Source organism: Xanthomonas sp. NCPPB 3761 (assembly GCF_041475705.2).
In the GTDB taxonomy this organism is placed as follows: domain Bacteria; phylum Pseudomonadota; class Gammaproteobacteria; order Xanthomonadales; family Xanthomonadaceae; genus Xanthomonas; species Xanthomonas phaseoli.
The window spans coordinates 3969345-4025664 of record NZ_CM191262.1 but is presented as its reverse complement, the minus strand read 5'-3'; the positions used below and the strand labels follow the sequence as shown (position 1 = coordinate 4025664).

Annotated in this window: 50 protein-coding genes and 6 pseudogenes (2 of these 56 only partly in view); 25 read left to right on the top strand and 31 right to left on the bottom strand. The window is 64.2% G+C overall.

All coding sequences use genetic code 11. The features are described 5' to 3' along the window. The 4 genes from ACCQ00_RS17435 to ACCQ00_RS17420 form a co-directional block, all read right to left on the bottom strand. Positions 1-816, bottom strand: partial view of a UbiA family prenyltransferase gene (locus ACCQ00_RS17435; RefSeq protein ID WP_039573106.1) — the 5' portion only. The gene continues 573 nt to the left of window position 1, outside the view; only the first 816 of its 1389 coding nucleotides appear in the window; its start codon is at positions 814-816; its stop codon lies off the left edge, out of view. A 102-nt stretch (positions 817-918) separates the two neighbouring features. Then, positions 919-1905, bottom strand: a complete 987-nt coding sequence (locus ACCQ00_RS17430; RefSeq protein ID WP_039573109.1) for a lysylphosphatidylglycerol synthase transmembrane domain-containing protein — start codon at positions 1903-1905, stop codon at positions 919-921. Positions 1906-1920: 15 nt separating this feature from the next. After that, entirely contained in the window at positions 1921-2865 is a 945-nt protein-coding gene (locus ACCQ00_RS17425; RefSeq protein WP_039573112.1) for an electron transfer flavoprotein subunit alpha/FixB family protein, read from the bottom strand. Next, positions 2865-3611, bottom strand: coding sequence for an electron transfer flavoprotein subunit beta/FixA family protein (locus ACCQ00_RS17420; RefSeq protein WP_039573116.1), 747 nt, complete (start codon positions 3609-3611; stop codon positions 2865-2867). The genes ACCQ00_RS17425 and ACCQ00_RS17420 overlap by 1 nt, the downstream gene beginning before the upstream one ends. Positions 3612-3823: 212 nt before the next feature. Here ACCQ00_RS17420 and rfbB point away from each other — a divergent pair, with 212 nt between their 5' ends. The 5 genes from rfbB to ACCQ00_RS17395 all read left to right on the top strand — a co-directional run bounded on the left by rfbB (position 3824) and on the right by ACCQ00_RS17395 (position 8775). Next, positions 3824-4879: a dTDP-glucose 4,6-dehydratase gene (rfbB, locus tag ACCQ00_RS17415; protein ID WP_039573117.1), complete on the top strand. Its 1056-nt coding sequence runs from the start codon at positions 3824-3826 to the stop codon at positions 4877-4879. A 51-nt stretch (positions 4880-4930) separates the two neighbouring features. Beyond that, positions 4931-5818 carry a glucose-1-phosphate thymidylyltransferase RfbA gene (gene rfbA, locus ACCQ00_RS17410; protein ID WP_039573187.1) on the top strand — a complete coding sequence of 296 codons (888 nt, stop codon included), beginning with the start codon at positions 4931-4933 and terminating at the stop codon, positions 5816-5818. Continuing rightward, complete coding sequence (rfbC, locus tag ACCQ00_RS17405; protein ID WP_039573120.1) at positions 5815-6372, top strand: dTDP-4-dehydrorhamnose 3,5-epimerase; 558 nt, start codon at positions 5815-5817, stop codon at positions 6370-6372. The genes rfbA and rfbC overlap by 4 nt, the downstream gene beginning before the upstream one ends. Further along, complete coding sequence (gene rfbD, locus ACCQ00_RS17400) at positions 6369-7268, top strand: dTDP-4-dehydrorhamnose reductase (RefSeq protein WP_039573124.1); 900 nt, start codon at positions 6369-6371, stop codon at positions 7266-7268. The genes rfbC and rfbD overlap by 4 nt, the downstream gene beginning before the upstream one ends. A gap of 340 nt (positions 7269-7608) precedes the next feature. Continuing rightward, entirely contained in the window at positions 7609-8775 is a 1167-nt protein-coding gene (locus ACCQ00_RS17395; RefSeq protein WP_017158251.1) for a nucleotide sugar dehydrogenase, read from the top strand. A gap of 302 nt (positions 8776-9077) precedes the next feature. Here ACCQ00_RS17395 and ACCQ00_RS17390 read toward each other — a convergent pair whose 3' ends face one another. Further along, positions 9078-10481 carry a mannose-1-phosphate guanylyltransferase/mannose-6-phosphate isomerase gene (locus ACCQ00_RS17390; protein ID WP_372353994.1) on the bottom strand — a complete coding sequence of 468 codons (1404 nt, stop codon included), beginning with the start codon at positions 10479-10481 and terminating at the stop codon, positions 9078-9080. A 46-nt stretch (positions 10482-10527) separates the two neighbouring features. Then, positions 10528-11874: a phosphohexomutase domain-containing protein gene (locus ACCQ00_RS17385; RefSeq protein WP_039573127.1), complete on the bottom strand. Its 1347-nt coding sequence runs from the start codon at positions 11872-11874 to the stop codon at positions 10528-10530. A gap of 134 nt (positions 11875-12008) precedes the next feature. Here ACCQ00_RS17385 and ACCQ00_RS17380 point away from each other — a divergent pair, with 134 nt between their 5' ends. Both ACCQ00_RS17380 and ACCQ00_RS17375 read left to right on the top strand, forming a co-directional pair. Next, on the top strand, positions 12009-12740 hold the full coding sequence (locus ACCQ00_RS17380) for a CoA transferase subunit A (protein WP_017158865.1): 732 nt from the start codon (positions 12009-12011) through the stop codon (positions 12738-12740). Further along, entirely contained in the window at positions 12740-13372 is a 633-nt protein-coding gene (locus ACCQ00_RS17375; protein ID WP_039573129.1) for a CoA transferase subunit B, read from the top strand. Before ACCQ00_RS17380 ends, ACCQ00_RS17375 begins: the two co-directional genes overlap by 1 nt. A gap of 30 nt (positions 13373-13402) precedes the next feature. On the opposite strand, the gene ACCQ00_RS17370 is transcribed toward ACCQ00_RS17375, so the two are convergent. After that, positions 13403-15052: an electron transfer flavoprotein-ubiquinone oxidoreductase gene (locus tag ACCQ00_RS17370; protein ID WP_039573131.1), complete on the bottom strand. Its 1650-nt coding sequence runs from the start codon at positions 15050-15052 to the stop codon at positions 13403-13405. A gap of 125 nt (positions 15053-15177) precedes the next feature. On the opposite strand from ACCQ00_RS17370, the gene ACCQ00_RS17365 reads away from it, so the two are divergent. Continuing rightward, complete coding sequence (locus ACCQ00_RS17365; protein WP_372353993.1) at positions 15178-15774, top strand: alpha-ketoglutarate-dependent dioxygenase AlkB family protein; 597 nt, start codon at positions 15178-15180, stop codon at positions 15772-15774. 475 nt (positions 15775-16249) lie between these two features. Here ACCQ00_RS17365 and ACCQ00_RS17360 read toward each other — a convergent pair whose 3' ends face one another. The 4 genes from ACCQ00_RS17360 to ACCQ00_RS17345 all read right to left on the bottom strand — a co-directional run bounded on the left by ACCQ00_RS17360 (position 16250) and on the right by ACCQ00_RS17345 (position 19854). Beyond that, positions 16250-16894: an ABC-type transport auxiliary lipoprotein family protein gene (locus tag ACCQ00_RS17360; RefSeq protein WP_039573134.1), complete on the bottom strand. Its 645-nt coding sequence runs from the start codon at positions 16892-16894 to the stop codon at positions 16250-16252. After that, complete coding sequence (locus ACCQ00_RS17355) at positions 16891-17817, bottom strand: MlaD family protein (RefSeq protein WP_039573137.1); 927 nt, start codon at positions 17815-17817, stop codon at positions 16891-16893. Before ACCQ00_RS17355 ends, ACCQ00_RS17360 begins: the two co-directional genes overlap by 4 nt. Positions 17818-17819: 2 nt before the next feature. Then, positions 17820-18656 carry an ABC transporter ATP-binding protein gene (locus ACCQ00_RS17350; RefSeq protein WP_039583366.1) on the bottom strand — a complete coding sequence of 279 codons (837 nt, stop codon included), beginning with the start codon at positions 18654-18656 and terminating at the stop codon, positions 17820-17822. Positions 18657-18741: 85 nt separating this feature from the next. Then, entirely contained in the window at positions 18742-19854 is a 1113-nt protein-coding gene (locus ACCQ00_RS17345; protein ID WP_007962042.1) for an MlaE family ABC transporter permease, read from the bottom strand. 168 nt (positions 19855-20022) lie between these two features. Between ACCQ00_RS17345 and ACCQ00_RS17340 the strand changes: the two genes are divergently transcribed. Continuing rightward, positions 20023-21282 (top strand): threonine/serine exporter family protein, encoded by a 1260-nt coding sequence (locus tag ACCQ00_RS17340; protein ID WP_007962040.1) that lies wholly within the window; start codon positions 20023-20025, stop codon positions 21280-21282. Positions 21283-21338: 56 nt separating this feature from the next. Here ACCQ00_RS17340 and ACCQ00_RS17335 read toward each other — a convergent pair whose 3' ends face one another. The 3 genes from ACCQ00_RS17335 to ACCQ00_RS17325 form a co-directional block, all read right to left on the bottom strand. Continuing rightward, positions 21339-21800, bottom strand: a complete 462-nt coding sequence (locus ACCQ00_RS17335) for an H-NS histone family protein (RefSeq protein WP_007970417.1) — start codon at positions 21798-21800, stop codon at positions 21339-21341. Positions 21801-21943: 143 nt separating this feature from the next. Continuing rightward, positions 21944-23638: a proline--tRNA ligase gene (locus ACCQ00_RS17330; RefSeq protein ID WP_039573143.1), complete on the bottom strand. Its 1695-nt coding sequence runs from the start codon at positions 23636-23638 to the stop codon at positions 21944-21946. Positions 23639-24038: 400 nt separating this feature from the next. Continuing rightward, positions 24039-24440 (bottom strand): DUF4124 domain-containing protein, encoded by a 402-nt coding sequence (locus ACCQ00_RS17325; protein ID WP_007964196.1) that lies wholly within the window; start codon positions 24438-24440, stop codon positions 24039-24041. Positions 24441-24571: 131 nt separating this feature from the next. Here ACCQ00_RS17325 and pssA point away from each other — a divergent pair, with 131 nt between their 5' ends. The 5 genes and pseudogenes from pssA to ACCQ00_RS17300 form a co-directional block, all read left to right on the top strand. Next, positions 24572-25345 carry a CDP-diacylglycerol--serine O-phosphatidyltransferase gene (pssA, locus tag ACCQ00_RS17320; RefSeq protein WP_005913472.1) on the top strand — a complete coding sequence of 258 codons (774 nt, stop codon included), beginning with the start codon at positions 24572-24574 and terminating at the stop codon, positions 25343-25345. A gap of 22 nt (positions 25346-25367) precedes the next feature. Then, positions 25368-25823 carry a hypothetical protein gene (locus tag ACCQ00_RS17315; protein ID WP_007964195.1) on the top strand — a complete coding sequence of 152 codons (456 nt, stop codon included), beginning with the start codon at positions 25368-25370 and terminating at the stop codon, positions 25821-25823. After that, positions 25820-26302, top strand: a complete 483-nt coding sequence (gene rimI / locus ACCQ00_RS17310) for a ribosomal protein S18-alanine N-acetyltransferase (RefSeq protein ID WP_007964194.1) — start codon at positions 25820-25822, stop codon at positions 26300-26302. Before ACCQ00_RS17315 ends, rimI begins: the two co-directional genes overlap by 4 nt. A 49-nt stretch (positions 26303-26351) precedes the next feature. Further along, positions 26352-26495: a hypothetical protein gene (locus ACCQ00_RS17305; RefSeq protein WP_157838192.1), complete on the top strand. Its 144-nt coding sequence runs from the start codon at positions 26352-26354 to the stop codon at positions 26493-26495. Positions 26496-27124: 629 nt separating this feature from the next. Next, positions 27125-27577, top strand: a pseudogene (locus ACCQ00_RS17300) (pectate lyase family protein); the annotation flags it as partial. A 35-nt stretch (positions 27578-27612) separates the two neighbouring features. On the opposite strand, the gene ACCQ00_RS17295 reads toward ACCQ00_RS17300, so the two are convergent. Continuing rightward, entirely contained in the window at positions 27613-28839 is a 1227-nt protein-coding gene (locus ACCQ00_RS17295) for an IS256-like element ISXax1 family transposase (RefSeq protein ID WP_011345585.1), read from the bottom strand. Between the two features lie 57 nt (positions 28840-28896). On the opposite strand from ACCQ00_RS17295, the pseudogene ACCQ00_RS17290 reads away from it, so the two are divergent. Further along, positions 28897-29592 (top strand): annotated as a pseudogene (locus tag ACCQ00_RS17290) (pectate lyase family protein); the annotation flags it as partial. 234 nt (positions 29593-29826) lie between these two features. On the opposite strand, the gene betA reads toward ACCQ00_RS17290, so the two are convergent. From betA to ACCQ00_RS17255, 7 genes are all read right to left on the bottom strand, one after another. Next, the gene (betA, locus tag ACCQ00_RS17285; protein WP_017156694.1) at positions 29827-31497 is read right to left on the bottom strand and encodes a choline dehydrogenase; all 1671 of its coding nucleotides are present in this window, start codon (positions 31495-31497) and stop codon (positions 29827-29829) included. Positions 31498-31623: 126 nt separating this feature from the next. After that, on the bottom strand, positions 31624-33096 hold the full coding sequence (gene betB, locus ACCQ00_RS17280) for a betaine-aldehyde dehydrogenase (protein WP_039573156.1): 1473 nt from the start codon (positions 33094-33096) through the stop codon (positions 31624-31626). Positions 33097-33136: 40 nt separating this feature from the next. Then, positions 33137-35116: a choline BCCT transporter BetT gene (betT, locus tag ACCQ00_RS17275; protein ID WP_039573158.1), complete on the bottom strand. Its 1980-nt coding sequence runs from the start codon at positions 35114-35116 to the stop codon at positions 33137-33139. 136 nt (positions 35117-35252) lie between these two features. Continuing rightward, complete coding sequence (locus ACCQ00_RS17270) at positions 35253-35990, bottom strand: endonuclease/exonuclease/phosphatase family protein (protein WP_010377815.1); 738 nt, start codon at positions 35988-35990, stop codon at positions 35253-35255. A gap of 49 nt (positions 35991-36039) precedes the next feature. Then, complete coding sequence (locus ACCQ00_RS17265) at positions 36040-36855, bottom strand: thiol:disulfide interchange protein DsbA/DsbL (RefSeq protein WP_017156697.1); 816 nt, start codon at positions 36853-36855, stop codon at positions 36040-36042. Positions 36856-36946: 91 nt separating this feature from the next. Next, the gene (locus ACCQ00_RS17260) at positions 36947-37597 is read right to left on the bottom strand and encodes a thiol:disulfide interchange protein DsbA/DsbL (protein WP_017156698.1); all 651 of its coding nucleotides are present in this window, start codon (positions 37595-37597) and stop codon (positions 36947-36949) included. Positions 37598-37691: 94 nt separating this feature from the next. Next, the gene (locus tag ACCQ00_RS17255) at positions 37692-38489 is read right to left on the bottom strand and encodes a c-type cytochrome (RefSeq protein ID WP_007968623.1); all 798 of its coding nucleotides are present in this window, start codon (positions 38487-38489) and stop codon (positions 37692-37694) included. Positions 38490-38632: 143 nt separating this feature from the next. Between ACCQ00_RS17255 and yihA the strand changes: the two genes are divergently transcribed. Further along, positions 38633-39256 carry a ribosome biogenesis GTP-binding protein YihA/YsxC gene (gene yihA, locus ACCQ00_RS17250; RefSeq protein WP_039573162.1) on the top strand — a complete coding sequence of 208 codons (624 nt, stop codon included), beginning with the start codon at positions 38633-38635 and terminating at the stop codon, positions 39254-39256. Between the two features lie 94 nt (positions 39257-39350). On the opposite strand, the pseudogene ACCQ00_RS17245 reads toward yihA, so the two are convergent. After that, positions 39351-40043 (bottom strand): annotated as a pseudogene (locus ACCQ00_RS17245) (VIT1/CCC1 transporter family protein); the annotation flags it as partial. Between the two features lie 200 nt (positions 40044-40243). Here ACCQ00_RS17245 and ACCQ00_RS17240 point away from each other — a divergent pair. Then, positions 40244-41626 carry a glutamate--cysteine ligase gene (locus ACCQ00_RS17240; protein ID WP_039573168.1) on the top strand — a complete coding sequence of 461 codons (1383 nt, stop codon included), beginning with the start codon at positions 40244-40246 and terminating at the stop codon, positions 41624-41626. A 187-nt stretch (positions 41627-41813) separates the two neighbouring features. Here ACCQ00_RS17240 and ACCQ00_RS17235 read toward each other — a convergent pair whose 3' ends face one another. Together ACCQ00_RS17235 and ACCQ00_RS17230 are read right to left on the bottom strand one after the other, a co-directional pair. Further along, positions 41814-43316, bottom strand: a complete 1503-nt coding sequence (locus tag ACCQ00_RS17235; RefSeq protein ID WP_022558276.1) for an ATP-binding protein — start codon at positions 43314-43316, stop codon at positions 41814-41816. Continuing rightward, positions 43313-44032 carry a response regulator gene (locus tag ACCQ00_RS17230; RefSeq protein ID WP_011050505.1) on the bottom strand — a complete coding sequence of 240 codons (720 nt, stop codon included), beginning with the start codon at positions 44030-44032 and terminating at the stop codon, positions 43313-43315. The genes ACCQ00_RS17235 and ACCQ00_RS17230 overlap by 4 nt, the downstream gene beginning before the upstream one ends. 137 nt (positions 44033-44169) lie before the next feature. Between ACCQ00_RS17230 and ACCQ00_RS17225 the strand changes: the two genes are divergently transcribed. The 6 genes from ACCQ00_RS17225 (at position 44170) to fghA (ending at position 49385) form a co-directional block, all read left to right on the top strand. After that, positions 44170-45270: a glycosyltransferase gene (locus ACCQ00_RS17225; RefSeq protein WP_039573174.1), complete on the top strand. Its 1101-nt coding sequence runs from the start codon at positions 44170-44172 to the stop codon at positions 45268-45270. Between the two features lie 453 nt (positions 45271-45723). Continuing rightward, the gene (locus ACCQ00_RS17220; protein ID WP_039573178.1) at positions 45724-46071 is read left to right on the top strand and encodes a hypothetical protein; all 348 of its coding nucleotides are present in this window, start codon (positions 45724-45726) and stop codon (positions 46069-46071) included. Between the two features lie 329 nt (positions 46072-46400). Next, a complete protein-coding gene (locus ACCQ00_RS17215; protein WP_005911021.1) occupies positions 46401-46676 on the top strand; it encodes a metal/formaldehyde-sensitive transcriptional repressor in 276 nt (91 codons plus the stop codon). Positions 46677-46742: 66 nt separating this feature from the next. Then, positions 46743-47852, top strand: coding sequence for an S-(hydroxymethyl)glutathione dehydrogenase/class III alcohol dehydrogenase (locus ACCQ00_RS17210; protein ID WP_008576768.1), 1110 nt, complete (start codon positions 46743-46745; stop codon positions 47850-47852). Positions 47853-47920: 68 nt separating this feature from the next. Then, a complete protein-coding gene (gfa, locus tag ACCQ00_RS17205) occupies positions 47921-48496 on the top strand; it encodes an S-(hydroxymethyl)glutathione synthase (protein WP_039573181.1) in 576 nt (191 codons plus the stop codon). Positions 48497-48554: 58 nt separating this feature from the next. Then, complete coding sequence (gene fghA, locus ACCQ00_RS17200; protein WP_039573184.1) at positions 48555-49385, top strand: S-formylglutathione hydrolase; 831 nt, start codon at positions 48555-48557, stop codon at positions 49383-49385. 30 nt (positions 49386-49415) lie between these two features. Here fghA and ACCQ00_RS17195 read toward each other — a convergent pair whose 3' ends face one another. From ACCQ00_RS17195 to ACCQ00_RS17175, 5 genes and pseudogenes are all read right to left on the bottom strand, one after another. Further along, entirely contained in the window at positions 49416-50438 is a 1023-nt protein-coding gene (locus ACCQ00_RS17195; RefSeq protein ID WP_236493351.1) for an IS3 family transposase, read from the bottom strand. Next, a pseudogene (locus tag ACCQ00_RS17190) lies at positions 50411-50560 on the bottom strand (transposase); the annotation flags it as partial. The pseudogene ACCQ00_RS17190 and the gene ACCQ00_RS17195, both read right to left, overlap by 28 nt. A gap of 230 nt (positions 50561-50790) precedes the next feature. After that, the gene (locus tag ACCQ00_RS17185) at positions 50791-51129 is read right to left on the bottom strand and encodes a hypothetical protein (protein WP_039575660.1); all 339 of its coding nucleotides are present in this window, start codon (positions 51127-51129) and stop codon (positions 50791-50793) included. Positions 51130-51679: 550 nt separating this feature from the next. Then, entirely contained in the window at positions 51680-52633 is a 954-nt protein-coding gene (locus ACCQ00_RS17180) for a DegV family protein (RefSeq protein ID WP_039575663.1), read from the bottom strand. A gap of 552 nt (positions 52634-53185) precedes the next feature. Then, a pseudogene (locus ACCQ00_RS17175) lies at positions 53186-54004 on the bottom strand (IS3 family transposase); the annotation flags it as partial. Between the two features lie 65 nt (positions 54005-54069). Between ACCQ00_RS17175 and ACCQ00_RS17170 the strand changes: the two are divergent. Further along, a complete protein-coding gene (locus ACCQ00_RS17170; protein WP_011345585.1) occupies positions 54070-55296 on the top strand; it encodes an IS256-like element ISXax1 family transposase in 1227 nt (408 codons plus the stop codon). A 53-nt stretch (positions 55297-55349) separates the two neighbouring features. Here ACCQ00_RS17170 and ACCQ00_RS17165 read toward each other — a convergent pair. Further along, positions 55350-55610: pseudogene (locus ACCQ00_RS17165) on the bottom strand (transposase); the annotation flags it as partial. Between the two features lie 200 nt (positions 55611-55810). Here ACCQ00_RS17165 and ACCQ00_RS17160 point away from each other — a divergent pair. Then, positions 55811-56320, top strand: partial view of a GH12 family glycosyl hydrolase domain-containing protein gene (locus ACCQ00_RS17160; protein ID WP_039573736.1) — the 5' portion only. The gene runs 306 nt beyond the window's last position; the window shows 510 of its 816 coding nt (coding positions 1-510); the start codon lies at positions 55811-55813; its stop codon lies beyond the right edge, outside the window.

Below are 56320 nucleotides of genomic sequence, written 5' to 3'. Positions count from 1 at the left end.
CAGCAGGAGCCCGGCAATGGTCAGCGCGGGGGCGACCAGCAGCCCATGCAAAAGCGGGAGCCGACCTGCCGCGAACGGGCGCTTGCGTTTGCGTGGATGCTGACGGTCAGGCGTCAAATCCAGCAGATCATTGAGCACATAGACGCCGGAAGCGCATAACCCGAACGCGACCAGTGCAATCGTGGATTGCAGGACCGATTCCAGATCCAGGAATCGGTGCGCGGTCAGCAGCGGAACGAACACGAGCAGATTCTTCAGCCACTGGTGCAGGCGCAACGCCTTCAGCCATGCACGGGCGCGCGACGGGGCAGGCCAATGCGCATGCACGGTCGTGCGTTGCGCCGCTGCCTTTGCCAGTGCGGTGCCGTTGTTGACGACCCAGGCGCCACCGGCCTTGTCCCAGACGTGCAAATCCACGCTGCCGTTGCCGGCGTAATCGAAGTTGCCCTGACCAAACGCGTCGACCAGTACGTCTGCCTTGTTGCGACCAGACAGATTGCGCTTGCCATCGCTGGCAATGACCTGCTCGAAGAGGCCTAAATGTTCTGCAATAGGCTGCACCAGCAGGGCGTCGGAGGCGGTGCACAACACGCGCGGGCGTTGCGTTGTGGTGCGCAACAGCTCGAGCACCTGGTGGTTGTAGGGCAGGGTCTCTGCAGGCAGGACGACGCGGGAGGCAAGTTCGCGCTTCAGTGCGGCCTTCCCACGCAACAGCCACAGCGGCAGCAAGAACACGTACAGCGGGTTTCGCGCCAGCAACGCCAGCACCGACTCATAGAGAATGTCCGAATTCAAAAGCGTGCCATCCAGATCCACGCACAAGGCGCGTCCCGAAACAACCGGATGGGTGGTGCTATTGGTAGGGGCGGACATCGATTGCCTGGCGATCCATTGCGGGGCGCCGATTATACCTGTCGTTCACCGCGTGTTCTTGCGGATGGTGAATTCTGCGGCGAGCATGGACACTGCCCCGACGAGGATGGCGTACCAAAGCGTCACCAGGCGTGCGGCGACAGCAACCGCAATGGCGTCCGCAGTAGAAATTCCAAGCCGATCGAGCATCAGGACGATGGCCAGTTCGGTCGAGCCGACGCCACCGGGCACAAACGACAGTGCGCCGATCAGCATCGCAAGCGGGTAAATACCGAGCGCGACCATGGGATCCAGTTGCACGCCCATGCCGACGCAAAGGCTCACGAACACCGCTGATGTCAGTCCCCAGGCGATGAACCCGGCAAGCATGCTTTGCGCGAACGCAGGCAGATCCAGGCAACTACGCAATTCCAGCGCTGCCGCTAGGAAAAAATGCGCCAGTCGCCGCAGCCAGCGGCCGGGAAGGCGCGCGGCCACGCTTTTCAGGTTGTCCAACAACGCGGGCCAGGCGGCTGCGCCGAACAGCGCACAGACAAATCCCAGCACGATTGCAGCTAGCGCGCCCAAGGTGGGGAATATCGACGCGGCCAGCAAGGACAGCGACAGGATGACCAGCAGGTCGGATGCGCGCTCGAAGACGAAGACGCCCAATGTGCGCTCGGCCGGAATGCCCATGCGCGCGAAGTAGCGAATCCGCATCAGTTCGCCTGCCTTGCCTGGCGTAGCGGTCAGTGCGAAGCCCGCCAAATAGCCAGCTAGGCCACGCCCCATTGGCACGCGATGTCCTTTGCGACGGAGCAGCCATTGCCAGCGCCAGTACCGAAACAGGTACGTCAGTGACACGGGCACGATTGCGAGCAACATCAGGTGCCAGACATCACTCAGCCGCGAAAATGTGCCGTTACCGTGGTCTACCCAGACCAATGCGGCGATATAGCCGCCGCATAACAGCACGACGAAGCCGACCAGGTAATCCAGACGGTGCCGCGATGTTGCGGCACCGTTGATGCCAGAAGACGAAGGCGAATCCATTGCAGCAGACGGGCCTCAGCCCAGCGCAGCCTCCAACTCCGGCAGCAGCGTAAACAGATCACCCACCAGCCCAATATCGGCAATCTCGAAGATCGGCGACTCCGGGTCCTTGTTGATTGCCACGATGGTCCCCGCATCCTTGATGCCGGTCAGATGCTGGATCGCGCCGCTGATGCCGATGGCCACGTACAGCTCCGGAGCGATGATCTTGCCGGTCTGGCCCACCTGCAGCTCGTTGGGCACGTAGCCGGCGTCCACTGCCGCGCGCGAGGCACCCACGGCGGCGCCGAGTTTGTCGGCCAGGCTGTAGATATGCTTGAAGTTTTCGGCCGAGCCGACGCCGCGGCCACCAGAGACCACGCGCTTTGCGCTTTGCAGGTCGGGGCGGTCGGAGCTGCCTGCGGCCAGGCCGACAAAACGGGTATGGGTCGGTAGCGCGGCCTCCAGTGTGACCGACTCAACCGTCGCGCTTCCACCGCCGGCAGCTTCCGGCCAGGAGGCGCTGCGCACCGTCGCAACCACGGTCTGCTCGGCCGGGGCCTTGACGGTGATGAGGGCGTTGCCTGCGTAGACCGGGCGCTTGAAGGTGTAAGCGTCTTCGACCGACATCAGATCGGAGATCTGGTTGACGCCCAGCAGCGCCGCCACCACCGGCATCAGGTCCTTGCCGAAGGTGGTGGAGGGGCCGAAGACATGCGTATAGCCCTGGCCGGCAAGCTGGGCGATCTGCGGGCCCAGCACCTGCGCGATGGCATGTTCGTTGGCGGCGTTCGCCACCGTCAGCACGCGGGCAACGCCGGCGAGTTGCGCAGCCTGCGCTGCGACCGCTGCCGGATCAGCTGCCAGCACCACCACGTCAATGGATTCGGCCGAGAGCGCCAACGCAGCGCTCAACGTCTTGGCGGTGGCCGCATTGAGCTGACCGTTGAGATGTTCGGCAACAACGAGAACCTTGGCCATTACAGCAACCCCTTCTGCTTGAGTGCGGCTACCAGCTCGGCGGCGTCCTTGACCATCACGCCACGGCTGCGCTTGGACGGCGCGGCGTAATGGGTGGTGGTCAGGCTGTCATGCGCGTCGATACCCAGATCGGCAAACGCCAGCGTTTCCAATGGCTTGCTCTTGGCCTTCATGATGTCCGGCAGCTTGATGAAGCGCGGCTCGTTCAGGCGCAGGTCGGTGGTGATCACTGCTGGCAGGTCCACTTCCAGCGTTTCCAGGCCGGCATCGACCTCGCGCGTGACCGTGGCCTTGCCGTCGGCAACAACGAGCTTGCCGGCGAAGGTCGCCTGCGGCCGGCCCCACAATGTGGCCAGCATCTGGCCGGTCTGATTGGCGTCGTCGTCGATGGCCTGCTTGCCCAGGATGACCAGATCCGGCTGTTCCTTCTCGACCAATTTGAGCAGCGCACGCGCGGCGGTCAGCGGCTCAACAGCCGCATCGGTCACCACGTGGATTGCGCGATTGGCGCCCATGGCCAGGCCGTTGCGCAGGTGCGCAGCCGCATCGGCCGGCGCCAGGGTGGCGACCACGACTTCCGTGGCGATGCCGGCATCGCGCAGGCGCAAGGCTTCTTCCAGGGCGATTTCGTCGAACGGGTTGGGCGAGAGCTTGACGCCCTCGGTCACCACGCCGGAGCCATCCGGCTTGACCTGAATGCGGACGTTGTAGTCCACCACGCGCTTGTAGGCGACGAGGATTTTCATCGTGTACGAGATCCTTCAGCGATTGCGGGAAGGCCCGGCCGCGGCGGCGAGCTCGGGGTGGAACTATTCTAACCGGGGTGGAGCTACCGTGCGATGGCGTATGGTTTGGGCGAGTGCAAGCAATGTCATTGCTTCAGGCTCAAGGCGACCCAGCCGTATATTCTGTGACACTCAAGACATTGCGACCAAACAATTGTGGAGATCGGTGAATTGTGACGACTTGGCTAGTAACCGGTGGGGCCGGCTTCATCGGCGGCAACTTTGTCTTGGAAGCGGTGGCCCTGGGCGTGCGAGTTATCACGCTGGATGCGCTCACTTATGCTGGTAACTTAGTGACGCTGGCTTCGCTGCGAAATCATCCGAACCACGTTTTTGTCAAGGGAGACATTGGCGACCGCGCGCTCGTGGCCCGCTTGCTAGCCGAGCATCGTCCAGATGCAGTGGTGAATTTTGCCGCCGAAACGCATGTGGATCGTTCTATCGATGGGCCTGCAACGTTTGTGCAGACCAATGTAGTAGGAACGCTTGGTCTACTGCAGTCAGTGCTCGATCACTGGCGAGCTCTTCCTGAAACCAATCGCATGGCATTTCGCTTGCTGCATGTGTCCACCGATGAGGTCTACGGTAGCTTGGGCGAAACCGGAAGGTTTACCGAAACTACCCCCTACGCGCCGAACTCGCCGTACTCAGCGTCCAAGGCGGCTTCGGACCATCTGGTGCGCGCCTTCCACCACACCTACGGTCTGCCAGTTCTCACGACAAATTGTTCAAACAACTATGGTCCGTACCACTTTCCTGAAAAATTGATTCCACTGGTCATCGCAAGGGCCCTGGCGGGCGAGCCACTGCCGGTCTATGGCGATGGCAGACAGATACGCGACTGGTTGTTCGTTAGTGATCATTGTGATGCCATTCGCATCGTGCTAGAGGGAGGGCGGGTTGGCGAGACCTACAACATCGGTGGCAACGCTGAACGACAGAATATCGAGGTGGTCCAAGCCATCTGCGCCTTGTTAGACCGGCTGCGGCCACGCGCTGACGGCCAGTCGCGTTCCACCCAGATTGCTCACGTGGTCGACCGCCCGGGTCATGATCGCCGTTATGCCATTGACTCCAGCAAACTTCGTAGGGAACTAGGCTGGCAGCCGGCGTATACCTTTGAACAAGGAATTGCGCTGACGGTGCAGTGGTATCTGGACCATCAGGACTGGGTGCAGGGGGTGCTGGACGGCAGCTATCGCCTGGAACGTATCGGCGCTGCCGCCTGAAGTAGCCTTCGCCTGAGCTCGTGCATGCTGCTAGCATTCAAGGATATTTGTATGACAGAACGCAAGGGCATCATCCTTGCCGGCGGTTCCGGAACGCGGCTATATCCCATCACCAAGGGCGTCAGCAAGCAGCTATTGCCGGTCTACGACAAACCGATGATCTATTACCCGCTCAGCGTGCTAATGCTGGCTGGGATTCGCGAGGTGTTGATCATCAATACGCCGCACGAGCAGCCGTTGTTCCAGACACTACTCGGCGACGGTGCACAGTGGGGAATGGATATCCGTTATGCCGTGCAGCCCAACCCAGACGGATTGGCTCAGGCGTATCTGATAGGCCGCGATTTCATTGGTGGCAGGCCAAGCTGCCTGGTGCTGGGCGACAATATTTTCCACGGGCATGGACTGACCGATGTGTTAAGGCGCGCCACTGAGCGTCAGCATGGAGCCACTGTGTTCGGCTACTGGGTCAATGATCCGGAGCGCTATGGAGTCGCGGAGTTCGATTTGCAGGGAAAAGTGATCGATATTGAGGAAAAGCCCTCGCGGCCTCGATCGAACTATGCCGTCACTGGGCTTTATTTTTACGATGGCCTGGCGTGTGACTATGCTGCTGAGTTGAAGCCTTCGACTCGCGGAGAGTTGGAAATCACCGACCTCAATCGTCGCTATCTTGAGACAGGAAAGTTGCATCTAGAGCCATTGGGACGTGGATACGCCTGGCTTGATACGGGTACCCATCAGTCCTTGCATGAAGCCTCCAACTTCATCGAGACGATCCAAATGCGTCAGGGCTTGCAAGTCTGTTGCCCTGAAGAGATTTCCTTTGCTCGGGGCTGGATAGATGCCTTGCAGCTGGAGCGGTTGGCCGCCCCGCTGCGTAAAAATGCCTATGGTCAATATCTGCACTCACTGGCACAACGTGGAGTGGTTCCTTGAAAGTCATCGAGACGTCCTTGCCCGGTTGCTTCGTCATTGAGCCAAGAGTCTTGGGTGACGAGCGGGGTCAATTCTTCGAAGCCTGGAATGCCGAGCGCTTCGACCAGCACGGCTTTCCCGCGCGATTCCTGCAGAGCAATATCTCCACTTCGACCAAGGGCGTGCTGCGCGGTCTGCACTACCAATGGCCGCGTCCACAGGGGAAACTGGTCAGTGTGCTGGAGGGCGAGGTCTACGACGTGGCGGTGGATATCCGGCGCGGATCACCGTACTTCGGTCAGTGGACTGCCGCCATCCTGAGCGCCGAGAATAATCGGCAGTTCTGGATTCCGGAAGGCTTTGCGCATGGGTTCGCGGTCCTGTCCGAACGCGCGATCTTCAGTTACCTGTGCACTGATATCTACGTCCATGACGCCGACGCAAGTGTTCGCTGGAACGACGCCACCATCGGCGCCGATTGGCCGATCAGCTCGCCGATCCTGTCTGGCAAGGATCGGGCTGCGCCCCTTCTGGAAGACATCGACGACGCGCGTTTGCCTATCTATCAACCATGAAGTTATTGGTGATCGGCGCAAACGGTCAGGTCGGCACCGAGCTGCTGCGTGCCTTCGCAAAGGAAGGTGAGATGCTGGCAACCACGCGCTCTGGGCAGTTGGCTGACGGGCGTGCCTGCGAGCAGCTCGATCTGGACGTACCGATGTTGCTCAAACCCACGCTGGACCGCTTGCAGCCAAGTTGCGTTATCAACGCAGCCGCCTACACCGCCGTCGATCGTGCCGAGCAGGAGCGTGATGCGGCCTTCCGCGCCAATGCGGAGGCGCCGGCGGTCATTGCCCAATGGTGCGCGCGCGCCGATGTGCCCTTGGTCCATTATTCGACCGACTATGTCTTCGATGGGCAGGGCACGCGCCCCTATCGGCCGGACGATGCCACCGCGCCGCTCGGCGTGTACGGGCAGAGCAAGCTGGCTGGCGAGCAGGCAGTGCAGGCGGCTGGCGGCCGTCACCTGATCTTCCGCACAGCGTGGGTCTACGCGGCGCACGGGCACAATTTCCTGCGCACGATGCTGCGCGTGGGCGCCGAGCGCGACGTGCTGCGCGTGGTCGCCGACCAGTTCGGCACGCCCACGCCAGCGGCATTGATTGCCGACATCACGGCGCATGCGCTACGCCAGCCGGGCGAACCCTCCGGCTTGTGGCATCTGACCGCCGTCGGGCAGACCACCTGGCACGGTTTCGCCGAAGCCATCTTCGCCCAGGCGCGTGCGCGCGGTCTGCTCGCCCGCACGCCGGGCGTGGAGGCGATCACCACCGCCGACTATCCTACGCCGGCCACGCGCCCGGCCTATTCGCGACTGGATACCCACAGCCTGCAGGACACCTTCGGCGTCCGCCTGCCGGACTGGCAGGATGGATTGAGCCAGGTGTTGGACACGCTCGCCCAACAGTGAACCTCGTCAGTGGTGCCATTGATCGGTGCAGCTTCAGCACCGACTCATAGCTTGCACTTCGCTTCGGCTACCATCGGAGGCTGATCCGCGCCGTACCGGCGAGCTGCTCCGCGCAGGTCGCCGTCGACGTGGATGTGCCGCTGAAGCGATGCCACGCACCATGCATACGTTAAACGTATGCAGGTCTGCGCTGTATCGCATCAGTCGGCACCGTGCAGGTTCTTGCGTATCCCCCAGCGGGCGCGCCAGTCCCATTGCGGGCTCGGCCGCACCGTCACTACGCCATGACCTGCATGCAGCGCGCTACATCCTCCCCCATCCAAAGTCGCAAGGAATTCCAATGAAGATCGCTGTCGCGGGTACCGGCTATGTCGGTCTGTCCAATGGCGTGTTGCTCGCCAAGCACCATGAAGTGGTGGCGCTGGACATCGTCGAGTCCAAGGTCAAGCTGCTCAACGAAGGCCGCTCGCCGATCGTCGACAAGGAACTGGAGGCTGCGCTGGCCGAGGGTGGTTTGAACTTCAAGGCCACCCTCGACGCCAACGAGGCGTTTGCCGGCGCCGAATTCGTGATCATCGCCACACCCACCGACTACGATCCGGACACCAACTATTTCAACACCAAGTCGATCGAGGTCGTGATCGCCAAGGTGCTGGAGATCAACCCGCAGGCGACGATGGTGATCAAGTCGACCATTCCGGTCGGCTACGTCGCCAAGCTGCGTGCACAGTTCGGTACCGACAACATCATCTTCTCGCCCGAATTCCTGCGCGAAGGCCGCGCGTTGTACGACAACCTGTACCCGTCCCGGATCATTGTCGGCGAGCGCTCAGCGCGTGCGGAGACCTTCGCGCGGCTGTTGCAGGAAGGCGCGCTCAAGCCCGACGTGCCGGTGCTGTTCACCGAGCCGACCGAGGCCGAGGCGATCAAGCTGTTCGCCAATACCTACCTGGCGATGCGGGTGTCCTACTTCAACGAACTGGACACCTACGCGCTCACCCATGGGCTGGATAGCCGCCAGATCATCGAGGGCATCTGCCTGGATCCACGTATCGGCAGCCATTACAACAACCCTTCCTTCGGCTACGGCGGTTACTGCCTGCCCAAGGACACCAAGCAGTTGCTGGCCAACTACCAGAGCGTGCCGCAGACCATCATCCGGGCGATCGTCGATTCCAATACCACCCGCAAGGACTTCATTGCCGCCGACGTGCTGCGGCGCAATCCCAAGGTGGTTGGCATCTATCGGCTGATCATGAAGGCCGGGTCGGACAATTTCCGTTCGTCCAGCATCCAGGGAGTGATGAAGCGCCTCAAGGCCAAGGGCGTGGACGTCATCGTGTACGAGCCGACGTTGAGCGATCCGGAGTTCTTCCGCTCGCGCGTGGTCAACGACCTGGAGGCCTTCAAGCGCGAGGCCGATGTCATCATCAGCAACCGTATGGCCGACGCGCTGCAGGACGTGCAGGAAAAGGTGTATACGCGCGACCTGTTTGGCGATAACTGAGCCCGGCCGGCGCCGGGTTCTGGCCGGTGGCAATGCTACTCGTCTAGGCGTCCATGAGGTTCACGCGATGCGGCGCTGTCGTCGCCTCGCAGGCGGCCCCGCTTGGCTTTCCAAAACGGTATCCGAGTGCGGGCGATGCAACTGCGTCGCCCGCATGCATTGGAGTGCAATGCCGTTCGCGCAAGCATGCGACCTTTGATCTGCCAACGCGTAGCGTGTCTCAATCGAAAGTGAGTGGCGGATAACGCAAGACGGCGGCCATGGGCCGCCGTCGATCTTGCCTTCTACGTTGAGACGTGCGATTAAGCGCGCCCGTAGGTGTCTTCGAAGCGCACGATATCGTCTTCGCCCAGATAGCTGCCGGACTGCACCTCGATCAGCTCCAGCGGCAGCTTGCCCGGATTGCGCAGGCGATGGGTCACGCCAAGCGGGATGTAGGTGCTCTGGTTTTCGGTCAGCAGCAGCACTTCTTCGCCACGCGTCACTTCGGCCGTGCCGCTGACCACGATCCAGTGTTCGGCGCGGTGGTGATGCATCTGCAGGCTCAGCACCGCACCCGGTTTGACGGTGATGCGCTTGACCTGGTGGCGCTGGCCCATGTCGATGGAATCGTAAGCGCCCCATGGACGGTAGACCTTGCGATGCCAGGTGGCCTCGGAACGGCCAGCGGTCTTGATCTGGCTGACGACGTCCTTGACCTCCTGAATGCGGTCGCGGTGACCGACCAGCACGGCGTCCGGCGTTTCGACGACCACCACATCCTCAAGCCCCACCATGGCGATCAGGCGCGAGCCGTACGCGTAAGTGTTCTGGCAATCGAGCTGGATCACGTCGCCATGGTGCGCGTTGCCTTGCGCATCCTGGTTGGAAACATCCAGCAGCGAGGACCACGAACCAACGTCGTTCCAACCCGCATCCAGCGGCACCACGACCGCATCGGCGGTCTTTTCCATCACTGCATAGTCGATCGAATCCGACGGGCTGGCAGCGAAGGCGTCCTTGTCCAGACGGGTGAAATCGGCATCGCGCTTGCCGTTTTCCCACGCCTTCTGGCACGCATCGGCGATGGCCGGATGGAACTTGCGCAGTTCTTCCAGATAACGCGACGCACGGAACAGGAACATACCGCTGTTCCAGTAGTACTCGCCGCTTGCCAGGTAGCTTTGTGCGGTGGCGAGGTCGGGCTTTTCGACGAAGCGCTCGACTGCGCTGGCACCGGTACCGGCGCTGGCCTTGATATAGCCATAGCCGGTTTCGGGCGCAGTCGGCTTGATGCCGAAGGTCACCAGCTTGCCTTGCTCGGCAGCAGCCGCTGCCAAGTTCACTGCCGCCTGGAATGCAGCCTCGTTCTGAATGACGTGATCGGAAGGCAGCACCAGCAATAGCGGGTCGGCGCCATCGCGGGTTGCTTCAAGCGCTGCAACGGCAATTGCCGGCGCTGTGTTGCGTCCCTTGGGCTCCAGCAGGATGGCCGAAGGCTTCACGCCCAACTGCTGCAGCTGCTCGGCAGCCATGAAGCGGTGTTCTTCATTGGCGACCACGATGGGGGCGTGGCCTGCGACGGGAGCCGCGCGCAGCCAGGTGGACTGCAGCATGCTCTTGTCGCCGACCAGCGGCAGGAACTGCTTGGGATAGGACTCGCGCGACAGCGGCCACAGGCGCGTGCCGGAGCCGCCGGACAAGATAATGGGTAGGACGTCGCTCATGGGCGGGGGAAACTCCAGTGAGTCAAAGGTGGGGGAGAATGGTAGATCAGCCGCGCAGCAAGGCGGAAATTTCCTGCGTACGCGTTTCCAGCAGTGCGGCATCGCCGCGCGTTTCCACGTTCAGGCGCAGCAGCGGCTCGGTGTTGGAGCTCCGCAGGTTGAAACGCCATTGGCCAAAATCGGCGCTGATGCCGTCGGTGTAATCCAGCTTCGGCGACAACGCGGCGTAGTGCTCCATCACGCGGGCAACCGAGGCCTTGGCATCGGCCACCTTGAAGTTGATCTCGCCGCTGCACGGGAATTTCTGCATGCGCGCTTCGACCAGATCGGCCAGCGAACGGCCCGACTGTGACACCAGCTCGGCGATCAGCAGCCACGGAATCATGCCGGAGTCTGCGTAGGCGAACTCGCGGAAATAGTGGTGTGCGCTCATCTCGCCGCCGTAGACGGCATTTTCGCTGCGCATCTTTTCCTTGATGAAGGCGTGGCCGCTCTTGCACAGCACCGGAATGCCGCCGGCTTCTTCGACCTGCTCGACCGTGTTCCAGGTCAGGCGCGGGTCGTGCACGACCTTGCCGCCCGGCTGCTTGGCAAGGATGGCTTGCGCGAGCAGTCCGACCAGGTAATAGCCTTCGATGAAGCGTCCGGTGTGATCGAAGAAGAAACACCGATCGAAGTCGCCGTCCCACGCGATGCCGAAATCGGCGCCGCTGTCCTTGACTGCCTTGGCGGTAGCGTCGCGGTTTTCCGGCAGCAGCGGGTTGGGGATGCCGTTGGGGAAATTGCCATCGGGCTCATGGAATACGCGCACGAACTCGAACGGCAGGTGCGGCGCAAGCAGATCGACGATCAGACCGGCGCCGCCATTGCCCGCGTTGACCACCAGCTTGAGCGGTTTGAGCGTGCTGCGGTCCACGTAGCTGAGCAGGTGCTCCAGGTACGCGGTCTTGTCGGTGCGGCTCTGCTCATTGGCGGTGGGCTCGCCGGGCGCGGCGGTATCGGCCGCGACCGTGTCGCGGATGGCGAACAGGCCGGTATCCGAGCTGATGGGTCGCGCTTGCTCGCGGACCAGCTTCATCCCGTTGTAGTCCATCGGGTTGTGACTGGCGGTCACCATTACGCCGCCGGCGGCCTTGAGGTAATCGGTCTGGAAATAGACTTCCTCGGTGCCGCACAGGCCGATGTCGATCACTTCACTGCCACTGGCGCGCAGGCCGGCCGACAGCGCTTCCTGCAGCGCCGGACTGGCCAGGCGCACGTCGTGGCCCAGGACCACCGGCCCTTGATCCAGTTGCGCCGCCAGCGCCACGCCGATGCGGCGGGCCAAGTCCTCGTTGAGTTCATCCGGCACACGGCCGCGAATGTCGTAGGCCTTGAAGGCGGTTAGCGTCATGGGCAAATCCTGAAGTGGGGGACGCACGAGTTTAGCGGCTGCGCCGTGTCTTGGGTGTGGCGGAATTGCGACCGGGGACAGGGAACAGTCAGCGGATAGAATGGGCGCTTCACATCAGCGAGGTGAGGGCGGTGATGCGCAGTGACGGACGCGGTGCGGCAAGCGGCAAACGCTATGCCGATGCCAAGGCAGCACTGGACGGGGTACTGGCCAATGGTCAGACCCTGGCGGTGGGCGGCTTTGGGTTGTGTGGAATCCCGGAGGCATTGATTGCAGCCGTGCGCGACAGCGGGATCGGAGGGTTGACCGTGATCTCGAACAACGCCGGCGTCGACGGATTCGGGCTTGGTCAATTATTGGCCACCCGGCAGATCCGCAAGATGATTTCGTCCTATGTGGGCGAAAACAAGGAATTCGAACGCCAATACCTGGCTGGCGAACTCGAGCTGGAGTTCAATCCCCAAGGCACCCTGGCTGAGCGTTTGCGTGCCGGTGGCGCCGGCATTCCAGCGTTTTACACCGCCACCGGTTACGGCACGATCGTGGCCGAGGGCAAGGAAACGCGCGAATTCGACGGCAAGCATTACGTGCTGGAAACCGCGTTGCAGGCCGACGTGGCGCTGGTCAAGGCATGGCGCGCCGATACCGCCGGCAACCTGGTATTTCGCAAGACCGCGCGCAATTTCAATCCCGCCTGCGCCATGGCCGGACGCGTGTGCATCGCCGAGGTCGAGGAGATCGTGGCGCTTGGCGTTATCGATCCGGATCAGGTGCATCTGCCCGGCATTTACGTGGACCGCCTGGTGCTCAACGCCACGCCGGAAAAACGCATCGAACAGCGCACCGTGCGCGAAGGACAGCAGTGATGGCCTGGACCAGAGACCAGATGGCCGCACGCGCGGCACGCGAACTGACCGATGGCGCCTACGTCAACCTGGGCATCGGCTTGCCGACGCTCGTCGCCAACCACATCCCCGACGGTATGGATGTGTGGCTGCAGTCGGAAAATGGCCTGCTTGGCATCGGCCCGTTTCCGACCGAAGACGAAGTGGATGCAGACCTGATCAATGCAGGCAAGCAGACCGTGACCGCCCGCGCCGGTGCCAGCTATTTCGGGAGCCACGATTCGTTCGCGATGATCCGTGGCGGCCACATCGACCTGGCGATTCTCGGCGCGATGCAGGTCACTGACCGTGGCGATCTGGCCAACTGGATGGTTCCAGGCAAGATGGTCAAGGGCATGGGCGGTGCAATGGATCTGGTGGCCGGCGTCAAGCGTGTGGTGGTGTTGATGGAGCACGTCGCCAAGGACGGAAGCCACAAGATCTTGCGCGAATGCGACCTGCCACTGACCGGCGTCGGCGTGGTGGACCGCATCATTACCGATCTGGCGGTGTTCGATGTCACTGCAGATGGATTGGTGCTGGTGGAGGCGGCAGAGGGAGTGGAGTTGGATGAGCTGCGCAACAAAACCGGCGTTGCATTCATTGCCGCATAAACGACCAGGGGCCTGTCAGGCCCCTGGCATTTAGAGATTCTGGTAGTTCGGACCCGAACCACCCTCCGGCGTGACCCAGGTGATGATTTCGTACGGATCTTTGATGTCGCAGGTCTTGCAGTGCACGCAGTTGGCCGCGTTGATCTGCAGGCGCTTGCCGGAGGGGCTGGCGGTGTCTGCGACCATTTCGTAGACGTTGGCCGGGCAGAAGCGCGTGCAGGGGTTGTCGTATTCGGTGACACAGCGGGTGGCGCACACATCGGTGTCCAGCACCTTCAGATGCACCGGCTGGTCTTCATCGTGCTCGGTGGCGGCGAAATAGACAGCTTGCAGGCGATCGCGCGGGGCCAGGTCGCGGGTGACGTAGTCGCGCTTGGGTTGTTCGTACTCGCCGAGCTTGTGCAGCGCCGACCAGTCGGGCTTGTTCTTCAGCGTCCACGGCGAGGCGCCCTTGAGCGCGGTTTCCCAAGCCGCGTTGAGCAGGCCGAACCACAGGCCCTTCTTGAAGCCAGGTTTGATGTTGCGGACTTGCTTCAGCTCGGCCATGACCTCGGATGCGCGCAATTTGGCATCGAAGCCCTGCGGCGCCAGCTGCGATTGCACCAGGTGTTCGGCGGCCAGCATGCCGCTGCGAATGGCCTGGTGGGTGCCTTTGATCTTGGGCACGTTGAGCAGGCCGGCGGTGTCGCCAATGAGCAAGGCGCCGGGCATGTCCACCTTCGGCAGCGATTGCCAACCGCCACTGACCAGTGCGCGGGCACCGGCGGACAAAATGCTGCCACCTTCCAGCAGCGGCTTGATCATGGGATGGTTCTTCCATTGCTGGAAGGCTTCCCACGGCTGGTAGGTCGGGTCGCTGTAGTCCAGCCCGCTCACATAACCGAGTGCAATCTGATTGTTGTCCAGGTGATACACAAAGCTGCCGCCGTAGGTGCGGTTGTCGGCTGGCCAGCCGATGGTGTGCACGATCTTGCCGGGCGTGACGCGGCCTTCCGGGACCTGCCACAGCTCCTTGATTCCGATCGAATAGCCTTGCGGGTCGCTGTCGGCGGTGAGGTCGAAGCGCTTCAACAATCGCTTGGTCAGGTGACCACGCGCGCCCTCGGCAAGCACGGTGACCTTGGCGCGGATGTCGATGCCGGCGGTGTAGCCGGGCTTGTGCGTGCCGTCTTTTGCAATGCCCATGTCGCCAATGCGCACGCCCACCACCTGGCCGCTGTCGTCGTGCAGCGTTTCGGCGGCGGCGAAGCCGGGGTAGATTTCCACGCCCAGCGCTTCGGCCTGCGGCGCCAGCCAGGCGCACATCGCGCCCAGGCTGACGATGAAATTGCCATGGTTACGCATGCCGGGCGGAACCACCGGGAACTTGCGTGCGCGGTCCTTGTCGAGGAACCAGAATTCGTCGTCGGTGGCCGCCACGCAGATCGGCGGCGGATTGTCGCGCCAGCCAGGCAGCAAGGCATCCAGCGGGCCGGGCTCGATCACCGCGCCGGACAGGATATGCGCGCCGATGGTGCTCGATTTTTCGATCACGCAGACGCTGATGTTCGGATCGAGCTGCTTGAGCCGGATCGCAAACGACAGCCCGGCCGGACCGGCACCGACGGTGACGACGTCGTATTCCATGACGTCACGCTCGACCGCCTCTGACGCGTGTGCGCCCACTCCCGCTTCCGACATTGCTCCGCTCCCGTTGGCTCGATGGCTGTTGCGCATTTTCCGGGATTGCATGTGACGGCGGCAAATCGGCGCGATTCATCCGCTGCCGACGGTGTGGTGCGGGCACGCGTGCTAGCGTCTGGCCGATGAAGATCGAGGTGGCATTGCCGGGGGCGCAGATCCGCTGGCAGCGAGGATGGCTGGACGCGGCGCAGGCCGATGCACTGCTGCAGACCCTGCTGGCGCAGGTGCGGTGGGAAGTGCACCGCATCCGCATGTTCGGGCGGGTGGTGGATTCGCCACGCCTGAGCAGCTGGATCGGCGATGCGGATGCCAGCTACCGCTATTCCGGCACGCGGTTCGCGCCACAGCCGTGGCTGGATGCATTGCAGCCGGCGCGTGCGCGACTGCAGGCCGAGACCGGGCACCCATTCAACAGCGTGCTGGTCAATCGCTACCGAAGTGGCAGCGATGCGATGGGCTGGCACAGCGACGACGAGCCTGAGCTGGGCGCGCAGCCGTTGATTGCCTCGGTGAGCCTGGGTGCCACGCGGCGCTTTGCGTTCAAGCATCGCGACGATGCGGCGCTGAAGCAGACGCTGGAATTGGGGCACGGCGATTTGCTCGTAATGAGCGGCGATACCCAGCGCTACTACAAGCATGCCCTGCCACGCACGGCGCGGCCGGTGGGGGAACGGATCAATCTGACCTTTCGGCACATTGCGTCGGCTGGGGTAGGTTGAGGCTGGGCAAGCTTGCCGAGGGACGGTGTTTGCCCTCATCCGGCGCTACGCGCCACCTTCTCCCGCGTGCGGGAGAAGGGAGGTCGGCGGATCCCGTCGATTGCAGAGTGCTGGATCTGATGCCGTGAGATACGTTCCGGCTGCAGGGAGACGGATGGGATTACGGCATGCTCGGCAGACGGTGTTTCCCCTCATCCGGCGCTGCGCGCCACCTTCTCCCGCGTGCGGGAGAAGGGAGGTCGGCGGATCCCGTCGATTGCGGGGTGCTGGATCTGATGCCGGTGAGATACGTTCCGGCTGCAGGGAGACGCATGGGGCTACGGCATGCTCGGCAGACGGTGTTTGCCCTCATCCGGCGCTGCGCGCCACCTTCTCCCGCGTGCGGGAGAAGGGAGGCCGGCGGATCCCGTCGATTGCAGAGTGCTGGGTCTGATGCCGGGTGAGATACGTTCCGGCTAAAGGGAGACGCGTCGGCTTAAGGTGAACGCGGCAGCGCCGCGCTGTCCTGCTGCCCGGTGGTCAGCGTCCAGCCGACCAGCTCGGTGGTCACCTGGGTCAGTGCCTGCTCGAAAGCGACCGCGACGGCGGCGATTTCGGTGCCGTTGGAGGGCCGTGCGACCAGGAAGGTGCGCGAGGCGACCACGCGTTGGTCGGCCGAGTGCAGCAGCTTGGCGTTGAGTTCGATCGTGGCCGAGGGCAGCGACTGGCCGGCGTAATCGGATTCGAAGCGGCGCAGGTCGATCGCCAGTTTGTAATCGGAGCGGATGCCGGTACCGATATGGGCTACCGCGGCGATCTTGCCGGAGTCCTCGAACGCACGCACCACGCTGTCTTCCAGCATGTCGGTGGCCGGCTGTGCCCAACCCGCGCCGTGGTAGACCTGCAGTTCGCCAGGGGTCGGGCGCACATTGATGCGCGGGCTGTCGATGACGCGTGCGGCGCTGGGCTTGGCCACCACCAGCTGCCAGGTCACCTGCGGCCAGGTGGGATTGGGCGTCACGCGTACGGTGGGGGCGTAGATGGTGGCCGGTTTCTTGTCGCCGCCGGCCAGGACCGAGCAGCCGCCCAGCGCCAGCAACGACACGCACAACAGGGGACGCAACAGGCGCATGGCAGTCATTTCGGTTCGAACTCCTTGGGTGCGTCGCGGCCGAGCAGGTAGCGCGCAGGGTTGTTGTCCAGCTTGTCGCTGACCCGGCGCAGGTCGCGGATCAGGCCACGCAATTCGGTCAGGGTGGGGCCGAGCTGGCCCAGCCCATCGTTGGCAAAACTATTGATGGCCGCGCGGTTCTCGCCAAGGATGTTGTCGGCATTGCCGGCCGCCGAATCCAGCTTGACCAGGGTGGCATCGAGCTTTTCCAGGATGCCGGGCAGCTGCTGCACCAGGTTCTGGTCCAGCCGTTTGATGGTGCCGTTGGTGGTGGTCAGGGTGGTGTCCAGATTGCGCGCGGCATCGCGTGCGCTGACGATCAGCGCCTGCATGCCCTCGTCGCGATCGGCGATGCCGCCACTGATCTTTTCCAGATTCTGCAGCGTGGCCGAAATGCTGGCCACGTTCTTGTCCGAGAGCATCTGGTCCATGCGCTCGACGATGCGATTGGCGGTGTCGGTGATGTTCTGCAGCGCCGAGGGCGTGGTCTGGATGATCGGCGCATCGCTCTTGTCGATGGTGGTCAGCGACGGCGCCTCGGGCGTGCCGCCGGAGAGCTGGATGATCGATGGGCCGGTGAGGCTGGTAATGGCCAGCTTGGCGCGGGTGTCGCTCTTGATCGGTGTGGTCGAATTGACTCGCACATGCGCAACCACCTGCCGCGGGTCGTTCGGCGCCAGGGTCAGCTCGGTGATCGAGCCGACCGCGATGCCGTTGTATTGCACCGGGCTGCCCACCGACAGGCCGGTCACCGCCTCGCGGAACACCACCCGGTATTGCTGCCAGGTGCGGTCGGAGGAGTACTTGGCGGCCCACAGCCCGAACAGCAGCAGGGCCAGGCCGGCCACGATGGTGAAGGCGCCGATCAGGACGTAATTGGCTTTGGTTTCCATGCTCAGGCGGTCTCGGTGGAGTCGGTCTTGGCCGCGCGCGCGGCGCGGGCGCGCGGACCGTGGAAATAGTCCTGGATCCAGGGGTGATCGATCTGCTCGACCTCGGCCAGCGGCGCGTTGGCGATCACCTTGCGATCGGCCAGCACCGCGATGCGGTCGCAGATGGCGTACAGCGTATCCAGGTCATGGGTGATCAGGAACACGGTCAGGCCCAACGCCTGCTGCAGGGTGCGGATCAGGCGGTCGAAGGCGGCCGCGCCGATCGGGTCCAGCCCGGCGGTGGGTTCGTCCAGGAACAGCAACGGTGGATCCAGCGCCAGCGCACGTGCCAGGCCGGCACGCTTGCGCATACCGCCGGACAATTGCGAGGGCAGCTTGTCCAGCGCATCGGCAGGCAGGCCGGCCAGCTTGATCTTCAGCAGCGCCAGTTCGAAATACCAGCGCTCGGGAAACTCGCCATGGTGTTCCTTCAGTGGCACCTGCACGTTTTCGCCCACGCTCATCGACGAAAACAGCGCCCCGTCCTGGAACAGCACGCCGGTATTACGGGTGATGTGCTGGCGGTCGGCGAACCGGCCCGAGCGCGCGTCCGCGCCCAGCACCTGGATGCTGCCGGCGTCGGGTTCGCGCAGGCCCAGGATGCTGCGCATCAGCACCGACTTGCCGGTGCCCGAGCCGCCGACCACGCCGAGGATCTCGCCGCGACGCACATCCAGATCCAGGTCTTCGTGCACCGTCTGGCTACCGAAACGGTTGGTGAGTCCGCGCACGGAAATCGCCAGCTGGTCGTCGTCGGCCTCTGGGACGGGATTGGGAACTTGGGATTCGGGATTGGTCACGGCACAGCTCTCCGAAATGTCAGGCTGCCAGCGGCGCTTGTGCCTTGCACGAATCCCGAATCCCGAATGTCGAATCCCGGCTCCATCACCACCCCATCTTCATGAACCACAACGCCGCAATCGCGTCGAGGATGATGACCAGGGAAATCGTCTGCACCACCGAGGAGGTGGTACGTTCGCCCACCGATTGCGCGGTGCCGCTGACCTTCAGCCCTTCCAGGCAGCCGATCAGGCCGATCACCAGCGCAAACAGCGGCGCCTTCGAGAGCCCGACCAGGAAATGCCGCAACTGGATGGTGTCGTGCATGCGCGCCAGATACATCTGCGGTGGAATATCCAGGTCGAATGCGCCCACGGTGACGCCACCGGCCAGGCCGGCGATCATCGCGATGAAGGTCAGCAGCGGCAGGGTGAAGACCAGCGCGAGCAGGCGCGGGATCACCAGCAGGTCGATCGGGTCCAGGCCCAGGGTGCGGATCGCGTCCACTTCCTCGCGCGATTTCATCGCACCGATCTGCGCGGTGAAGGCGCTGGCGGTGCGGCCTGCCAGCACAATTGCCGTCAGCAGCACCGCGAATTCGCGCAGGAAGGCGATGGACACCAACTCCACCACATAAATTTCCGCACCGAAGTCGCGCAGGATGGTCGAGCCCAGGAAGGCGATCACCGCGCCCACCAGATACGACAGCAGTACCACCAGCGGCACCGCGTCCAGGCCCACCTGCTCCATGTGATGCACGGTGGAGGTCAGCCGGAAGCGCCGCGGCTCGTGGATCAGCCGCATGATCTTGACCAGGTTTTCGCCCAGAAAACTGTTCAACTCCAGGATGTCCTGGCCGACGCGGTGGGTGGCCCGACCCAGGCGGTCGAGCGCGGCGACGAAGCCGTAATCGCGTTTGGGCTTGGGGCGCTCGTCGTTGAGTTCCTCGATGGTGCACACCAGTGCCTGGTGCTCATCGCGAAAATCGATCGCGTCTTCCTTCAGGCCCATGCGGCCGGCAAAGCGCAGCAGCTGCAGTACGCCGGCCGAATCCAGCTGCTGGATGCCGCGCGCGTCGATGCGGCGCACCCCCTCGGGTACGGCCTGCAGCAATTCTGCCTGGGGCAGGGCGGTCGCCAGGACCCAACTGCCAGCGAGGCGGACCTGTGCCTGATCCTGCGAGTCTTGTTCGATGCGTGGAGGTTGCGGTTTGATCATGGGTGGCCTGTCCGTGGCGCCAGCATACAGGGCCAATGTGAGCGACGGATGGGGACGCAACCGCAGCGGTGTGCCGATGGCCGTCAATCAGGGCGCCGGCCACGCGCGCTGCGGCATACACTGGCGGCCTCGCCGGACACGGCGTTTCTCCGATCCGACCCGCCACGCATGTCCGCTGCCACCGTTGTCCTCCCGTCCGCCAGCGCCACCTACGCCCAGCGCGTCGCCTTCGTGTCCGAAATCGCCGGGCGCCTGCATTCCTATGGCACCACCGCGCAACGGCTGGAAGCAGCGGTGGTGGGGTTGTCGCAGAAGCTGGGCCTGGACTGCGAGCCCTGGTCCAACCCCACCGGCATCATCCTGAGCTTCAGCGACCCGACCAAGGCGATCGGCTCCAGCGATATCACGCGGGTGATCCGCCTGGCCCCGGGCGAGAACGATCTGTACAAGCTCAGCGTGGCCGACTATGTGGCCGACAGCGTGGCCAACGGCCGCATGAGCATCGCGCAAGGACACACCGCCTTGCGCCGGCTGGACCGCGAGGTGGACCGGCGCGGCAAGACCCTGCAGGTGCTGGCGTTCGGGCTGGCCGCCGCCGGCGTGGCCGGGCTGTGGAAGCTGCCATGGCTGGATATCGCCACGGCCGGGGCGATCGGCATGTCGATCGGCCTGCTCACCCAGTACACCGACAAGCGCGCTGCCAGCAAGGAAGCCGGCGAGGCGCTGGCCGGCCTGCTGGCCGGGGTGGTGGCGGCGCTGGTGGCCTCCCTGCTGGGGCCCTTGAACCTCAATACGGTGATCATCGCCTCGCTGGTGGTGCTGCTGCCAGGCATGTCATTGACCAATGCGTTCAACGAGCTGGCCAGCCAGCACTGGGTCTCCGGCACGGCGCGTCTGGCCGGCGCGGTCACCACGGTGCTCAAGCTGACCGTGGGTGCGGTCATTGCGGTGACGCTGACCCAGCTGGTTGGCCTGCAACCCCAGGTGGCCGCGTTGCGGCCACAGGCCGGCTGGGTGGAATGGGCCTCGTTGGTGGTGGCCGCTTATGCGTTTGCGGTGCTGTTCAAAGCCAATCGACGTGATTATTTATGGATCATGGCGGCGGCTATGTCAGGTTATGTCATTGCGCGTTATGCAGGACATGCCTGGGGCGGCCCGGCCGGTGTATTCGCCTCGGCAATGGCATTGACCGCCGCGGGAAATTTATTCGGGCGCGTGGTGCACAAGCCCGGTGCGCTGATCCGGTTGCCCGGCATCATCATGCTGGTTCCCGGGAGCGTCAGTTTGCGTGGCTTTCTGACCTTGGTGCAGCAACAGGATGTCAGCGTCGGACAAGCCGCACTCTTGGCAGTGACAAATATTGTCATGGCATTGATGGCCGGATTGCTGTTTGGCAATCTGCTCATTCCTGCCCGCAAGAATTTATAAGGGCAAACACCCTGCAATAAAAACGCCGGCATGGCCGGCGCTCTTATTGGTTCGAATCAGGCAGCCTTGGACTTCTTGGCGGCGCGCTTGGTGACGGCCTTGCGCGGCGAGGCCTTCTTTGCGGTTGCTTTTTTCGCGCCGCCGACCTTGCTGATCAGGAAGTCTTCCACCTTCTTGCCGGCGGCGGTCAACTCGGCCAGCCAGCGCGGCTGCTTGCCACGGCCGGTCCAGGTTTCCTGGGCGTTGGCGGGGTTGCGATACTTCGGCGGCACCTTGCCCAGCTTGCGGCCGGCACGCGGACCCGGCTTGCCGGTACCCGCCGGACGGCCCGGGCCGGCACTGGCAGAAGCGCCAAACAATTCTTCGATGGAATAACCCTGGGCTTTTGCAGCGCGGACCAGCTGCGTGCGGACCTTGGCGATCGGCGCGCGCTTGGCAACCACGGTCTGCTGCTTCTTTGCATTTTTGATCAGGGCGCTCAACTGCTTGGCCGACAGGCCACTAAGATCGATCGACATCACTGCTCCAAAAGATGAGAGAAAAAGAATGCCGGTCCATGGCAGCGGTGGCCATCATAAAGTGAGAAAACCGGTGTGACAAATGCGCCGAAATAATTCGGCGCTTTGTGTTCATCCATTTGAAGCCGATACCCGGGGTTTGATCAATGCCCCAGGCGGGAGAATAACCCGGCTTTATCCAGGCTTTCCGCTGCATCGGCGGTACGGGCGCGATATTCAAAAGTGCCAGCCGCCAATCCACGTTCCGAGACCACCACCCGATGCGGAATGCCCAGCAGTTCCATATCGGCGAACATCGCGCCCGGGCGCAGTCCGCGGTCGTCCAGGGCGGCATCCAGGCCGGCGGCAAGCAATTCGTCCAGCAAGGCCTGGGCGGCGGCGAGCACCTGCGGGTCCTGCTTGGGATTGATCACGCAGACCACCACCTGCCACGGCGCCATCGGCGCGGGCCAGATGATGCCGGCATCGTCATGGTTCTGTTCGATCGCCGCGGCCACGATGCGCGAAATGCCGATGCCGTAGCAGCCCATCTTCATCACCGCCGCCTTGCCGCCTTCGTCGATGACCGTGGCTTGCAGCGCCTGCGCATACTGGCTGCCAAGCTGGAACACATGGCCCACCTCGATGCCGCGAGCCAGGCGCAGTTCGCCGCCATCGGCCGCGCGTTCGCCTTCGACCACGTTGCGCACATCGGCCACGGTCTGCGGTTCGGGCAGATCGCGGCCCCAGTTGACGCCGACCAGGTGCGCGCCGGACACGTTCGCGCCGACCACGAAATCGGCCAGGGCGGCGACATCGCGGTCGGCTACCACGCGTACCGGGCGCGCGGTGTCGACCGGGCCCAGGAAGCCCGGCTCGCAGCCGAGGTGGTCGCGGATCTCGCTTTCGTTGGCAAGGCGGTAATCGGCCAGCCCGGGCACCTTGGCCAGCTTGATCTCGTTGACCGCGTGATCGCCACGCACCAGTACCAGCACGAAGCCGGCCTGGGTCATCACCGCCACCGACTTGACGGTGCGCTGCAGCGCGATGCCGAGCAACTGGGCCACGTCTTCGCACGTCTTCTGGGTGGGCGTTGCCACCTGCTGCATCGCCTCGCTGGCCGCGGCGCGTGGGGCCGGCGGTGCCGCACTGGCGGTTTCCACGTTGGCTGCGTAATCGGAGCCAGTGGAGAACGCCAGCGAGTCTTCGCCGGAGTCGGCGATGACGTGGAATTCCTGCGATGCGTCCCCGCCGATGGCGCCCGAATCGGCCTGCACGGCGCGGAAATCCAGTCCCAGTCGGGTGAAGATGCGCGTGTAGGCGGCACGCATGTTGTCGTATTCGCGTGCCATGTCCTCGTCGGTGAGATGGAACGAGTACGCGTCCTTCATCAGGAACTCGCGCGCACGCATCACCCCGAAGCGCGGGCGGATCTCATCGCGGAATTTGGTCTGGATCTGATAGAAATTCAGCGGCAGCTGCTTGTAGCTGTTGATTTCCTGGCGCGCGAATTCGGCCGCGGCCTCTTCGGCGGTGGGGCTGTAGCAGAACTCCTGTTCCTTGCGGTCCTTGATCTTGAGCAGCTGCCCGCCGAACTTTTCCCAACGCCCGGTGGCGTCCCACAGCTCGCGCGGCTGGATGGTGGGAAACAGCACTTCCACTGCGCCGGCGCGGTTCATCTCTTCGCGCACGATGGCTTCGACCTTGCGCAACACGCGCAGGCCCAGCGGCGACCAGGTATACAGCCCGGAGGCCAGCTTGCGGATCATGCCCGCGCGCAGCATCAGACGGTGGCTGACCAGCTCGGCGTCGGCCGGGGTTTCCTTGGTGGTGTGCAGGTGGAACTGGGAAAGACGCATCGGGCTTCGCTTGGGCGGAAAGCCGCTAGTTTGCCAGTCTCGCGCCCTGCCGGTCACCGCTAGGCGCGCCTTGCCGGGTGTCGCCGGCCAGGTAGGCCGCTGGGCAGCGGCGCTCAGGTGGCTGGCCCGCGGTCGCGAATGCGTCGCCAGGGGAAGGGGAATGCGCTGAAATTTGGGCTGGACGAGTGGCCGATGCCAACCTGGGCAGCTTGAGGGCAGCTTGACAGCCGTGCGAGTCGTCGGCTCTCGTTTCTAGCCGGCGCGACTCCAAGCGGTTCGAGGCGCCTACTGCCGGCATATCAGCGGGTGAGCGCGACAGAGGCCGGCGGCATGACACGCTACGTGCACGTCATCCCGCAGGCCGGCAGGCGCCTGCCGCTGCGCAGTGCCCCGATCCCGCTCAGGTGGCCGGGCCGCCCGGGGCGGCCGGCTTGCAATAGGCCTTGACGGCGGCGTCGGCCAGGTTCCTCTGGGTCGCACGGGCATCCTGGTCCAGGACGGCGCCAGGCTTGCCATCGGCGCCGGCCGCCATGGAGACCTCTCCCTTGCCGCTGAGCAGTTCCAGATTGCGGCGCGCGGTGAGGCAGTCGGCCGATTCGGGCGCTGCCGTCTCTGCTGCAGCAATGGCGGCGGTGCCGTTGCGCGCGTCGATTCGGCGCGCTTCATAGCGCTGGCCGGTCGGTGGAGGGGTTTCGGTGTAGTGGGTCACGCCCTTGGCGTCCTTCCACTTATAAAGATCGGTCGCGCCGGCGGCGGCGCTGACCAGCATCAACAGGGCGCAAAGCCCGGACGACAGCTGCATGTGGCTTCCCCTGGATGATTCCCGCTGCGATTGCAGCATCCGCAGCGGGCGCTGGCAAGTGATGGGCGCGCAAGGTGCTGAACCAGCAGGCGCGCTACCGCCGGACAGACCTCAGGCCCTACACTTGGCGGATGGATGAGATGAGACCGCCCCCACGCTCGCGCACGATTTACCTGCTGCCGAACCTGTTCACCACTGCCGGGCTGTTTTCCGGTTTCTACGCCATCATCGCCGCCGCCAATGGGCAGTTCGTCCAGGCCGCCATGGCGGTGTTCGTGGCCGCGGTGATGGACGGGCTGGATGGCAGGGTGGCGCGTCTGACCAATACCAGCAGCGAATTCGGTGTGCAGTACGACTCGCTGGCCGATCTGGTCAGCTTCGGCATGGCGCCCGCGCTGGTGATGTACCACTGGTCGCTGTCGGCGCTGAAGTACGACAGCAGCGTGATGGGCCGGGTCGGTTGGTCGGCTGCCTTTTTGTATGCGGCCTGCGCGGCGCTGCGGCTGGCGCGCTTCAACACCCAGGTCGGCGTGGTCGACAAGCGCTGGTTCATCGGCTTGGCCAGCCCGGCGGCGGCTGGATTGATGATGTCCTTCGTTTGGGCCTTCGCCGACGACAGCCTGGGCTTCGATGGCGAGCAGCTGCGCTATGTGGCGCTGGCGGTCACGGTGGTGTCGGCGTTGCTGATGGTCAGCCGAATCCGCTTCTGGAGCTTCAAGGGCGGCGCGCGCGGCCCGCGTGCCGACCGCGTGCCGTTCCTGGCGCTGGCGATCGCCACGGTGGTGATTGCGCTGTTGGTGATCGATCTGGCGCGCTCGTTGCTGGTGATCGGCGTGCTGTACGCCTTGTCGGGTCCGTTGATGTGGCTGTGGCGACGCTGGCGGCGCGTGCCCGAGCTGCCATGAGCCGGTTTTCGTGAGCGACTCGATGAGCGAGCCGATGTGGTCCGATCTGCAGGTGTCGTATCTGCAGGCATTGGGGCATACCGTGTATCTGGATCGCGATGCGGTCGATGCGTTGCCCGCGCCTGTCGAGATTGCCGAGCGCGCACCGATGGCCGCGCCGGCGCGTGTGGAGCGTGCGCTGCAACCTGCAACGGCCAATGCGCCCGTCGCGCGGCGGAATGCACCGGCGGCACCGGCCGAAGCGCCACGTGCGCCCAGCACTGCGCCAGCGCCGGTGCCGCAACGGCGCAGTCGTGTCGGCATGCCGGATCGCCTGCAGATGGCTTTGCTGCGCGCATCCGGCTGCAATCCGGGCGATCCTGCGACCCAGGCCTTGATGGCATCCTGGCCGCTGGCGGAACTGCGCGGCAATCCGGCCGCCAAGCGTGCGCTGTGGCCGCAGCTGCGCGCGCTGCGTCGGCGCCGGGACCCGGCGTGAGCGCATTGAATGCGCCGCAACCCACCTCGCTGCGCGCAATGCGCGAGAGTGACCTGGATGCGGTGATGGAGATCGAGCTGCGCGCCTATCCGTTTCCGTGGACGCGCAACATCTTTCGCGATTGCCTGCAGGCCGGATATCCCGGCTGGGTGATGGAGCAGGGCGGCCGGGTCATCGGCTATGGCGTGATCAGCATCGCCGCCGACGAGGCGCACGTGCTCAACGTCTGCATCGCACCGGAGGCGCAATCGCAAGGCCACGGTCGCGTGTTGCTGCGCGCGCTGATCAAGGGCGCCTGCGATCGCGGTGCGCGGCGCGCGTTTCTGGAGGTGCGCCCGTCCAACCCCTCGGCCATCGCGCTGTACCACTCCGAAGGCTTCAACGAAATCGGCCGGCGCCCGCGCTACTACCCATCCCACACCGGGCGCGAAGACGCCTTGGTGATGGCGATCGAGTTGTTCTTCGAAGGATTTTCCTGAGCGCACCCACGCATCTTTGAGGATGCGTGCCGGTTGGCGTTGCTGCGGCATGCAGTTGCTGCCCTGGATGCCGGCGCTGATGGTCTGCGATTCGATGCTTGTGCTGAGCGACTGCATGATGCACCTGCGCATGGAACGTTTGGTATCACGCTTGCCCAACGAGCTCGCCTTGCTCTACCGAGCGGCTTGGTGAGGCCGCAGCGAAACGGTCGCCGGATCGGTCGATGGCGGCGCTGACCCATGCGCATCAGAAGCGTGGCGTCCAAATGATGCTGCGCCTGTGCAATCGATCTCAACGTGGTCATGCGTCATGCCGGCCACATTGGAGCGAGGGGCTTGCGCCTTGCGTACAACGTGGGCCGACGCGCCCGTCTGCGAGGTGGCGAATGTTTCGCCATAGACCGATAGGCGCTTTTGCGTTGTTCCGGTCGTATGCGGGCGGCGCTTTTGTGTTGAATGCCGCGGCGCGGCAATGCGATGCAACGACTGGCACGCCAAAAAACACATGTATTTGAATGGTGGCGTGCGTTCTCGCGGATTACCCCGACATGGTGTGACACGCAATCATGCTGCGTTGCAGTGTCCTTGCGCTGTCTCTGCGTGTCCTGATCGCAACGTTTTGTCTCTTCTTTTGTGTCTCGCAAGCGTTTGCGTGATTACGCATGCATATCCGAAAAGCGTCTAGATACAAGCGGTTGCAACGCTCCTAGTATCGGTGTCGCGGAATCGAATATTCCATATCTGAATAATACGTTCCGCTTCTGCTGGACCAGGGGTGCGCCGCAGCGCGGCGCATCGAACCCATTCGAGGGAGAGATCAAGATGAAGCCGAAATTTTCGACGGCGGCCGCCGCGTCGCTGTTCGTTGGGTCGTTGCTGCTCACCGGCGTTGCCTATGCCGATGCGGCGTTGGAGGTTGCAACCACGGGCTGGGCGACCCAGAACGGCGGCACCAAGGGCGGCTCCAAAGCGGCTGCCGCCAATATCTACACCGTCAAGAACGCCGCCGAATTGAAAGCAGCATTGAGCGCAAGCGTCGGAAGCAACGGGCGCATCATCAAGGTCAGCGGCATCATCGACATCAGCGAAGCAAAGCCTTACACCAAAACCTCGGACATGAAGACGCGCGCGCGTCTGGACGTGCCCACCAAGACCACGCTGATCGGCATCACCAGCAACGCGGAAATTCGCGAAGGCTATTTTTACGTCAAGGCCAACGACGTCATCATCCGCAATATCACCATCGAAAATCCATGGGACCCGGAACCGGTCTGGAGCGTGTGCAGAATTTTGTGTAACCGTGGTTTGGGTTACCGCTGAGGAAGTCGCCCCTCGAACTGGATCGTAAAGCGGTTCAGCGCAGCCTTCCAGTCGCGGATCGGCAGCGTCCATTTCTTGGTGATGTTGCGCAGAGCCAGGTAGAACAGTTTCATCAAGGCTTCGTCGCTGGGGAACGCGCCGCGGTTCTTGGTCAGCTTGCGCAGGCTCATGTTGACCGACTCGATGGCGTTGGTCGTATAGATCACCTTGCGGATCTCCGGTGGGTAGTCGAAGAACGGGATCAGTCGTGACCAATTGCGCCGCCATGACTGGCTGATGGGCGGGTACTGGGCGTCCCACTTGGCCTCGAACTCGGTCAGTGCCTGCTCGGCCTCCTCGACGGTGGCGCAGGCGTAAATGCGCTTGAGATCGGCGGCAACCTCGGCGCGGCGTTTCCACGAGACGTAGTTCAGGCTGTGCCGCACCATGTGCACGATGCACAGCTGCACGGTGGTCTGCGGGAACACCGCCTCGATCGCCTCGGGAAACCCCTTCAGGCCATCGACGCAGGCAATGAAGATGTCCTGCACCCCGCGGTTGCGTAGCTCCGTCACGACTTGCAGCCAAAACTTGGCACCCTCGGCCTGCGCCAGCCATAGGCCCAGCACTTCCTTCTCGCCGCCCATGGTGATGCCGATGGCCAGGTACACCGCCTTGACCCGCACCGCGCCCTCGCGCACTTTGACGTGGATGCAGTCCAGATAGACGATCGGATAGACCGGATCCAGTGGCCGCGCCTGCCACGCCTTGACCTCCTCGACGACCGCATCGGTGACTGAGGAAATCAGACTCGGCGACACCTCGGTGCCGTACATCTCCTCCAGGTGCGACTGGATCTCGCGCACGGTCATGCCGCGCGCGTACAACGACAAGATCTTGTCATCGAAGCCGGCCCAGCGGGTCTGGTGCTTGGGGATCAGCTGTGGCGCGAAGCTGCCGTGGCGATCACGCGGAATCTCGATCGGCAGCTCGCCGAACTCGCCCTTGAGCGTCTTGCGGCTGCGTCCGTTGCGCGTGTTGCCGGCCGCGTTGGCGACCGGCTCATGCTTGTCATGACCGAGGTGTTCGGTCATCTCCGCGTCCAGCGCCCGCTCCACCAACCGCTTGGTCAGCTGCTTGAGCAGGCCGTTCTCGCCGATCAGATCCTCGGGTTTGGTGTAGTTGACCAACAGGCTGCTAAGCAGCTCGTCGGGTACCTCATGTGTGCGTGGGCTCATGGTGTCTCCGGGTTAGGTGGCAGTCTCCTGCCTGTGGCCCGGTTACACAAAATCTAGGACACGCCCCCGGTCTGGGACCCGGATGATGGCAGTGCCGGCAACTGGAATGCGGAGTACGACGGCCTGACCGTGGAAGGCGCCAGCAACGTGTGGGTGGACCATGTCACCTTCACCGATGGCCGCCGTACCGACGATCAGAACGGCACCGCAAATGGCCGTCCGAAACAGCACCACGATGGCGCGATGGACATCAAGAAAGGCGCCAATTTCGTCACCGTCTCGTACTCGGCCTTCAAGTCGCACGAGAAGAACCTGATCGGCTCCAGCGACAGCGCCTCCAGCACCGACAGCGGCAAGCTCAAGGTCACCATTCACAACACCCTGTTCGAAAACATTTCTGCGCGCGCTCCGCGCGTGCGCTTCGGTCAGGTGCATCTGTACAACAACTACCACGTCGGCAGCACCAGCAATACGGTCTATCCGTTCTCCTACGCGCATGGCGTAGGCAAGGAGTCGAAGATCTTCTCCGAGCGCAACGTGTTCGAGATCAGCGGCGTGAGTAGCTGCGACAAGATCGCTGCCGACTACGGTGGCAGCGTGTATCGCGATCAGGGTTCGTTGCTCAATGGCAAGGCGCTGTCGTGCTCGTGGAATACCAACATCGGCTGGACGCCGCCGTATACCTACAACCTGCTCTCGGCCGACAAGGTCGCTGCAGACGTCAAGGCCAAGGCAGGCGCCGGCAAGCTCTGACCGCCACCGGTTGCAGGCTCTCATGCAGCGCTGCACGCAGTTGCACAACGCCCGCAGTGATGCGGGCGTTGTGCGTTTCAGGTGGAGGTGGATGGGTTCCGGGGAGATGGTGGCGTTGCATCGTGCAGTTGGAGAACTGCTTGTGTGGCGCTTGATCCGTCTGCTTTCGATGTACAAGCTGCTCTTATTTAAGGCTAAGGGAATGGACAGCGCGGTTCTGAGTCACTGGAGGAGTCACCCGCGCACAGGGGCATCGCCGGCAATGTAGTAATCGGCGGTACTGCGCGGCAATGGGGTGCGGCCGCGCATGCGGTCGGCGATTTTCTCGGCAATCATGATGGTGGTGGCGTTGAGGTTGCCGGTGATGATGCGCGGCATGATCGAGGCGTCGATCACGCGCAGGCCCTCCATGCCGTGCACGCGGCCCTGGCCGTCGACAACCGCCATGTCGTCGGTGCCCATCGCGCACGAGCAGGAAGGGTGATAGGCGGTTTCTGCGCGGGAGCGGACGAATGCGTCCAGCTCCGCATCGGTCTTGCAGTCCGCGCTGGGGCTGATCTCGCGGCCGCGGTAGGGGTCTAGCGCCGGCTGCGCGATGATCTCGCGGGTGATGCGGATCGCATCGCGGAATTCCTGCCAGTCCTGGTCGGTGGATTGGTAGTTGAACAGGATCGAAGGATGCTGGCGCGGGTCGCGCGATTTGGCGTGCACACGCCCGCGGCTGGGGGTGCGCATCGAGCCGACGTGCGCTTGGAAGCCGTGCTCCTTGACGGCATTGCTGCCGTTGTAATTGATGGCCACCGGCAGGAAGTGGTACTGGATGTTGGGCCAGTCGAATTCCTCGCGCGTGCGGATGAAGCCGCCGGCTTCGAACTGATTGCTGGCGCCGGTGCCGGTGCCAGCGAACAACCATTCCGCGCCGATCGCCGGCTGGTTCCACCATTGCAGTGCCGGATACAGCGAGACCGGTTTGGTGCACGCATACTGGATATACACCTCCAGATGATCCTGCAGGTTCTGGCCGACACCGGGCAGGTCGTGCACCAGCTGCACATCGAGTGCGCGCAGCAGATCGGGCGCGCCCACGCCGGAGCGTTGCAGCAGCTGCGGCGAGGCGATCGCACCGGCGCACACCAGCACTTCGCGGCGTGCGTGCGCATCGATTCCCTCGCTGCTGTTGCCCACCAGGTAATGCACGCCGATGGCACGCTTGCCTGCGAACAAAATGCGGTCGGTGGTGGCGTGGGTGACGATATGCAGGCCATCGCGTGGCTTGGCCATGTCCAGGTAGCCGCGCGCGGTGCTGGCGCGGCGCCCGCGTGGTGTCACCGTGCGGTCCATCGGTCCGAAGCCTTCCTGCTGGTAACCATTGAGATCGTCGGTGCGCGGGTAGCCTGCCTGTACGCCTGCCTCGACCATGGCATGGAACAACACGTTGTTGTCGTTCTTTGGCGTTGCCACGCTCACCGGGCCGTCGCCGCCGTGATAGTCGTTGGCGCCGATGTCGCGCGTCTCTGCCTTGCGGAAGTACGGCAGGACGTCGCGGTAGCTCCAGTCCTCCAGGCCGGGACGCTTGGCCCAATGATCGAAGTCCAGTGCATTGCCGCGGATGTAGCACATGCCATTGATCAGCGACGAACCGCCCAGACCCTTGCCGCGGCCGCATTCCATGCGCCGGTTGTCCATGTAGGGTTCCGGCTCGGTTTCGTAGGCCCAGTTGTAGCGACGCCCCTGCAATGGAAAGGCCAATGCGGCCGGCATCTGCGTCCGGAAATCCAGGCGGTAATCCGGCCCGCCGGCTTCGAGCAGCAGGACGGTCACACCGGGATCTTCGGTCAGGCGTGCCGCCAGCACGTTGCCTGCCGAGCCGGCACCGATGATGATGTAGTCGTATTCGCGTTGCATGGTGTTCTCCTGATGCGTTAGCGGTGCGGTGGCGATCAAGGCGTATGGGACTGACCCAGGCAGGCTCCGGGGGAGCGATCGCGGCGCGTCGGTGCCACCGCGCTTGCCTGCGCTGGCTCCCCGCCGTCAGAACACCGACGCGTAGCGTTCCAGTTCGATCTGGACCGATTTGGTGCGCGTGTAGGCCTGCAGGGTCGCCAGGCCGTTTTCGCGACCCACGCCCGACTGCTTGTAGCCACCCACCGGCATCGGTGCCGGCGACTCGCCCCAGGTGTTGACCCAGCAGATGCCCGCTTCCAGGCGATGGATCAGACGATGTGCACGCGCCAGGTCCGGCGTGACCACGCCTGCCGCCAGACCATACGTGGTGGCATTGGCGCGCGTCACCGCTTCGTCTTCATCGTCGTAGGTGAGCAGGCTTAAAACCGGCCCGAAGATTTCCTCGCGCACGATGGTCATCACATCGGTGCAATCGCTGAAGATGGTCGGCGCCACGTAATAGCCCTGCGCCAAGGCGCCGTCTTGCAGGCGCTCGCCGCCGCACAGCAGACGCGCGCCTTCGGCCTTGCCCTGTTCGATATGCTCCAGCACGCGCTGCATATGCGCGGCGCTGACCAGCGGACCGAAGGTGGTGCGCTCATCGAGCGGGTCGCCGATATGGATCCGTTGCACGCGTGCCAGCAGGCGCGCTTCGAATGCGTGACGCAAGGCGCGCGGCACGAACACGCGCGTGCCGTTGGTGCACACCTGCCCGGAGCTGTAGAAGTTGGCCATCATGGCGATGTCGGCCGCCAGGTCCAGGTCGGCATCGGCGCAGACGATCAGCGGCGACTTGCCGCCCAGCTCCATGGTCACCTCCTTCAGCGACGAACTCGATGCGCTGGCCATCACTTTGCGGCCGGTGGCGGTGCCGCCGGTGAAGCTGATCTTTTCGATCTGCGGGTGCTCGGTGAGCGCCGTGCCCACGCTGGCACCATCGCCGGGCAACACGTTGAACACGCCATCGGGCAGGCCGGCCTCGGTGAAGATTTCGGCCAGTTTCAGTGCGGTGAGCGGGGTGACTTCGCTGGGTTTGAAGATCATCGCGTTGCCGGCGGCCAGGGCGGGCGCGGCTTTCCACAACGCGATCTGGATGGGGTAATTCCATGCGCCGATCGCACCCACAACGCCCAGCGGTTCGTGGCGCGTGTAGAAGAAGCTGCCATCGCGCAAGGGCACCTGCGCGCCCTGCAGCGCCTGCGCAACGCCGGCGTAATACTCCAGCACGTCGGCGCCGGTGACCACGTCCACGCTACGCGTTTCGCTCAGCGGCTTGCCGGTGTTGAGCGTTTCCAATTCGGCCAGCGCATCGTTGCGCTCGCGCAGCAACGCCACCGCACGCAGCAAAATGCGTGAGCGCTCCACCGTCGTCAGGGCCGCCCAGTGTTGCTGGCCTGCCTTTGCGCTATCGACGGCCGCATCCAGGTCGTCGGCACCGGCGTTGTGCACGTTGGCCAGCACCTCGCCGGTGGCGGGGTTGACCACTTCGAACGTGTGGCCGCCGCGGGCGGGAACATAACGGCCGCCGATATACAGCAACTGGTCGGGGAAACGTGGCATGACAAACCTCCTGTGGGACGGTCGCCGCAGCGAGGCACCCTCAGCGGGTGAGGTGCAGAAACTGCAGGTGACGTTCGTATTGATCGATGATGTCGTTGATGATCTGTTCGCGGCTGTAGCCCACCAGGTCGTAGTCCTGGCTGCCTTCGTACAGGTAGACCTCGGCGCGGTAGTAGCGCTGGTTGCGGAAGCGCTGCGCGGCAAACGACGGAGTGAGATAGCCGCGCATCACGATTTGATAGCGGAAACCCTGCTGTTCGCCGTGATCGACGCTGATTTCCATGTCGCCGTCGTCGATGCGGCTGCTGACCTTCCAGCCTTCCTCCTGCAGCTGTGCGGTGACCGCTTCGATGGCCGGCCGCACCTGGTCATGCATGAAGCGATACACCTCATCGCGCGCCGGGAAGTGCATCGCCTGGCCCAGCCGCTGACGCCAGCCGCCGTGGTGACGCGATTGCCCGATCAACGGGCTGGGGCTGTAAAGCTGCGCGCGTTTGCGCTGCGATTCTTCGCCAAGTGCGCGCGACAGGCCCCAGGCCATCAGCAGCAGCACTGCGGAAAATGGCAGCGACGCCAGCACCACCGCCGATTTCAGTGCGTCCATGCTGCCGGCCAGCAGCAAGCCTGCCGTGACCACGGCAGTGAGCGCGCCCCAGAACACCCGCAGCCAGCGCGGGCCATCGTCGTGCGGTTCGCCGCCGTGAGAGGAGAGCGTGGACAACACCACCGTGCCGGAATCGGCGGAGGTCACGAAGAACACGAAGCTGATCGCCACCGTCACCGTGATCACCGTGCGGCTCCAGGGGTAACTCTGCAGCAACGCATACAACACCGTCTGCGGCGCATCGATGGCCTGCTGCGCCCAGGCGGCCTGGCCATGATGCAGCAGCTGATCCAGCGCGCTGTTGCCGAAGATCGACAGCCATGCCAGCGTAAACCCGAGCGGGATCAGCAACACCCCCAACACGAATTCGCGAATGGTGCGGCCGCGCGAGATGCGCGCGATGAACAGGCCGACGAAGGGTGCCCAGCCGATCCACCAGGCCCAATAGAACACTGTCCAGTTGCCCAGCCAATCGGCACGGCCACCATAGGCGTACACGTCGAAACTCTTGTTGACCACGCTGCCCAGGTAGTCGCCCAGGTTCTGCATCAGCGCATTGAGCAGGTACTGCGTCGGGCCGGCGAACAGCATGAACAACAACAGCGCAATGGCCAGCAGCATGTTGATGTCCGACATCCAGCGCACGCCTTTTTCGACGCCGGAGACCGCCACCACGATGGCCGCGCCCATCATTGCCACGATCAACGCGACCTGCACCCAGTGCGTATGCGGCACATCGAACAAGGTGCTCAGCCCAGCGTTGAGATGCAGCACGCCAAAGCCCATGTCCGCACCGATGCCGAACACGGTGGCCACGATGCCCAGCGCATCCACGGTGTAACCGATCGGCCCGTTGATGCGCTTGCCGATCAGCGGATACAACGCCGAGCGCAATGCCAGCGGCAGGTTATGGCGGAAGGCGAAATACGCCAGGGCCATGGCGGCCAGTGCGAACACCCCCCAACCATGCAGGCCCCAATGCAGGAACAGCACCTGCATCGCCTGGCGTGCGGACGCCTCGCCGTTGCCGCTGCCACCCTGGGGTGGTTGCAGATAATGCGTGAGCGGCTCGGAGACGCAGAAGAAGAACAGCGTGATGCTGATGCCGGCGGCGAACAGCATGCCGGCCCAGGAGAGATAACTGAATTCCGGCTCGTCGTGATCGGCGCCCAGCTTGATGTTGCCGTAGCTGGACAGGGCCGTGGCTAAAACGAACACCAGATACAGCGTCATCGCCAGCAGGTAGTACCAGCCGACATTGCGCGACGCCCAGGTCTGCGCATCCAGCAGCACACGCCCGGATTCCAGCGGAAACAACGACACCAGCAAGGCAAACGTGCATACGACGGTGGCAGCCAGCACGAACACCGGGCGCAGGGTGCGTACCGGCAAGGCCTGCGGCGCTGTCGCACTCATGGCGACGCACTCATACGCTGCGTATCACGTGCTGTGCTCCCAACGAAAAACCGCCTGCGTTATCGCACAGGCGGTGTCGAGGGGGTGTCAGCGGTCGAGTTCGCCAATGCGAACCCGTTGTCACTTTTCCGGTTGTTTAACGCAGCAATTGCCTTGGCACGCGGATATCCATGCCCACCGCCAAATGATCTGAAAACGCGGCCGGAATCGCTTCGGTATGTTCGATCACCAGGCTGTCGCTGACCAGGATGTGGTCGATCGCCCGGTCCGGACGCCAGCTGGGAAAGGTGTGCACCTCGCAACTGGGCGGTTGCAGACGGGTATGGCGATAGAGCGACTGCATCTCCGGTCGATCGGCCATGCAATTGAAATCGCCCATCAACATCGCGTTGGGATGGTCGGACAATAGTTCGGCGATGAAGGCCAACTGCGCCATGCGCGAATTGGCGCCCAGCGACAAATGCGCCACCGCCACGGCCAGGCCATCGCGGCCTTCGCCGAACTTCGCCAGCAGGATGCCGCGCCCGCCGATACGGCCGGGCAGAGCATGGTCCTGCACTTCCACCGGTTCGAGCTTGCTCAACAAACCGTTGGCGCTGGAGGCCACCCCACCCATGCGGCGGTTGGGTTGGTGGCTCCAGTAATCGAATCCGGCGCGCTCGGCCAGATAGTGGGTCTGGTTGGTGAAACCCGAGCGCAGGCTACCCGGATCGGCCTCCTGCAGGCCGACGATGTCGCGTTCGCCCACCAGCTTGGCGATGCTGTCCAGGCTGGTGCGCTTGCTGCCCAGCGGCAACGCGTGCGACCAGCTGCGCGTCACATAGTCGCTGTAGCGGCGGGTGCTGGAGCCGGCCTGGATATTGGCGGTCAGCACCCGCAGGGTGCGCGAGTCCGAAGCGTTCACGACGTTGCGTTCGCGCGCCTCACTTGGCCAGCGTGGCGCGTTCGCGCGCGATCAGGTGATCGGCAATGCGCAGCATGTCCGGGAAGCTCTGGCCCTTGACCAGGTACTTGCCGTTGATGATCAGCGACGGGGTGCCGGTGATCTTGCTGCGGGTGGCGAACTGCTTGGCGCGGTTGGTCTTGGCCGAGACGCCGAAGCTGCTCATGGTGTCGATGAAGGTCTTCTGGTCCACGCCGTACTTGGCGTAGAACGCGGCGATGTCCTGCACCGAATCCTTGCCGCGCTCGCCCTTGAGGGTCTGGTCGACGTGGATGGCCTTGTACAGCGCTTCGTGGGTCTTTTCCTGCACGCCCAGGGTTTCGGCGGCATAGAAGGCGCGGCCGTAGTCGTCCCACGGGCCACCGAACATGGCCGGCACATAGACGAAATGCACGTCCGACGGCAGGCCGGCCTTCCACGGCCCGATCAGCGGCTGGAACGCGTTGCAGGCAGGGCAGACGTAGCCGAAGACTTCGGCCACTTCGATCTTGCCGGCGGCCTGCTGATAGGGCTGGCCACCGTCGATGTCCAGATAGTCGGTGCCGGCGACCGGCTCGGGGCCATTCGGTGCGCGCGGGGCAGCGCTGGGCGCGGCAGGCGGCGGCGTGGTGGCGCTTTCGCCCACTGCAGGCGGAGCGGCCGGATCGGTGGCCGGGGTAGCGGCAGCAGGCGCGGACGCCGGTTCGGCAGCTGGGGTGGTGGCGGCAGGTGCGGTGTCGGACGAACCGTCCTGCGCCTTGCAGGCGACCAGGATCGGCAACAGCGCCATCAGCGTCAGGGCGAAGCGGGTCTTCATCGGATTGGATCTCCAGCGTGGGGCGAGAAAAGGGCCGGACGGCCGCGGGGCGCATGATGCCACGCGTTGCCGTCGCTGGCGGTTATGCGGTTCAGCGCTTGGCTGGCGCGGCGTGTTCGCGGGCGATCAAATAGTCGGCAATCCGCAGCATGTCCGGGTAATTGCGTGCGCCGATCAGGTAACGGCCATTGACGATGATGGCCGGGGTGCCGGGGATCTTGCTGCGCAGCGCGAACTCGCGCGCGGCCTTGAGCTTGGCATCCACCGCCTCGCTCTTGTAGGTCTCGATGAAGCGCTGCTGCGGGATTCCATAAGTGGCGTAGAACGCGGCCAGTTCTTCGGGCGCCACGTTCTGGGTGGGCACGGTCTGCTTTTCATGGATGGCCTCGAACATGGCGCGGTGGCTGCGCTTGGCCACGCCCAGGATATCGGCGGCGAAGTAGGCGCGCGCAAACGCGTCCCAGAAGCCACCAAAGGCCGCCGGTACCGGGGTGAAGCGTACGTACGCCGGCTGCTTGGCCACCCAGGCTTCCAGCACCGGTTCGAAATGCGCGCAGTGCGGGCAGGTATAGCCGAAGACTTCGGTCACTTCGACCTTGCCGGCCAGCGGGGCGTACGGCTGGCCGCCGTCGATCAGGGTGTAGTCCTCGCCTTCGACCGGCGCGGCTTTCTTGTCGGCGGCGCAGGCCACCAGCGGCAACAGGAACATCAACAGCAGGGGCAGACGGGAAAGCAATTTCATGCGGGCTCCGTGGGGGCGAGGGGGAGAGCGGTAAACGACGACGCCGGTCGCGGGACCGGCGTCGTGAAGCGGTGTGGCGACGGCAGGGATCAGCTCACGAACGTGCAGGCGCTCCTGCAGGCGGCTGCGCCGCTGCCGCGTCGTCGGCACGATCATGCAGGCCTTGCAGATAGCTGGCCAGCGCCTGGATCTCCTGCTCGGTCAGCGGATGCGCCACCTGCGCCATGATATTGAACAGCGCCGGATTGCGCTCCTGGGTGGTGCCGGCCTGGTATTCCTTCAGGCGCCGCGCCACGTACTCGGCGTGCTGTCCGCCCAGGCGCGGATAGGCCGGGCCCGGATTGCCGCCGCCCGAAGGCCCATGGCAGGCCATGCAGGCCGGCACGCCGCGCGCGATGTCGCCACCGCGGTAGAGCTTTTCGCCGACCTCGTAGAACTTCATGCCCTGGTACGGGCCCTCGGCGATCGCCGCGTCGTCGGCGACACCGGCGGAGGCCTTCTGGGTGGCGAAATAGGCGCCCAGATCGCGCATATCCTGCGCGGTGAGGTCCTTGACGAAGGGCACCATCACCGCCGACATCCCGGTATTACGCTCGCCGCTGGCAATCAGCGCCACCTGATGCGCCACGTAGCGCTCGGTTTGCCCGGCAATGCGTGGGTACATCGCCACTGCCGGATTGCCGTCCGGTCCATGGCAGGCTGCGCAGGCAGCGGCCTTGGTCTGGCCGGCCTTGGCATCTCCCCAGGTGGTCTTGGCCAGATCCACCTCCAGCGGCGCAACGCGCACCGGCGGCGGATCGGGGATCGGCGTGACTGCCGATTGCGCAAACGCCACGGCCGCAATGACCGGTACGGCGAGGGCGGCGAGGACTAGCACACGAGCATGGCGCATCAGCTAAAGCTCCGTATGGACCCGGCCCGCGCGCGTTGGGTACTGGCAGTGGCAGGCGTGCTTCGATTATCGACACGCCTTTGCGCCAGGGTCAACGAACAGTGCAGCAAAACTGCCAGGCTCGAACGTGCGATCCTAAGGGGATGTCGCTCCTTATCGAACAAGCCCGCTACCACCTGTCCGCCCACAACGCCCGGCAATTGCCCGACGACGGCGGCTACGAGGTGGCCTTTGCCGGCCGCTCCAATGCCGGAAAATCCAGCGCGCTCAATGCGCTGACCCGCCAGAACGCGCTGGCGCGCGTGTCCAAGACCCCCGGCCGCACCCAGCAGCTGGTGTTCTTCCAGATCCAGCCCGAGCGGTATCTGGTGGACCTGCCCGGGTACGGCTATGCCAAGGTGCCGCAGGACCTGCAGGCGCACTGGCAGGCCTTCATCGACCGCTATTTCCGCACCCGCCAAGCCTTGCGCGGGCTGGTGGTGGTGATGGATATCCGCCACCCGCTGAAAGACTACGACCTGCAGATGCTCGGTTACGCCGCCGAACGCGGCCTGCCCGCGCATGGTTTGCTGACCAAGGCCGACAAGCTGGGCCGTGGCCAGCAGATGCAGGCCCTGCAGAAGGTCAAGAAGGAAGTGACCTCGCGCTTTGGCGACAGCGTGACCGTGCAGACCTACTCGGGCGAGTCGCGCCAGGGTGTGGACGAATTGCGCGGGATTGTCGGTGCCTGGCTGGGTTTGACAGTCGAGCCGCCGGCCGAGCACTGAGCGGGCACGGCCAGGTTGCGCCGATCGCCCAGAGGCAGTGCGTCGCCGCATAGGCAGCAACACAACCGATTCGTGAGACGGTCGCGGCTGCTTGGACCTGGACGTTGAACAGGTGTCCGATCACAGCGGTGGTGGCCATTGCCGCTGCACCCCAGAACAGCACCCGGATGGCGCCGCGCAGGCCAGAGGCGCCGCCAGTCCGCGCCGCTACCGCGCCGGTCAAGGCCAAACCGAGCAACGCGGTCAGGCTGGTCACCGGTGCCGTGCGAGCGGCCGGCGCCAGCAGCGCGGCCAGCAGCGGAAGTGCCGCGCCGCAGCAGAATGCCGCTGCCGACGCCAGCGCGGCCTGCAGCGGTCGCGCGCGCAGGCTCTCGGTGATGCCGAGTTCATCGCGTGCATGTGCTCCCAGTGCATCCCGGGCGGTCAATTGTTCGGCGACCTGGCGTGCCAGCGCAGCATCCAGCCCGCGCTGGCAGTAGATCGCAGCGAGCTCTTCCAATTCGCTCTGCGGGTGATCGCGAAGTTCGCGCCGTTCCAGCGCCAGGTCGGCACGCTCGGTGTCCGCCTGCGATTGCACCGACACATATTCGCCGGCAGCCATCGACATCGCGCCGGCGACCAAGCCGGCGATGCCGGTGGCAAGCACGTCCGCTGCGGCCGCACCGCTGCTGGCCACGCCGACCAGCAAGCCGGCCACCGAGAGGATGCCGTCATTGGCGCCAAGCACGGCGGCACGCAGCCAGCCAGCGTTGTCGCTGCGATGGCGTTCGTGATGGATGGGTCGCATTGTGCGTGCTCCAGGTGGACACGGCGCCAACTTAACCGGGCAAGGCGGAGCAAGCGTGGTTGCGTCTTGTTCTCGCCGGCGTCCGTGTGGTGAGGTGTGGAATGCTGCACCACCACCGATGGCGATATGGGCGGTACGCCGCTCAGGCTATAGTGCCGGCCTTGCGACGGCGCCACGCCATCCCCAGATCATTCCCCCTTTTGCGCGAGCATCACACCTTGTCGAGTCCTAGCCACGTTGCCGAAACGCCGATCACCGAACGCGCGGAGCTGGTCCAGGTGCTGGCCTCCGGCGAGAAGCCGAGTGCGGACTGGCGGATCGGCACCGAGCACGAAAAGTTCGGCTTCCAGTTGGATGACCTGCGTGCGCCCAGCTTCGAAGGCGCACGCGGCATCGAGGCCTTGCTGACCGGGCTGACCCGTTTCGGCTGGGAGCCGGTGCAGGAAAACGGCCGCACCATCGCACTGCTGCGCGACGGCGCATCGGTGACGCTGGAGCCGGCCGGGCAACTGGAGCTCTCCGGCGCGGCAGTGGAAACCCTGCATCACACCTGCGTGGAAACCGGCACCCATCTGGACGAGGTGGCGCAGGTGGCCGGCGAGTTGCAGCTCGGGTTCCTGGGCATGGGCTTCCAGCCCAAGTGGCGTCGCGACCAGATGCCGTGGATGCCCAAGGGCCGCTACCAGATCATGAAGAACTACATGCCCAAGGTCGGCGCGCTCGGCCTGGACATGATGACGCGCACCTGCACGGTGCAGGTCAACCTGGATTACGCCACCGAAGCGGACATGGTGAAGAAGTTCCGCGTCTCGCTGGCGCTGCAGCCGATCGCCACCGCGTTGTTCGCCGATTCGCCGTTCACCGACGGCAAGCCGAACGGCTATCTCAGCTACCGCTCGCACATCTGGACCGACACCGACGCCGATCGCACCGGCATGCTGGATTTCGTGTTCGAAGACGGCTTCGGCTACGAGCGCTACGTCGATTACCTGCTCGATGTGCCGATGTACTTTTCCTACCGCGATGGCGTGTATCACGACGCCAGCGGGCAGAGCTTCCGCGATTTCATGCAAGGCAAGCTGCCCGCGCTGCCGGGCGCGTTGCCGACATTGCGCGATTGGTCCGACCACATGACCACCGCATTTCCGGAAGTGCGTTTGAAGAAGTATCTGGAAATGCGCGGTGCCGATGCCGGCCCCTGGGATCGGTTGTGCGCGTTGTCGGCGTTCTGGGTCGGCCTGCTGTACGACCAGACCGCGCTGGATGCGGCCTGGGACCTGGTCAGGGATTTCAGCCCGACCGAGCGGCATGCACTGCGCGACGGCGTGCCCAAGCATGCGCTGGGCCTGCCGTTCCGCACTGGCACCGCGCGCGATCTGGCAGTGGAGGCGGTCAACATTGCACGCGAAGGCCTGCGTCGCCGCGCACGCCTGAACCGCGACGGGCAGGACGAAACCGGCTTTCTGGATGTCATCGCCGAGATCGCCGAAAGCGGCGTCACCGCTGCCGAACGCAAGCTGGCGCTGTATCACGGCGCATGGAACGGCGATATCGACCGCGTGTTCCGCGAGTTCGCTTACTGAGCGCGCCTTGGCCGGTTGCCAGCGCGTGTTGGCGCTGGCAGTCGTCGGCCGTCGGTGATGGCTGGTGGCGCCGGTGTCGCCGCGTCAGCCGATGTAGCCAGACGCGCAAGGCCATTGCCGGAACAGCTGTGTCGGGTCGTATCGGCGCAGTTGCCGCTTGCGCGGCCCGGCCGCACTCCATCTCAGGTCAGCGTCGCTCGGGCATGCAGGGCAGTCGTACGGTCACGCGCAATCCGCCACGCGGCCGATTGTCCAGACGTAGGTCGCCGCCGTGCGCCAGCACGATGCTGTGCGCCACCGACAAGCCCAGCCCGATGCCGCCGGTGTCGCGATTGCGCGAGGACTCGCCACGCACGAACGGCAGCAACAATTGTTCGCGCTGGGTGGGATCGATGCCGGGGCCGTCGTCGTCGATCCACAACACGCCGTCCTCGCCGTCGCGCTGCAGTTGCAGACGGGCGCGTTTGCCGTATTTCAACGCGTTTTCGAGCAGATTCATGACGGCGCGGCGCAATGCCAGCGGGTCGCCGTCCAGGGTGATTTCCGGGCCGGGCAGCAGCTCGGCGTCGGCGCCGATGTCGGTGGCGTTGTCGACCACGCTCTCCACCAGCAAGCGCAGATCCAGCGGCGCGCGTTCGCCGCGATGACGGTCGTTCTGGATGAAGTCCAGCGCTGCGGAAATCATCGCCTTCATCTCGTTGATATCGGCCAGCGCCTTGTCGCGCAGCGGTGGTTGCAGGCCATCCAGACGAAACGACAGCCGCGCCAGCGGCGTGCGCAAGTCGTGCGCGATCGCTGCGACCATGTGCGTGCGTTCGTTGATCAGGCGGTTCAGGCGCGCCTGCATCGCGTTGAACGAATCGGCCGCGCGCACGATTTCCGGCGGGCCGCTGCGTTGCAGGGCCGCGGCATCGGGATTACGGCCCAGGCGATCGGCAGCCTCGGCAAAGCGCTTGATCGGTGCCGACAGCGCGCGCGAAAACCACCATGCCAGTGGCACGTTGGCCAGCAGGCCGGCCAGGAACAGCAGCACGACATGGGTCTTGAACTCGCCCGAGAGGCGTCGACGCGGCGATTCCACCGTACGCCAACGGCCATCGGACTGTTGCAGGGCGGCGGTGAACCCGTCCAGCAGCGGTACGCCGGGGGTCAGGCGCTCGCTTTCCCAGGCGCCGGGTAACTCGTCCGGCCGCAGCCCGTCGCCGGGCAGCGCAGCGGGGTGGCTGTCGCGCGGCCAGTCGTCCGGAAACGGCGGCAGAGGCTGCGTGCCAAGGCGTTCGTGCGCCCCGCCACCGCCGTCGCCCGCGTGGTCCCGGTTGGACCATCGCTGCGGCGGCAGCATGTCTGGCTGCGGGCCTTCACGATCATTGGCGTTGCGATAGAACCGCACCTGGCGTTCGGGCACATCCAGCCAGTGCGCAAGCAGCATTTCGGCGAAGGGGTCGCGCACCTGGCCTGTCGGCGGCACCGGGGCTTGCGCCGATTCGTGCACTTTCAGGGTCTGGGTGCCGGCCGGCATGCGGGTGGAGAGCAGCGCCACCACTTCCGGCGGATGGACGGGAGGCTCGTAGACGGGGGTCCGCATCACCAGCAGGGCGATGCCCACCGCCTGGGCGGTGAGCAGGGCCACCGCCAACAATACAAAGGTCCGCGCAAAGATCGACAGCCCGCGCCGTGCCGGTTTGCTCACAGGCGCGAGACGCTCGGCAGGAGCATGTAGCCTTCGTTGCGTACGGTGCGAATCAATTCGGTATGGACGCGCTCATTGATTTTGCGGCGCAGGCGGCTGATCTGGCTGTCGATGGCGCGGTCGTAGACGTCGGTGTCGCGGCCACGGGCGTAGTCCAGCAACTGGTCGCGGCTGAGCACGCGCTGCGGGTGTTCGACGAAGGTGCGCAGCAGCGCGAACTCGCCGTCGGACAGATTGATGAAGATGCCGGTGGGGTCGCGCAGGTCGCGGCGTACCACGTCCAGCCGCCAGCCGGCGAATTCGTAGACGTTTCCGCGCTGGTCGGCCTGTTCGTTGCTGGCCTGGCTGCGCCGCAGCAGGGCACGCACCCGGGCCAGCAATTCGCGCGGATTGCAGGGCTTGGCGAGGTAATCGTCGGCGCCGACTTCCAGGCCGATGATGCGGTCGGTGTCGTTACCCAGCGCGCTGAGCATGATGACCGCAGGTGAACCGCGCTCGCTGGCCAGGGCGCGCGCTGCACTCAGCCCATCTTCTCCCGGCATCATCACGTCGAGTACGATGAGGTCCGGGCGGCGCTGCGCCATGACAGAGCGCATCTCCGCCACGTTTTCGGCCATATCCACCTGGTAGCCGTGGGCGCTCAGAAATTCGCCGATCAGCTTGCGCAGGTCCGGGTCGTCGTCGACCACGAGAACGCAGGGTTGTTGCAGGTCCATAGGGATCATCGTCTGTGGCGCGGCGCTTGGCCCGCGCAAGGTGGTGGCTGCCGGATACATGGTGCTCGCAATTGCAGGGCTGGAGCACGCATCATAATGATCGAATTTGTCAACCATTGGCACACGTGTAACGCACCATGACAGACCAGGACATCGCGCAGGAAGCCACGGCATCGACACTATGCCGTTGTACTGGCGCGTGCGTGCATGACAAGGCATTTCCAATGATGCGGGTGATCAGTCGCGACAACGGCGTGGGGCTGACCCGCGACATGGTGCTGATGGCCAACACGCTGCGCGCTGGCGGCGTGCCGGTGCAGGAAGTGGGATTCACCAGTCAACGCCTGCACGACACTGGGCGCGAGGCGCGCCTGTGGGCCAGCCGCATGCTGTTCGGGCGGGTGCCGCTGCAGATCTTTTCCGAGCGCGTGTACAAGCGCTGCCTGCCGCTGGGGCAGATCAACCTGCTGGTGCCCAACCCGGAATGGCTGCTGCCCAAGTGGCTGCCATTGCTGCCGCGCTTCGATGCGGTTCTGTGCAAGACCCACCATGCCGAGCGAATCTTCCGCAGCCTTGGGTGCGCCACACGCTTCATCGGCTTCACCAGCCCGGATCGGTACGACCCACGCGTGTTTCGTCGGCGCGCTTTCTTCCACCTGGCCGGGCGCAGTACCGCCAAGGGCACGCGCGTCTTGCTGGATACCTGGCAGCAGCATCCGGAGTGGCCGCTGCTGACAGTGGTGCAGAACCCGCGCACCGCCGGCAAGCCGGTCGTGGCCCCGAACATCGACCACCGCGTGGGGTATCTGGACGATGCCGAACTGCGCCGTATGCAGAACGCGCATCTGTTCCATATATGCCCCTCCGAGGCCGAAGGGTTCGGGCATTACCTGATGGAAGCGCTAAGCGTGGGCGCGGTGACGTTGGCGACCGACGGCGAGCCGATGAACGAATTGATCAGGCCCGAGCACGGGGTGCTGATTCCGGTGGCCGAGGTGCGTCAGCGTCGTCTGGCATCGTATTACTACGTGGACGCGGCAGGCATCGCGCAGGCAGTGCAAACCGCCCTGGCATTGCCGCAGGCGCAACTGGACCAGTTGTCGGCCAATGCGCGCGCGTTCTACCAGGCCAACGATGCGGCATTTGCCGCGCGCTTTCGCGCTGCGGTGCTGGCCTCGCTACCGGAGCATGCAGTGGACGCTGCGGTCGCCGCGGCGCCGGCCGCCGTCGAAAACTGACAGCGGCAGCACCTGCGTCGCCACTGTCGCACCAGCGGCATCTTGCAGCGCGTAAGCCGAAGCAGGTGTTGCACGCGCCTTGTGTCGACGCCGCACATGCCGGCAAGCGTCAATCCACGCCGGCGCGCGGCGCGCGGTGGCAAATGCGCAGCACAGTCAGCTGCAACTCTTCCCGGACGAGCGCGGCCCAGCCCGCGCCCGCCATCTGCATGCCATACGCAGATGTGCCATCCAGCCAGGGAGATCACGATGGTCCACGCAGCACCACGCGTTGTCGTTACCACTGCAATACTCGCCGCGCTCAACCTGGCAGGTTGTGCGAGCCTGTGCGGTGCCCCGCCTCATGCGCCTTCGCCCTACGCGCATCGCGCGCCGCCACCGCCACCGCCACCGCCGGGCGCAGGAACCATCGAGGCGTCACCGCCTTGTGCGCCGGAACACGATGTGGTCCCAATGCCGCCGCCTGCCGGCGTGGCGCGCCGCGCTGCGCCGGAGCGGCAAGATCGGGGCAGTGGCGACGGCTGCCTGGTGCATGGGGGCGTAGCACCGCCACCGCCGCCACCCTTCGATAGCGACGCATTCGACGCGCCGGATGCCGCAGATGAACCGCCTGGCCTGCCGCCAGACGATGCCGAATTCGACGCAGCGCTGCAGGCATGCGCTACCGCCGAAGGCATCGCAACGCCATTCCTGCAGGGGCCTTCGCCGGACCTGCCGCCCGACCTGCTGGCCGAATGCCTGGATGCCGCAGGATTTGCGCCGCCGACACCGCCGCCGCCGCCGTTCCAGCCCTGGCGCTGATGCGGGGACGCCACCCCAGCGGTCGGCACCGGTCGGGATGATCGAAGGGGCCGGTGCTGCGGCCATGGCCCGCAACCATTCTTGCGCTGGGTGCCTCGCGCGCCAGCGGCGTGCGAGGTGTGTCGTCACGTCTGCGCAATGTGCATGCTGCATTGCGGCCACCAGGTGGGCTCTTGATTCCCGTGACGCCAGCGGCATTCGGGGCATGGCGCCATATGCCAACGCGTGGCGGTGATCGCGCTCGACAAGACGACGATCGGCATGCCGCCGGCCATAGCTTTTTTCGAAACAATCCATATACTGCCCCCCAGTATTTTGCTGGAGCTGCCATGCCGCATTCGCCGCACGAGAAAAAGCGAGCGCTAGCACGTGTGCGCCGTTTGCGCGGGCAGTGCGACGCGCTGGAGCGGGCGCTGCAGGCCGGCGCAGACTGCGCGCCGGTCTTGCAGCAGATCGCCGCCATCCGGGGCGCCGTGAACGGGCTGATGTCGCAGGTGCTTGAAGCGCATATCCGTGAAGATTTCGGGCACGCCGCCGCATCCGATGCGCAACGCGCCGAGCGGGTGCAGGACCTGCTCGGCCTGGTCCGGTCCTACCTGAAATAAAACTCTCACCGGGTCGGCGCGTGTCGCGCCCCCGTCCTCGAACCTCATCGTCAGGAGCCTCATCCCATGAAATCCCGTGCAGCAGTCGCATTCGGACCCGGCAAGCCGCTGGAAATCGTCGAAATCGACGTCGCGCCGCCGAAAGCCGGGGAAGTGCTGGTCCGTATCACCCACACCGGCGTGTGCCACACCGATGCATTCACGCTGTCCGGCGACGACCCGGAAGGCATCTTCCCGTCGGTACTCGGGCATGAAGGCGGCGGCATCGTCGAGGCGGTCGGCGAGGGCGTGACCAGCGTCAAGGTCGGCGATCACGTAATCCCGCTGTACACGGCCGAATGCCGCAAGTGCAAATTCTGCCTGTCCGGCAAGACCAACCTGTGCCAGGCCGTGCGCGCCACCCAGGGCAAGGGCCTGATGCCGGACGGCACCACGCGCTTCTCCTACAACGGCGAGCCGATTTATCACTACATGGGCTGCAGCACCTTCAGCGAATACACCGTGGTGCCGGAAATTTCGCTGGCGGTGGTCAATCCGGAGGCGCCGCTGGAGAAGGTCTGCCTGCTCGGCTGCGGCGTTACCACCGGTATCGGCGCGGTGCACAACACGGCCAAGGTCAAGCCAGGCGAGAGTGTTGCCGTTTTCGGGCTGGGCGGCATCGGTCTTGCGGTGATCCAGGGCGCGGTACAGGCCAAGGCCGGGCGCATCCTGGCCATCGACACCAATCCGGGCAAGTTCGATCTGGCGCGCAGCATGGGTGCCACCGATTGCATCAACCCGAAGGACTACGACAAGCCGATTCAGGAGGTCATCGTCGAGTTGACCGATGGCGGCGTGGATTTCAGCTTCGAATGCATCGGCAACGTCAACGTGATGCGTTCGGCGCTGGAGTGCTGCCACAAGGGCTGGGGCGAGAGCGTCATCATCGGCGTGGCCGGCGCCGGCCAGGAAATCAGCACGCGTCCTTTCCAACTGGTGACTGGCCGCGTGTGGCGTGGCAGCGCCTTCGGTGGCGTCAAGGGACGTACGCAATTGCCGGGCATGGTGGAGCAGTCGATGAAGGGCGAGATCGACCTGGACCCATTCATCACCCACACCATGCCGTTGGAAGAGATCAACGAGGCCTTCCACCTGATGCACGAGGGCAAGTCGATCCGCACCGTGATCCATTTCTGACCAGACGGCCAGGAGCGGCGCGCGGCCGCTTCCGCGCACGTGGTACCCGACACTCCGGGAGGAGCGTAATGACTAACGTGTCGATTCATCCTTCGGTAGATAATGGTGTTGCGCGAAGTGGTGCAGAAAATTTTCGAGGCGGCACGCTTGAATGCCACTGCGCCAGCGACAAGGTGACCGTCGAGGTGTCTGCGCAGACCGCGCATAACCATGCGTGCGGTTGCAGTAAATGCTGGAAACCCGAGGGCGCGAAGTTCTCGGTGGTGGCGGTGGTTCCGCGCGACAACGTCAAGGTCACCGCGCACCAGGAAAAGCTGAAGATCGTCGACGAAAGCGCCACGATCCAGCGCCACGCGTGCACCGGTTGCGGCGTACATCTGTATGGGCGGATCGAAAACAAGGACCACGCATTCTACGGTCTGGATTTTGTCCACACCGAGTTGTCGAAACAACAGGGGTGGTCGGCACCGGGCTTTGCCGCGTTCGTTTCGTCGATCATCGAAACCGGCACGCCGCCGGAACAGATGGATGGCGTACGCACGCGCCTGACCGAGCTGGGGTTGCCGCCCTACGACTGCCTCTCCCCGGCGTTGATGGATGCCCTGTCGGCGCATGTGGCACGCCAAAAGGGTCTGTTGCATTGATGGTCCAACCCTGCAGCCGGCGATCCGGCTGCAGGGTTTTCTCTTCGTAAGGAATCTCATGGAACGTATCGAACACCGCGCCTGCTTCGGCGGCTGGCAGGATGTCTATCGGCATCAGTCGCACACCTTGAACTGCAGCATGCAGGTGGGCGTTTACCTGCCGCCGCAAGCCGCCGACGGCCCGTTGCCGGTGCTGTACTGGCTGAGCGGTTTGACCTGTACCGAACAGAATTTCATCAGCAAGGCCGGCGCGCAGCGCTATGCGGCAGAACATGGCGTGATCCTGGTCGTGCCCGACACCAGCCCACGGGGCGAGGATGTGGCCGATGCGGACGGTTACGACATCGGCAAGGGCGCCGGCTTCTACGTAGATGCCACGCAAGCGCCATGGGCGGCGCACTACCGCATGTACGACTACGTGGTGAACGAATTACCGGCGTTGATTGAAGCGACCTTCGCCAACACCGGTGCGCGTGCGATCAGTGGCCATTCGATGGGTGGGCATGGCGCGTTGACCATCGCACTGAAGAATCCGGGTCGTTATCGCAGCGTGTCGGCGTTTTCGCCAATCGTGGCACCCAGCCAGGTGCCGTGGGGCGAGAAGGCGTTTGGCCAGTATCTGGGCAACGACCGTGCGACCTGGAAAGCCTACGACGCCACCGCATTGATCGCTGGCGCCCAGGAGCGTCTGCCCCTGCTCATCGACCAGGGCGACGCCGACGAATTTCTGCAAAACCAGCTAAAAACCGCATTGTTCGAAGATGCGGCAAGATCCGCCGGCTACCCGGTGACGGTGCGGCTGCAACCCGGCTACGACCACAGCTACTACTTCATCGCAAGCTTTATTGGCGAGCACATTGCGCATCATGCTGCAGCCTTGCGTGGTTGAGTGCTGATACGCCCAGGGTTCCGTAGACACTCAAGACCCTCGTTGCGCGTAGCGCCGTTCAAACTCTACAGGGGACAGGTCACCAGTTGAACCGTGGCGGCGGTTGGGGTTGTAGAACATCTCGATGTAGTCGAATACCTCGGCGCGTGCGGCGTCCTTGGTGGGATAGATTCGTCGCCTGATCCGCTCGCGTTTGAGCAGGCCGAAGAAGCTCTCCACGGGTGCGTTGTCGTGGCAGTTGCCACGCCGACTCATGCTGCACACCAAGCCATGGGACGCCAGGAAACTCTGCCAGTCATCGCTGGTGTAGACCGACCCTTGGTCTGAGTGAACCAAGCAACCAGCATTGGGTTTGCGCCGCCACACCGCAGACAACAAGGCCTGCACGACCAACTCGGTGTCGGCCCGATCGCGCATCGCCCAGCCGACGACCTGCCTGGAAAACAGATCGATCACCACAGCCAGGTACATCCAGCCTTCGTGCGTGCGGATGAAGGTGAAATCGCTCGCCCAGGCCGTGTCCGGCTCGGTCACGTCGAACTGTCGGTCAAGCAGGTTGGCCGCCGCCTTGCACTGCATCCCTCCATGGAAGCGCGGTTTGCGACCATAGCCCACCTGGGCACGCAATCCCTCGGCGCGCATCAATCGATGCACCCGATGGCGACTGCAACGCTCACCCAGATCGCGTAGATCCTTGGCGATCTTGCGATGCCCATACACACTGCCGCTGGCCAGCCAGTGGTGCTTGATCAGCCCCAGCAGGCGTTCGTCTTCCTTGGCGCGCTCACTGTCCGGCGACTTTAGCCACGCGTAGTATCCAGCCCGGTTCACCCGCAACACCCGGCACATCGCACACACCCTGAACTCCCCGCAGTGGGCTTGCATGAAGGCGTACTTTGCCTTTACCCCTTGGCAAAGTACGCGGCGGCCTTTTTTAGGATGTCGCGCTCCTCGGTCACTCGACGCAACTCTGCCTTCAGCCGCCGAACCTCGGCGCTCTGGTCCACCTCGGCGCGCTGTACCACGCCGGGCTTGCCGAACTTGCGCAGCCAGGCGTACAGGCTGTGCGTCGTGACACCCAGCCGCTCGGCGACGTCTGCCACCTTGAACCCACGATCCGTCACTTGCCGGACCGCCTCGATCTTGAACTCATCCGTATACCGCTTGCTGCTCATAGACATCTCCGAATCGACTATTTTCCATGGCCATGAGATGTCTAGGAAACCCTGGGCGTATCATGCCGCTTTTGGTGTATGCCGTTGGAGATGCCGTCCGGTGGATGAGGGGCGGGTGCCGCGCCGATGCAGTGCATGGCTTCAGGTGCCGCCGAGTGGCCTGCCGCACCCGCTCTGCCATCGGCGGCGTCGTGCAATGCCAGCACTGCCGACACATTGCGCATGGCCGTTCAACGAACGTCGCGCAGTTCCCAGTGCGAGCCAGCCAGGGCCTGCATGCGCTGTTTGAACAGGTCGCCGGGAATACTTGTCGTTGCGACCAGATCGATGCGCAGGTCGTGCTGCTTGCCGGTGACCGTGGCGGCCGGGTCGGTGATGCCCAGGCTGGGATCCACCTCGTCAGGATCGGTCAGTAGCTGGCGCCAACGGTCGAACCACGCCGGATCGCGCAGTGCCGCCTGCAATTGCTCGGCAAAGGCCTCGGCGCCATTGGCAGTGAAGCTCACCGAGGGCGCGCTGCCACGGGCGAGCTTGGGATCGGGCAAGCTGATCGAATAGCTGACAGGCATATGCAAGGCTCAGATGGAGGACGCGGGCACGGTAGTGCAGCTTAAGTGAGCATGCCGTCGACGGGCGGGCGGGTGCTGCGGATGAACTATCAGCTTTGTCCAAGCAGATGGCTGCCGATCCTTATGTGTACCTCCGGCTTGGGCAACTTCTGCTGCTGTGGGTAGGCTGACGTTGAGCTGCTCAGGTATTGATCTGCAGTTAGTTTGGATCGCAGCGCTACCCGGCAGCGCAGTACTTGCCAAGAAAGTGGAAGACCCAGTTGGCGCGCGGCTAATCTGGGCTTTGCTGCCTGAAGCCTGCCAACCCACCATCTCAGGTATGCGGCAGATACGTCACTGCAAGGTCGCCTGCTGTGCGGACAACAATGACCAACGTAAAGCGCTTTCAATTAGTCATCGATTGCGCGGCGCCTCAACGCACCAAGCCTGCAGGAGGCGCATGCACTACGTGCGCGAACCACCCCAGCGTCGAGTCCGACGCTGAATGCATCGCAAGCTCAACGTATTGGATCTTGGGCCGCGGCGAGCACATCGCACCCTCGTCCATGCCTCAGGCCGAAAACGTGTGTGGCTCGGCAGCAAATCCGACCGCCAAGGCACCCTTGCCGACGTTGACCATGCCGGTCAGGCTCATCACGCTTTCCAGGAGCTCCACGCCGTGGCTCTGGCAGGCGCCTTGCAGTGCGGCGTAGCCGGGCAGGACATGCAGCTCGGCCAGCTCGGCCAGCTCGCCGCCGTAGCCCACGCACACCGTTGGCGTCATCAGGCCGTCGCGAATCTTGCGCACTGTGAAGCCGAACAGCTTTTCGGCCGAAGGTTCGAAACCCTTGAGCTTGGCCACCGGCTCGGTGACGCCGCGGTACGCGCGCAGCACCGGTTTGATGTCCAGCGCGCTGCCGAGCGCGGCACCGATCAGGCCGACGCTACGATCGCCCTTGCTGCGTGCGCGTGCGCGCAGGTAATACAGATCGCGTGGAATCATGTAGCCATAGGTGTGCTCGGCCAGCTGTTCCAGGCGGGTACGGATGGCCGCCACGCTCTGGCCCTGGTCGCGCAGGCGGACCGCTTCCACCGCGGTGATGCCCTGGCCGGCGAACAGGTTGAGCGTGTCGATCACCCGTAGCGCGAATGGCGAGGTATGGCCTGCGGCCTGCCGGATCGGCTTGTAGTCGTTGAGGATCGCGAAGCTGGCCTGCATCGCATTGTCGAAGATCTGGCTGCGCAGTTTGGAGATGGTCAGGCAGAACACATGGTCGTAGTCGATGACCAGTTGCTGCAGGAACAGATCGCGGATCTGGTTGACCGAAAACGGCGTGGTTTCCGCTTCGTGCCCTCGCTCGGCCACATGCGCCTGCAAGAAGCTCAGCGTGGCTTCCTCGTCGCGATGATCGGCCAGCACGGCATCGCCGATACGCACGCTGATCGGCAGTACGATGATGTTGTGATGTTGGATGAAGTCCTGCGGCAGATCGCACGCGCTGTCCACCACGATTCCGATACGCATCGTCGCCCCCTTTCGGCTGTTGCGTTTGTCTGTAGTGCAAACGCTATCGCAAAACGGCCCGGCCGCGTAGGCCTGAGGTGGAGCTTGTTCCGGGCACCGATCGTGCGGATGTCAGGCGGACCGATGCAGACCCGTGGCAGCGACGCCGCACTGCGTTGAAAGACAACATTGCATGCGCAAGCGACGCCGCCGGCACGTACGCCGCCGGGCGATGCGTATGTGGCTGTGCACCATTTAGCGCTCCCGCACTTGGATGTCTTCGCACGAAACCTGCCGCTGCGCGCTCCTCGTGTGGCCTAAGTGCCAGCCAGCGCACGCTGCAAGTGCAAGGTGGCGCCCGCTATCGCACTTGGCCGGGTGGTAATCCCCCCACTTTTAGCGGTCGCCAGAAGTGGAGCTAAGGAAGCTCTGAACAACTATTTCGCGAGCTTACGATTGAGAGCCGGGGCAATTGCCATCTCGTGCAAGTGCTTGATTTCAAGTACTGGAAATCGCCACGATCAACCGAAATTCCCAATTTGCTCGCGGTCCAGGGCTTTGTTCAGAGGTTCCCTAAGCGGCCATCGCCAACTTCATGGCAGGCGTGATGCCGCCGAGCGCCATATTCGGACGCTCGTGGTTGTACGTCCATAGCCAGCGGGTGGCTTTGTCCTGCACCTGGTCGATGGTGTCGAACAGGGTTTGGGCGAGCCAAGCGTAGCGGATGGTGCGGTTGTAGCGTTCAACGTAGGCGTTCTGCTGTGGCTTGCCCGGCTGGATGTGCTCGACCCGGATGCCATGCCGCTGCGCCCAGGACAGCAACGCGCCACTGATGTATTCAGGGCCGTTGTCGCAGCGGATCACGGCGGGCTTGCCGCGCCACTCGATGATCTGCTCCAGCGATCGGATCACCCGGGCTGACGGCAGCGACAGGTCGACCTCGATCCCCAGCCCCTCGCGATTGAAGTCGTCGAGCACATTGAACAGCCGGAAGCTGCGGCCGTCGGCCAACTGGTCGTGCATGAAGTCCATCGACCAGACCTGGTTGATAGCCTCCGGCACCGCCAGAGGCTCGGGCCGCTCACGCACCAGCCGCTTCCTCGGCTTGATCCGCAGGTTCAACTCCAGCTCGCGGTAGATCCGGTAGACCCGCTTGTGATTCCAGCCAAAGCCCTTCACGTTGCGCAGGTACAGGTAGCACAGGCCAAAGCCCCAGTCGCGATGGGCGGTCGTCAGGCGGATCAGCCAGTCGGCGATCCGGGCGTTCTCCTCGCTGGCCTTGGCCTGGTAGCGGAAGCAGGTCTGGCTCACCGCGAAGGTCTGGCAGGCGTGGCGGATGTTCGTGCGCCCGCTCGTGACCGCCGATTGGGCCATCTCGCGTCGCTGAGATGGGGCGTGTCCTAGATTTTGTGTAACCGGGCCACAGGCAGGAGACTGCCACCTAACCCGGAGACACCATGAGCCCACGCACACATGAGGTACCCGACGAGCTGCTTAGCAGCCTGTTGGTCAACTACACCAAACCCGAGGATCTGATCGGCGAGAACGGCCTGCTCAAGCAGCTGACCAAGCGGTTGGTGGAGCGGGCGCTGGACGCGGAGATGACCGAACACCTCGGTCATGACAAGCATGAGCCGGTCGCCAACGCGGCCGGCAACACGCGCAACGGACGCAGCCGCAAGACGCTCAAGGGCGAGTTCGGCGAGCTGCCGATCGAGATTCCGCGTGATCGCCACGGCAGCTTCGCGCCACAGCTGATCCCCAAGCACCAGACCCGCTGGGCCGGCTTCGATGACAAGATCTTGTCGTTGTACGCGCGCGGCATGACCGTGCGCGAGATCCAGTCGCACCTGGAGGAGATGTACGGCACCGAGGTGTCGCCGAGTCTGATTTCCTCAGTCACCGATGCGGTCGTCGAGGAGGTCAAGGCGTGGCAGGCGCGGCCACTGGATCCGGTCTATCCGATCGTCTATCTGGACTGCATCCACGTCAAAGTGCGCGAGGGCGCGGTGCGGGTCAAGGCGGTGTACCTGGCCATCGGCATCACCATGGGCGGCGAGAAGGAAGTGCTGGGCCTATGGCTGGCGCAGGCCGAGGGTGCCAAGTTTTGGCTGCAAGTCGTGACGGAGCTACGCAACCGCGGGGTGCAGGACATCTTCATTGCCTGCGTCGATGGCCTGAAGGGGTTTCCCGAGGCGATCGAGGCGGTGTTCCCGCAGACCACCGTGCAGCTGTGCATCGTGCACATGGTGCGGCACAGCCTGAACTACGTCTCGTGGAAACGCCGCGCCGAGGTTGCCGCCGATCTCAAGCGCATTTACGCCTGCGCCACCGTCGAGGAGGCCGAGCAGGCACTGACCGAGTTCGAGGCCAAGTGGGACGCCCAGTACCCGCCCATCAGCCAGTCATGGCGGCGCAATTGGTCACGACTGATCCCGTTCTTCGACTACCCACCGGAGATCCGCAAGGTGATCTATACGACCAACGCCATCGAGTCGGTCAACATGAGCCTGCGCAAGCTGACCAAGAACCGCGGCGCGTTCCCCAGCGACGAAGCCTTGATGAAACTGTTCTACCTGGCTCTGCGCAACATCACCAAGAAATGGACGCTGCCGATCCGCGACTGGAAGGCTGCGCTGAACCGCTTTACGATCCAGTTCGAGGGGCGACTTCCTCAGCGGTAACCCAAACCACGGTTACACAAAATTCTGCACACGCTCCTGAGATGGCCTCACCATTTTTTTGCGAGCGCTTCCTTCAGCAGGTCGGTACTGAGCTGCGCCTCGGCGTACATCTTCTTGAGCCGGCGGTTCTCCTCCTCCAGCTCCTTCATGCGCGCGACCATGGACACGTCCATGCCGCCGAACTTGCTGCGCCACTTGTAGAACGTGGCCGAGCTGATGCCGTGCTCGCGGCACAGCTCCGGCACGGGCGCACCGGCCTGGGCCTGCTTGAGCACGGCGATGATCTGGCTGTCGGTAAAGCGGGACTTCTTCATGGAACCTCCTCGGGAAAGGGGGCGAGAAAATTCCACTTCTGGCGTCTGCTAATGGGCGGGGGGATTACCGGGTGGCGCCGCCGGAATCGTGATAGCTCCCCGCGCGGCGCCGCTGCTACGGTCCAACAACGACTGCCAAAACGGCACGTCCCGACGGCGCTGCACCAGCGCCGCCGCGCCGAATCATACGGAGAGTCACTATGCACAACTGCCCATCCAGCTCCCTTGTCCAGACGTGCGCCCAGGCGCCGACCACGCGGCGGCGCGCTGCGCGCTGGTGGACCGCAGCGCTCGCTTTCGGTCTGGCCGCACTCGCCCCGGCGGCGCTCGCCGGCCCGTACAAGATCTTTGGCAACCACTATGCATGGGTGAACAATTTCAACGATCCCAACAACATCATCCAGGGCACGTTCGGCACCGGCACTACGCCGGAATTGACGGTCACCTTCAATTTCGCCGACTACAACTTGTATGGCTATCCGGCGATCGTGCGCGGCTGGCATTACAACTGGAATCCGACCACCGACACGCTGTTCCCCAAGCAGATCTCCTCGATCAGCTCGCTGCCGTTCAAATTCAACTACAGCGCAGGCGGCACCAATCTGGCCGGTGATTTCGCCTACGACATCTTCTTTCGCTGGGACACCGCCAAGGGCAATCCGCAGCTGGAAGTGATGATCTGGGGCGACCACAATTCCTGGCCGATCGGC

Excerpts from the sequence above, each read along its gene's own strand:
- ACCQ00_RS17430 (WP_039573109.1), bottom strand. The coding sequence starts at position 1,905 with ATGGATTCGCCTTCGTCTTCTGGCATCAACGGTGCCGCAACATCGCGG.
- ACCQ00_RS17425 (WP_039573112.1), bottom strand. The coding sequence starts at position 2,865 with ATGGCCAAGGTTCTCGTTGTTGCCGAACATCTCAACGGTCAGCTCAAT.
- ACCQ00_RS17420 (WP_039573116.1), bottom strand. The coding sequence starts at position 3,611 with ATGAAAATCCTCGTCGCCTACAAGCGCGTGGTGGACTACAACGTCCGC.
- rfbA (WP_039573187.1), top strand. The coding sequence starts at position 4,931 with ATGACAGAACGCAAGGGCATCATCCTTGCCGGCGGTTCCGGAACGCGG.
- rfbD (WP_039573124.1), top strand. The coding sequence starts at position 6,369 with ATGAAGTTATTGGTGATCGGCGCAAACGGTCAGGTCGGCACCGAGCTG.
- ACCQ00_RS17395 (WP_017158251.1), top strand. The coding sequence starts at position 7,609 with ATGAAGATCGCTGTCGCGGGTACCGGCTATGTCGGTCTGTCCAATGGC.
- ACCQ00_RS17390 (WP_372353994.1), bottom strand. The coding sequence starts at position 10,481 with ATGAGCGACGTCCTACCCATTATCTTGTCCGGCGGCTCCGGCACGCGC.
- ACCQ00_RS17385 (WP_039573127.1), bottom strand. The coding sequence starts at position 11,874 with ATGACGCTAACCGCCTTCAAGGCCTACGACATTCGCGGCCGTGTGCCG.
- ACCQ00_RS17380 (WP_017158865.1), top strand. The coding sequence starts at position 12,009 with ATGCGCAGTGACGGACGCGGTGCGGCAAGCGGCAAACGCTATGCCGAT.
- ACCQ00_RS17375 (WP_039573129.1), top strand. The coding sequence starts at position 12,740 with ATGGCCTGGACCAGAGACCAGATGGCCGCACGCGCGGCACGCGAACTG.
- ACCQ00_RS17370 (WP_039573131.1), bottom strand. The coding sequence starts at position 15,052 with ATGTCGGAAGCGGGAGTGGGCGCACACGCGTCAGAGGCGGTCGAGCGT.
- ACCQ00_RS17365 (WP_372353993.1), top strand. The coding sequence starts at position 15,178 with ATGAAGATCGAGGTGGCATTGCCGGGGGCGCAGATCCGCTGGCAGCGA.
- ACCQ00_RS17360 (WP_039573134.1), bottom strand. The coding sequence starts at position 16,894 with ATGACTGCCATGCGCCTGTTGCGTCCCCTGTTGTGCGTGTCGTTGCTG.
- ACCQ00_RS17355 (WP_039573137.1), bottom strand. The coding sequence starts at position 17,817 with ATGGAAACCAAAGCCAATTACGTCCTGATCGGCGCCTTCACCATCGTG.
- ACCQ00_RS17345 (WP_007962042.1), bottom strand. The coding sequence starts at position 19,854 with ATGATCAAACCGCAACCTCCACGCATCGAACAAGACTCGCAGGATCAG.
- ACCQ00_RS17340 (WP_007962040.1), top strand. The coding sequence starts at position 20,023 with ATGTCCGCTGCCACCGTTGTCCTCCCGTCCGCCAGCGCCACCTACGCC.
- ACCQ00_RS17335 (WP_007970417.1), bottom strand. The coding sequence starts at position 21,800 with ATGTCGATCGATCTTAGTGGCCTGTCGGCCAAGCAGTTGAGCGCCCTG.
- ACCQ00_RS17330 (WP_039573143.1), bottom strand. The coding sequence starts at position 23,638 with ATGCGTCTTTCCCAGTTCCACCTGCACACCACCAAGGAAACCCCGGCC.
- ACCQ00_RS17325 (WP_007964196.1), bottom strand. The coding sequence starts at position 24,440 with ATGCAGCTGTCGTCCGGGCTTTGCGCCCTGTTGATGCTGGTCAGCGCC.
- pssA (WP_005913472.1), top strand. The coding sequence starts at position 24,572 with ATGGATGAGATGAGACCGCCCCCACGCTCGCGCACGATTTACCTGCTG.
- ACCQ00_RS17315 (WP_007964195.1), top strand. The coding sequence starts at position 25,368 with ATGAGCGAGCCGATGTGGTCCGATCTGCAGGTGTCGTATCTGCAGGCA.
- ACCQ00_RS17305 (WP_157838192.1), top strand. The coding sequence starts at position 26,352 with ATGCAGTTGCTGCCCTGGATGCCGGCGCTGATGGTCTGCGATTCGATG.
- ACCQ00_RS17295 (WP_011345585.1), bottom strand. The coding sequence starts at position 28,839 with ATGAGCCCACGCACACATGAGGTACCCGACGAGCTGCTTAGCAGCCTG.
- betA (WP_017156694.1), bottom strand. The coding sequence starts at position 31,497 with ATGCAACGCGAATACGACTACATCATCATCGGTGCCGGCTCGGCAGGC.
- betB (WP_039573156.1), bottom strand. The coding sequence starts at position 33,096 with ATGCCACGTTTCCCCGACCAGTTGCTGTATATCGGCGGCCGTTATGTT.
- betT (WP_039573158.1), bottom strand. The coding sequence starts at position 35,116 with ATGAGTGCGACAGCGCCGCAGGCCTTGCCGGTACGCACCCTGCGCCCG.
- ACCQ00_RS17265 (WP_017156697.1), bottom strand. The coding sequence starts at position 36,855 with ATGAAGACCCGCTTCGCCCTGACGCTGATGGCGCTGTTGCCGATCCTG.
- ACCQ00_RS17260 (WP_017156698.1), bottom strand. The coding sequence starts at position 37,597 with ATGAAATTGCTTTCCCGTCTGCCCCTGCTGTTGATGTTCCTGTTGCCG.
- ACCQ00_RS17255 (WP_007968623.1), bottom strand. The coding sequence starts at position 38,489 with ATGCGCCATGCTCGTGTGCTAGTCCTCGCCGCCCTCGCCGTACCGGTC.
- yihA (WP_039573162.1), top strand. The coding sequence starts at position 38,633 with ATGTCGCTCCTTATCGAACAAGCCCGCTACCACCTGTCCGCCCACAAC.
- ACCQ00_RS17230 (WP_011050505.1), bottom strand. The coding sequence starts at position 44,032 with ATGGACCTGCAACAACCCTGCGTTCTCGTGGTCGACGACGACCCGGAC.
- ACCQ00_RS17225 (WP_039573174.1), top strand. The coding sequence starts at position 44,170 with ATGACAGACCAGGACATCGCGCAGGAAGCCACGGCATCGACACTATGC.
- ACCQ00_RS17220 (WP_039573178.1), top strand. The coding sequence starts at position 45,724 with ATGCCGCCGCCTGCCGGCGTGGCGCGCCGCGCTGCGCCGGAGCGGCAA.
- ACCQ00_RS17215 (WP_005911021.1), top strand. The coding sequence starts at position 46,401 with ATGCCGCATTCGCCGCACGAGAAAAAGCGAGCGCTAGCACGTGTGCGC.
- ACCQ00_RS17210 (WP_008576768.1), top strand. The coding sequence starts at position 46,743 with ATGAAATCCCGTGCAGCAGTCGCATTCGGACCCGGCAAGCCGCTGGAA.
- gfa (WP_039573181.1), top strand. The coding sequence starts at position 47,921 with ATGACTAACGTGTCGATTCATCCTTCGGTAGATAATGGTGTTGCGCGA.
- fghA (WP_039573184.1), top strand. The coding sequence starts at position 48,555 with ATGGAACGTATCGAACACCGCGCCTGCTTCGGCGGCTGGCAGGATGTC.
- ACCQ00_RS17185 (WP_039575660.1), bottom strand. The coding sequence starts at position 51,129 with ATGCCTGTCAGCTATTCGATCAGCTTGCCCGATCCCAAGCTCGCCCGT.
- ACCQ00_RS17180 (WP_039575663.1), bottom strand. The coding sequence starts at position 52,633 with ATGCGTATCGGAATCGTGGTGGACAGCGCGTGCGATCTGCCGCAGGAC.
- ACCQ00_RS17170 (WP_011345585.1), top strand. The coding sequence starts at position 54,070 with ATGAGCCCACGCACACATGAGGTACCCGACGAGCTGCTTAGCAGCCTG.